Here is a 53515-nt window from a genome sequence, read left to right as displayed (position 1 = left end):
CATGGCCGTCGCCCCACTACGCAAGGGTTCCATTCGGCCTGCTGAAGGGACGATTTGTGGCGTCTGCACGATTTGTGCAGGTAGAAGCACAGCAACAGCAACAGCAACAGCAACAGCGAGACGCTGCTGTGCAGCTTTTGATTTTGAACCGCCCACGCCAATGGATCATCCCCCGGCTGAAGGGGGCGTCACTCACTTACAAGCAAGGTTACAGCTTGCGGCGCCTGCCGGTGATCATCGACAGTGGCAGGTTTTCCTTCATTCGCAGGCTTTCGAATACAGCAGCGGCGATATGCACACCCACCAGCGCCAATAAGGTGTTGGCCATGTACTCATGGATATCGCGCGGCAGCTCTTCGCCCCAGAAGTAGTCCACTTCTTCCATCAGAAAACCGCTGACGCCCAAGCCCAACATCAATGCCAGCATCAGCACCATGACCAGTGCACCGAGCGGTGAATGGCCCAGGCGGTGGTAGTCTTCGCCGCTGAACAGCGCATGCACGTGCCATTTGAGCCGCGCTGGGGTTGGCCAGAAATCCCGCCAGCGCGCGGCCGGTGTGCCGACAAACCCCCACACAGCACGAATCAGCACGATGGCCACAGCGTAATAGCCCAGCCATCGGTGCCAGTCGTCGCCTTCTTCGGTAAAGAAGTAGCCACCCACGAAAGCCAGCACCAGCGACCAGTGGCAGAATCTGACCAACGGGTCCCATAGGCGCAGTGTTTCGTCATCCACTTCAGTCGATCTCTTCTTTCACCTTCTTGCCGGTGACCGGATCGAAGTAGATTTCGACTTTGCGCTTGTCTTTGTCCCAGCCGTAGATCTCATAACAGTTGCCATCGGTGATCTTGAACTTCTTGATCTCGTAGCCCTGTTTTTTCAGCTCTTGCTGGAAGTTGTCCGGGTCTTGCCACTGGACCTTGTCCGCTTTGGAACACTCGGTCTTGGCGAGGGTCAGCGGGCTGGACAACAGCAGTGCAACGAGCAGAAGAGTACGCATGAGAAGCCCTCGTGATGATGAAAACACGTGGCAGCACAGCTATGGGGCCTGCCTCGGTAACGGCGTCAGTTCAGCGAAAACGCGGCAGGGGTCGGTCGACCCTCAGCGAGGTCAGGGTTTTTTTGACCAGTGCGTCGTCAGCTTCCACTGCCTTGAGGCTGGCGCGGATTCTGCCGGCGACCGGTACGTCACCTTGGCGGTCTATCCAGTCGGCAATTTCCTTGCAGGCCGAGGCCAATGTGGCTTGCCGATGATCGATCAAGGTCAACAGAGTGGTGATGTCTTTATCGGACATGATTCATTCCTCCTATCACGGCATTGAGTGTAGCAGTGGCCATGGAAACTGCCCTCGCCAATCAGACCGGCAGCGCTGTTGTGACAGGCCGGGTCCTGACGTACTATCCTTGCCAGCAAGCGATACTCCGCATACTTATAACCAATTCCTCAGCGCACACGCTTCCACTCATGCCCGATGGGCCTGGGTGCTTCAGGCTGGGCGCAATTTCGCGCCCGGCGTCTGCAATCGATCTGGAGTAACACCCCCACCGATGAATACACCCGTGGATGCGCGAGCCGGCAGCTGGCTCAGTGTGATAGCCCTGGCCCTGGCGGCGTTTATTTTCAATACCACCGAGTTTGTGCCGGTGGCGCTGCTCAGCGACATTGGTACAAGTTTTCAGATGTCCACCGCCCAGGTCGGCTTGATGCTGACGATCTATGCCTGGGTGGTAGCGCTGGCGTCACTGCCGATGATGTTGCTGACGCGCAATATCGAGCGGCGCAAGCTGCTGATCATTGTTTTTGTACTGTTTATTGTCAGCCATATGCTGTCGTGGTTGGCGCAGAGCTTCAGTATTCTGTTGCTCAGTCGAATTGGCATCGCTTTGGCGCATGCCGTGTTCTGGGCCATTACCGCATCCCTTGCGGTACGGGTCGCGCCACCGGGGCAACAGGCCAAGGCGCTGGGCTTGCTGGCAACCGGCACGACGCTGGCGATGGTCATGGGCATTCCGTTGGGTCGGGTAGTAGGGGAGGCCTTGGGCTGGCGCATCACCTTCCTGGCGATTGCCGGGGTGGCGTTGGCGACCTTGATTTGCCTGGTCAAGTCGCTGCCGCTGTTGCCGAGCCAGAACTCGGGCTCTTTACGCAGCGTGCCGGTTCTGTTCAAGCGTCCGGCGCTGGTGACCGTGTATGTGCTGGTGGCCCTGGTGATTGCCGCGCAGTTCACCGCGTACAGTTATATCGAACCGTTCGCCTTGAACGTGGCGCAGGTTGGCGGCGAGAGAACCACGCTGCTGTTGTTGCTGTTCGGTGGTGCAGGCGTATTCGGGTCGGTGCTGTTCAGCCGTTACAGTGAACGCTTCCCCAGCGGTTTCCTGCTGGCCGCTATTGGCATTCTGGCGACCTGCTTGCTGCTATTGCTGCCTTTGTCAGAGAACTTCGGCCTGCTCGGCACCTTGAGTATGTTCTGGGGCGTGGCGATCATGTGCTTCAGCCTGGCGCTGCAGTCCAAGGTGTTGCTGCTGGCGTCGGATGCTACCGACGTCGCCATGGCGATGTTTTCCGGCATTTACAACATCGGCATTGGTGCCGGAGCCTTGATCGGTAGCCTGGTCAGCGTGCACATGGGTTTGGCCAATATTGGCCTGGTCGGTGGATCGCTGGCGCTGATCGGTTTGTTGTTGTGCGGGGTGACGACTTATCGCTTTAGCCGTGGCGCCTGAGCGCCTCCCCGCACTGTTGTACAGTGGCGTGAATCAGTGAACTGAATCGAGCGCCTTGATGAACAGCACATTGTTTTCCAGGTGAATGTGCTGCATCAGGTCATCGCGAAACTCCAGCAGGCCACGGTACAGGGCGCGCCAGGTGTTGCAGGCGTCTGCAGGCGGGGTGATGTTGTTGGTCAGCGTCAACAGGATGTCCAGCGCTTCACCGTGCTGGTCGTGCTCCAGGCGCAACACTCTGATAGGCGGTGCGGCGCGCTCACCTACGCCTTGTTGCAGCATAGGGAAGAGTATTTGTTCTTCCTTGAGCATGTGCCCCTCAAGTTCCTGCTGCATGTCCTGAAGATGGTTGGCCAAGCCGTTGGGGCAGGAGCTGCGTGCGCCATGAACCTGTTCTACACGTCGCGCCAGGCGGATCAGCTCCGGCAACTGTTGACGGTGACGGTCGTGGTAGCGCGAGAGAATGTGCGCGATCAACTCCGCTTCCGGCAATTGGCGCCAGTCTTGTGCGCTGGCACCGCTGTCTTGCAATTTGCCAAGGGCTTCGGCGATCAGTGTCGGGTCCAGTTGTTTGCCCAAGGCAGCTTCGCGCAGGGTTTTCTGTCCGCCGCAACAGAAATCCAGGTTGAAACTGTGAAAAATTCGGGTAGCGCCGGGGATGTCGCAGGCCAGTTGACCGAGGCTTTTTTCGAGAAGTATCTGGCTCATCAGGGTTCCTTGGTAGGGATTGCAAAGGTCACCTTGCTGATTGCATTGCCTGTGCCATTTTTAACTGATTGAAATCATGGCGTTTATTTTTTCCAGTGGTAAAAATCACCTTGATAAGCCAGGGTAGATACAACCACATGAGGTCATTAACACCATGCAACGTGAAAGCCTAACCGCCGATCTGGTTGTCGAGTTGCCCAATGCCGTGCGCCTGCAACGGCTGGTGCAGACACTGCGCGAATACTTCAAATGCGGTGCCGTCGGCCTGTTGCGCCTCGATGACGACAGCTTGCGCCCAGTGGCAACCGTCGGCCTGGCGCACGAGGCACTTGGGCGGCGCTTTGTCATTGCCCAGCATCCGCGCCTGGCAGCGATCATGGCCTCGCGTGAGCCGACCTGGTTCGAGCCGGACAGCCGCTTGCCCGATCCATACGACGGTTTGCTCGACACGGCACTTCATGAACCCCTGGCGGTACATGACTGCATGGGCGTGAGCCTGTATGTGGAAGGGCAGGTCTGGGGCGCGATTACCCTTGATGCGCTTGAGGCCGGGACCTTCGACGATGCTTCGCGGATTGAACTCAAATGCTGCACGTTGCAGATCGAAGCGGCATTGAGGGTTACCCGGCTGGAACAGGAAAACCGCAGCCTGCGCCTGTCACGAAGCGAGCCCGCCGACCTGCGCATGCCCGTGCAGGAGGGCGAGATACTTGGTCAGAGTCAGGTCATGCATCAGCTGTTGAATGAACTGGACGTGCTGGCGGACTCGGAGTTACCGGTATTACTACTGGGTGAAACCGGCGTGGGCAAGGAGCTGTTCGCCCGGCGCCTGCACCGTATTTCCCGGCGCAGCCACAAGCCGCTGGTGCAGGTCAATTGCGCCGCATTGCCGGAGTCGCTGGCTGAAAGCGAGCTGTTCGGTCACGTTAAAGGCGCGTTTTCCGGTGCCAACAGTGACCGCGCCGGGCGCTTCGATGCGGCCAATGGCGGCACACTGTTTCTCGATGAGGTTGGTGAGTTGCCGTTGAGCGTTCAGGCCAAGCTGCTGCGCACGTTGCAGAATGGCGAGATCCAGCGTCTGGGCGCAGACAAACCGCTGCATGTGAATGTGCGCATCATTGCCGCCACCAATCGCCATCTGCCCGACAGTATTCGCGATGGCCTGTTCCGCGCCGACCTGTACCACCGCCTGTCGGTCTACCCGGTGCCGATTCCGCCGTTGCGCGAGCGTGACAACGATGTCCTGATACTTGCCGGCCAATTTCTCGAACTCAACCGTACCCGTCTGGGCCTGCGTGGCTTGCGCCTTTCGCCGGCCGCCGAGCGGGCGCTGTTGGCCTACCACTGGCCGGGCAATGTGCGTGAGCTCGAGCACGTGATCAGCCGCGCCGCCCTCAAGCAGCTCAGTCGCGGTGGCAGCCGCAGCCTGATCATTACCCTGGAGCCAGAAGTGCTCGACCTCGACACCAGCGTGCCCGCTGCAGCCAATACTGAGCTGCCAGAGCAAGGGCATGTGTCAGGTATGCCGCCGCCGTCGTTGAGCGAGGCGGTCGATGCCTGCCAGCGCCGTACCATCATTCAGGCGCTGGAACTGAGCGAGAATAATTGGGCGAGCGCCGCACGGTTACTCCAGGTCGATCCGAGCAACCTGCATAAGCTGGCCAAGCGACTGCGCTTGAAGTAAGCGCGACGTTGATGGCGGTCAAGGTGAGCAACGGGGCAAGCCAACAGACTGCGCACTCCATTCACCGGAGATCACCGTCATGCCCTTGCCCCTGTCCCTGGCACAGATGCGCCGCAACTACACCCTTGGAGGCCTGCAGGAAGACGCCGCGGCGCACGATCCTTTGCAGATGTTCGAGCAATGGCTGATACAGGCACGGGAAACCGAGTGCGCTCCGGTGGAGGCCAACAGTATGCACCTGGCGACCGTCGACAGTCAGGGGCGGCCCCATGGCCGCGTGCTGTTGCTCAAGGGCTTGAGCGCGGAGGGCTTTACCTTCTTCGGCAATTACCAGAGCGCCAAGGGTCAGGAGCTGGATGCCAACCCATGGGCGGCCATGACCTTCTTCTGGCCGGGCCTTGAGCGTCAGGTGCGCATCGAAGGGCAGGTTGGACGGCTTTCAGCCCAGCTCAGCGATGAATATTTCGACTCCCGCCCTGTTGCCAGTCGCCTCGGCGCCTGGGCGTCGCCACAAAGTCAGGTGCTCGCCAACCGGGCGGCGCTGGAGGAATTGCTGGCGCAAACCATTCGCCGCTTCGTCGACCAACCGCTGCAGCGTCCGCAGCACTGGGGCGGCTACTGCTTGCGGCCTGAACGCATGGAGTTCTGGCAGGGCCGCGCCGATCGCTTGCATGACCGCCTGGACTACCGCCTGCAGGATGGAGTGTGGCAGCGCAGTCGGCTGGCCCCTTGAACGGAGCGGCCGCTAGAGGTACCTCCTTGGAGGAATAGGTTCGCTGGCGGTTTCGGTTCAGGCTTTGGCGCATTCACACTAAGGGAGGGTCCGCACATGGCCCATCTGGCGCAACACACCTTTCAGCCGCTGAACATTGCGGTACTGACCATCAGCGATACGCGCAGCTTTGACAACGACACCTCGGGACAGACGCTGTGCGACTTGTTGCAGGCAGCCGGGCATCAGTTGATCGATCGCGACCTGGTCAAGGACGATATCTACCAGATTCGGGCCACGATCTCGCGCTGGATTGCCGACCCCAAGGTGCAGGTCGTGCTGACCACCGGCGGCACCGGATTTACCGCGCGCGACAACACGCCGCAGGCGGTCGAGCCACTGCTCGATAAACACGTGGAAGGCTTTGGTGAGTTGTTCCGTCAGGTCTCGCTGGCGGAAATCGGCATGTCCAGCCTGCAGTCGCGGGCGCTGGCCGGAATGAGCAACGGCGTGCTGGTGTGCTGTGTTCCAGGTTCACCTGGGGCCTGTCGCACCGCCTGGAATCAGATCCTGCTTGGACAACTCGACAGCCGCACCGGGCCGTGCAATTTCGCCCCGCATCTGAAGGTCCAGGCTGACCAGGTAATCGAGGCCTGTGGGGGCCGCCCATGAGCCACAAAGTATGTGACAGCGGCAAGTTGATGCCGGTCGATCAAGCAATCGGTCACTTGCTCGAACAGGTGCCGCCACCGCCGGCGGCGCAAAGCGTGTTGTTGGAGAAGGCCTTGGGCCGGGTACTGGCAGCGGATATCCATTCGCCGCTCGATCTTCCAGGCTGGGACAACAGCGCGATGGATGGCTTCGCCTTTCGCGCAGTTGATCTTCCTGCCGCCGGCGGCTGCCTGAAACTGGCCGGGCGTATCGCCGCCGGGCAGGCAGCTACAACGCCGTTGCTCGAAGGGCAGGCAGTTCGCATTTTTACCGGAGCGCCGTTGCCCCCGGGGGCCGACACCGTCGTGCCGCAGGAGCTTTGCCGGGTCGAAGACGATCAGGTCTGGCTACCGCCCGCCAACCTTGGGGATCACGTGCGCAAGGCCGGCGAGGAGATGCGCAAGGGCTACCTGCTACTCCAGGCTGGAAAGCGCCTGCGTGCCCAGGAGTTGGGCCTGTTGGCTGCTGTCGGGGTGCGCTGGGTGGACGTCTATCGACCCTTGCGTGTGTGCCTGCTCAGTAGCGGCGATGAACTGCGTGAACCCGGCCAACCCCTGGCGCCGGGGCAGATCTACAACAGCAACCGCTATTGCCTGACGGCGCTCTTGCAAGGCTGGGGTGTCGAGGTTCATGACTATGGGGTAATGGCTGATGACCTTTCCGCTAGCTGTCATGCCTTGAGCCTGGCGGCCTCCGAGTGCGACCTGATGCTCAGCTCCGGCGGTGTTTCGGTTGGCGAGGAAGATCACCTCAAACACGCCATCGAGACCCTGGGCAGCCTGGATCTCTGGCGCCTGGCGATTCAACCGGGCAAGCCGCTGGCCTTTGGTCAAGTGGCGGGCAAACCTTGGATCGGTATGCCTGGCAACCCTGCCGCGGCATTGATCACCGCCCTGATAGTCGTACGCCCGTTCTTGCTCCGCGCCCAGGGTGTGCGTGATGTAGCGCCGCGGCCGATGGCCATGCCGGCAGGCTTCGACTGGTTGCAGCGCAACAAGCGCCGACAGTACCTGCGCGCCCGCTTGACGCTGCAGGAGAATGGTCAGCCGAGTATCCAACTGCACCCGCAGCAGAGCTCGGCGATGCTCGCGGCAGCCTGTTGGGCCGATGGTCTGGCAGTGGTGGAGTGCGAGCAATTGGTACACGAGCACGACAATGTGACCTTCCTGTCTTTCGCTGAACTCATGCAGTAATGAGCCTTGATTGTCGTCAAGGCCTGCGTCGTCGGTCTGGCTAGACTGGCGGCGCATTTTCGATTGCACCGGGCCTGCTCGCGTTACGCATCGGAGGCGGGGTCGAGACAAGTTCTTTGATGAGGAGTACCCATGCAACTGGTCTGCCCGGCAGGGAATCTGCCTGCGCTCAAAGCGGCGGTGCGCCAAGGCGCCGATGCTGTCTACGTCGGCTTTCGCGATGACACCAACGCCCGGCACTTCGCTGGACTGAACATGGACGACAAGCAGTTTGACGCCGCCGTCGCCCATATCCGCCACCACCAACGCAAGCTCTATGTCGCGGTCAATACCTACCCGCAGCCACAAGGCTGGGAACGATGGCAGCGGGCAGTGGATCGCGCCGCCGATTATGGCGTCGATGCGCTGATCGCTGCCGACCCCGGCGTGCTGGGTTATGCCAGCCAACGCCATCCCAATCTGAACCTGCACCTGTCGGTTCAGGGCTCGGCAACCAACGCCAGTGCCCTGGCGTTCTATGCCCAGCATTACAACATTCGCCGGGCGGTGTTGCCGCGTGTGCTGTCGCTGGCGCAGGTGCGTCAGGTCGCGGCCAACAGTACGGTACCCATTGAAGTTTTTGCGTTTGGCAGCTTGTGCATCATGGCTGAAGGCCGTTGCCACTTATCGTCGTATATCACCGGAGAGTCGCCGAACCTGTGTGGTGTGTGCTCGCCGGCCAAGGCCGTGCGCTGGAGTGAGGACAGCGACGGCTTGAGCGCTCGCCTGAGTGAAGTGCTCATCGATCGTTACAGCCCAGAAGAACCTGCCGGTTATCCGACCTTGTGCAAAGGCCGTTTCCTGGTGGGGGGCAAACGCTTCCATGCCCTTGAAGAGCCCACCAGCCTGGATACCCTTGATCTGCTGCCGGAGTTGGTGGCCATGGGTGTAGAGGCCGTCAAGATCGAGGGTCGCCAGCGCAGCCCTGCCTACGTCGAGCAGGTCACCCAGGTTTGGCGTGCGGCCCTTGATTCTCATCGCCAGGCGCCCGAGCGCTTCGCAGTCAAAGACCAGTGGCGCAAAGTGCTGGCCGGCCTGTCCGAAGGCAGCCAGACCACCTTGGGCGCCTACCATCGATCATGGCAATGAGGGACTGGACATGAAACTCAGCCTGGGACCTGTTCTGTACTACTGGGACAAAGAGCAATTAGGACGTTTCTATTCCGAGATGGCCGGCTTGCCGCTGGACGTCATCTACCTGGGTGAAACTGTCTGTTCGAAACGCCGGGCCATGAGCCTGGATCATTGGTTGGGCCTGGCGCGTGAACTGCAAAGCGTCAGCCAGGCGCAGATCGTCTTGTCGAGCCTGACCCTGGTCGAAGCCGCCTCTGAGCTTTCCAGCCTGCGGCGCTTGTGCGACAACGGCCAGTTGCTGGTGGAAGCCAACGATATGGGCGCGGTGCAGTTTTTGGCCGAGCGCAAGTTGTCCTTCGTCGGCGGCCCCGCGCTCAACCTGTACAACGGTCACGCCCTGGCGCAGATGCAGTCTTGCGGCCTGATCCGTTGGGTGCCACCTGTGGAGTGTTCGGCTGCGCTGATTCGCTCGATACTCGATCAGCTCAAGGGTTTGGGGCGCGACTTGCCGGAGGTCGAAGTCTTTGCCTATGGGCACTTGCCGCTGGCGTATTCGGCGCGCTGCTTCACTGCGCGTGCCGAGAATCGGCCCAAGGACGACTGCCAGTTCTGCTGCCTGAACTATCCCGATGGCCTGGCCCTGAGTAGCCAGGAAGGTCAGCCACTGTTCACCCTCAACGGCATCCAGACCATGTCGGCCGAGGTCACTAACCTGTTGGCCGACTACGCCGGGCTCACGGCCAGCGGCGCGGACATGTTGCGTTTGAGCCCGCGCGCCGAGGGTATGGTCGAGGTGGTCGAAGCCTTCGATCGTGTGCGCCAGGGTGAAATGCCGCCGCTGCACGTAGAGGGCTGCAATGGTTACTGGCATGGACAGGCAGGAATGCTGCGAGTAGAGGAGGTGGGCCTGTGTTGAATCGAAAGGAATGGCTGCTGCGTGGCGCCGACCGGGTGCTTCCACTGATCCGTCGGGTGCCTTTTGTGCTGCAGCGCGTAGCATTGCAGCAGGCGCTTAATCGTTGCCTGGCCGAGCCACTGAAGAACGGCGATTTCGATCTGCTGCGTGGGCGCTGGTTGTGCCTGCGAATTCCCGATCTGAATCTGAGCTGGTACGTGACCCGCACCGTCTATGGTTTGCAGATAGCCGCTCAGGCCAAGGCCGATGTGACCATCCGCGGCAACTGGCGTGAATTCCTGCTGTTGGCCAGCCGTCAGGAAGATCCCGATACGCTGTTTTTCAGGCGGCGTTTGGTGATTGAAGGGGACACCGAGCTGGGGCTAACCCTGAAAAACCTGATCGACAGCCTCGACCCTGACGTGTTGCCAGTTTGGCTGTGGCGCAATCTGGAGCGGGCGGGCAAGGGCTTGGCCGCAGGCTAAGCCGCTCGCGCTCAGACCATGTGATCCGCCAGCAACTGGCGGATCTCGGCGAACACTTCATCGGCCTGCGCCGGGCTGCAATCCTCCCCGTAACGCTTGCGCAGGCCCATTTGGCTGAGGATCACGTGCTGGTCGGCCTGCAGGTCGTGCAGGTGCAGGCAACTGGCGACGCATTCCAGTGGGCAGCCATCGAGCGCCAGAATCGGCCGTCCTGAACGGGCCAGATTGACCAGCGCCGGTACCTGCCCACCCACCCCGACAATGCAGGACATCTGTGCCAGGCCCTCGCGGTCCAGGCGCAGCGCCACGTCATTGGCCAGTTGCGCAACGTTGGAACAACCGGAGCAGGAGTACACCAGGGGCAGGGTAGTGCGAGACATGAAGGCTCTCCAGTGGTAGGCCGATCAGACCTGATAGTCGGCCAGCGCGTCGTTTGCCAGGATGCGAATGTCGCGACGCTCCATGGCAATCAGGCCGTTCTCCACCAGGCGATGGAGGATGCGTGAAAAGGTTTCCGGCTGGATGCCCAGTTTCGAGGCAACCAGGCGTTTAGACACCTGCAACAGCACGCGGCCATCCTCCGGGTCCTGTTCCTGCAGCAAGAAGTTGATAACCCGTTGGCTGGCGCTGGCCAGGGTCAAGGTGTCGATGTCCTTGAGCCGTTGATGCAGGTGGATGCTCATGCTGGCCAGGATCGCCAGGCACACTTGTGGCTGGTCCTCCAGGGCATTGCGGTAGTGGCTGCCTTCGATGCTGACCACCACGCTGTCCTTGAGCGCTGTGGCGCTGACCGGGTAATAACGGGTCTGGCTGAACAGCAGGGCTTCGGCAAAGGATTGTCCGGGCTGGATGATCTCGACGAGATTTTCCTGACCCTGGGCGGTGATGCGATACAACTTGATCTGGCCACTGACCAGAAGAAAGAAACGTTTGGCCGGGTCACCCTGGTGCATGAGGGTGTCGTGGCAGCTCAGGCGACGCTGCAAGGCCAGGCCGCAGACCTGTTCGAAAACGCGTTCGGGCAGGTTGCTGAATAGGTGGTGGCGGCGCAAGAACAGTACAAGGGAAGGATTGGTCAGCATGGAGTACCTCCTGCCGGTATGGTAGACCTGCGGGGACTTGCGGCCTATGCCTCCGCCGGCCTACCTCCAAAGGGGCAGTCAGCCTTGGCGCAGGTGCTCCATGGCCCACACCGCGGCCTCGACCCGCGAGCGCAGGCCCAGCTTGTGCAGCAGATTCTTCACATGAACTTTGACTGTGCCTTCAGTGATGCCCAGCTTGTGGCCAATGACTTTGTTGCTGTAGCCGCTGGCGATGGTCTTGAGCACCTGGCGCTCGCGCTCGGTGAGTTCTACCTCCGGTTGCCGCGGCGGTGAACGCAGAGCCTGGGCCATCACTTGGGTAAGTCCCGGGCTGATTACCAAGGATCCATTCATGGCATCGCGGATGTACTGGATCAGCAGTTCCGGCTCCATGTCCTTGAGCAAGTAGCCGTCGGCATCCAGGCGCAGTGCGTCACGGATGTCGTCTTCGGCATCGGAGACGGTGAACAGCAGGACCTTGCCGGTATAGGCCTGGGCGCGCAGGTGGCGCAGGGTCTCGATGCCGTTCATCTGCGGCATGTTGTTGTCCAGCAGGACCAGATCCGGTTGCAGCGGCTCGATCATGGCCAGCGCTTCTTCGCCGTGATTGGCTTCGCCAACGATGTCGAAGTCGTCTTCAAGTTCCAGCATCTGACGGATGCCGCGACGCATCATGGGGTGGTCATCGACCAGGAGAATACGGCAGCGCACGGGCATGTTCATGAGATATTTCCTTGTAAGGGTTGCCCGAGAAATTCCGGACGGAATTCCATCTGGACGAGGGTGCCTTGCGGATCCCTGGGGAGTATTTGCAGTTGGCCGTGCAGGCTGCGAGCGCGTTCATCCATGATGTGCAGGCCATGATGCTCACGTGGGTCACAACTGCCAACGAAGCCGCGGCCGTCGTCCTCGATGGACAGGCGCACGGTCTCTCCCTCCTGGCGCAATTCCAGCCAGGCGTTCTGGGCGTGGGCGTGGCGCAGGCAATTGGAAAGCGCCTCACGGGTGATCTGAAGGATGTGGATCTGCTCGCTGGCTGACAGCTCGAAGGCCAGGTTGTCGACCTTCAGGTGCACCTGGAAATCGCCGCGACGGCTGAATTCCTGGGTGGTGTCCTTGAGGCCCTGGACCAGGCCTGCGTCCTGGATTTGCAGACGGAAGGTGGTCAGCAGTTCGCGCAACTGGCGGTAGGCATTGTTCAGGCCTTCGCGCAGCTCGGCAGTCACGCTCTCCAGGGTATCTACCGATTCGCCACGGCGCATCAGGGTTTGCATGCGGCTGACCTGCAGCTTCATGTACGACAGGGCCTGGGCCAGCGAATCATGCAGCTCGCGGGCAATGATGGCGCGCTCTTCGAGCAGCAGCAAGCGGTGGTCTTGCTCGCGCTGGCGCTTGAGCGACAGCGAAGTGCCGATCAGGTTGGCCAAGGCCTGGATAAGTTGGGTTTCCCAGGCCTGCGGAGCGTGGCCATCGATGAAGTGCGCCTTGAGCTCACCCAGCGTGCTGCCCTGGTTGCTGATGCTGTAGATGTGTGGTTTGAGTTGCACATGGCGCTGGCAGGTGGCGCAGTCGGTGCTGGCACAGATTCTGCGGCTGTCGGCGCCATGCAGGGCGAGCAATTGTTGGGCAGGCGCTTGCAATTGGCCCTGCAGGCACAATGACAGGCGCAGGCCGGGCAGGCGTTGCTGGAAGCGCCGGATCAGTTCATCCAGGCCTTCGGCGTTGGCCAGGCGCGTGGCCAGGCTGGAGCTGCTCTGGTACAGCAACTCCAAGGCGGCGTTTGCCTGTTGCAGGTTCAAGGTTTTTTGCTGGACCTGGGATTCCAGTGTGCGATGGGACTGTTCGATGGTTTCGGCCATGGCGTTGAAACTGGTGGCCAGTTGACCCAATTCATCCTCGGATTGGTGATTGACCCGAGCCTGGAACTCGCCACGGCGAAAGCGCTGGGTCGCATCCACCAATTCCTGCAGTGGGCTGATCACGCTGCTCTGCAATTCATAGAGGCCAATCAGCAGGACGATCATGGTGATGAACAAGGCAGCGCCCTGGATCATCTGTTGCCAGGTTTGCTTATGTTCGCTCTGGCGCTGCAGCAGGTTGACGAACTGGTTGAGCTGTTCGATGAAGGGCAGGGCGTTGGCCTGGAATGCCATGGCATCACCGCGTTCCAGCGCCGGATTCAAGGTGTCGCGCCAGTACGCCTGCAGTTGTTGATAGCTGGCGTCCACGGCCTTATTGCTGCCGTCTTCCAGCACGGCTTTCAGGGTCTGGCTATTGAGACGCTGTTGCAGGCTTTGGCTGACGTGGGCGATTTCGTCGGCGTTGGCGCCGGAGGCCAGTTTCCAGCTCAGGCGGTATGTCTCCATGCGCACCGAGCCTGCGGTATTGATCGCCGCCGCATCGCCCTGGCTGAACCAGGCGATCAGACCGGCGCTCAAGGAGCTCGCCAGCGCCAGCACCGCGATCAGGATAACGGCGAGACCGGCTCGGGCGGGCAACGAGCTACGCAGCCAACGGATCATGTCCGCAGGCCGACGAAAAAATGATGGAAAACACGCATGCAGGGCTCCGTTGTTATGACTGCCGATGTTTCTGCAGCCCGTCCCTGGCGTTCTACCTCTAAAGAGTTCTTATCCTTCGACCCGGCCCGAATCCATCGGCTAAAAACGCCAAAACACTGATAAACAAAGGGTTTTGAGGTTTTTACTGTCTACCTCGTTGGAGGTAGATGGGTAAAGCATAGCCCTGATTCGCTTTTGGGTTCGTTGATCCGTATCAAGTTTTTACCGGGTCCGCCTCTCTAGTCTGCCGCCATTGCTTTTAAACGGGAGACGCAACATGAACCCACCGCGTGTAAAACAAGGCCTGGTTTTAGGCATGAGCACGCTGGCCTTCACCGTCTGTTTCATGGTCTGGATGATGTTTGCCGTGCTGGGCGTGCCGATCAAGGAACTGCTCCAGCTCAATGAGACACAGTTTGGTCTGTTAGCCGCTACTCCCGTATTGACTGGTTCACTGGTGCGCTTGCCACTGGGGATTCTGACCGACCGTTTTGGCGGTCGCATCGTGTTCTTCCTGCTGATGTTGTCCTGTGTATTGCCGCTGTACTTGATCAGCCACGCCACAGCCTATTGGCAGTTTCTGGTACTGGGGCTGTTTGTCGGCCTTGCCGGTGGCTCCTTCTCGGTGGGTATCGCTTACGTCGCCAAATGGTTCGAAAAGGAAAACCAGGGTTTCGCCATGGGCGTGTTCGGTGCCGGTAACGCCGGCTCGGCGCTGACCAAGTTCCTCGCTCCTGCGTTGATTGCAGCCGGTAGCTGGCAACTGGTACCGAAAGTCTTCAGCGCCATCCTGTTCATTACCGCGCTGTTGTTCTGGTTCCTTACCTCTGACAACAAAGCGCACCGCAGTGCCAACGGCGCGACCCTCGGCGAGCAACTCAAGTCGCTGAAAGATCCTGCGGTGTGGCGCTACTGCCAGTACTACTCGATTGTCTTCGGCGGCTATGTAGCGCTGGCACTGTGGATGACCAAGTACTACGTCGAGGAATACGGTTTCACCCTGCAAAGTGCGGCCCTGCTGGCTGCCTGCTTCTCACTGCCAGGTGGCGTGCTGCGTGCGGTCGGCGGCTGGATGTCGGATCGCTGGGGCGCTCAGAGCGTGACTTGGTGGGTGCTGTGGGTCAGCTGGATCTGCCTGTTCCTGCTCTCCTACCCACAGACTCAATTGCAAGTGCAGACCCTCAACGGCCCGCTGGATTTCCATATCGGCCTGAATCCGGTGCTGTTCACTGTACTGCTGTTCATTATCGGCATTGCCTTCGCCTTCGGCAAAGCCTCGGTATTCAAGTACATCGCCAATGACTACCCGCAGAACATGGGTGCGGTATCGGGCATCGTCGGTCTCGCCGGCGGCCTGGGTGGCTTTGTCCTGCCCATCATGTTTGGCGCCCTGGTCGATCTGACCGGCGTGCGCTCCTCGGCTTTCATGCTGCTGTACGGCGTGGTCTGGGTGTCGCTGATCTGGATGTACTTCAGCGAAATCCGCAAACGCCCGCTGCTCGGTAAACAGCCGCAGACGACTTCGAATTCGTTTTCAAGCATTGCCCAAGGAGAAGACCATGTCGGTTCTTAAGAAGCCTGACTCAGGCCCGGTCATACATGACTGGCGCCCTGAAGACCCCGCATTCTGGGGGCGTAGCGGCAAAAAGACTGCAACCCGCAACCTGTGGATTTCCATTCCCGCGCTGCTGTTGGCCTTTGCCGTATGGATGGTCTGGAGCACGGTGATCGTGCGCCTCAACGCCATCGGCTTCACCTTCACCACTGACCAGTTGTTCTGGTTGGCAGCCTTGCCGGGCCTGTCTGGCGCAACCTTGCGGGTGTTCTACTCGTTCATGGTGCCGATTTTCGGCGGCCGTCGCTGGACTGCAATCAGTACCGCTTCGTTGCTGGTACCAACTTTGTGGATGGGCTTTGCTGTACAGGACCCAAGCACCCCTTACAGCGTGTTCGTGATCATCGCCTTGCTGTGTGGGTTCGGTGGCGGCAACTTCGCCTCGAGCATGTCCAACATCAGCTTCTTCTATCCAAAGTCGCAGCAGGGCACTGCCCTGGGGCTTAACGCCGGCCTGGGCAACCTGGGTGTCTCGGTCATGCAGTTCGCCGTGCCCATGGTGATTACCTTCGGCGTGTTCGGTGTGCTCGGCGGCCAACCGCAGGTACTCGCCGATGGCACTCAATTGTGGCTGCAGAACGCGGGCTTCCTGTGGGTGCCGTTCATTGTCGCGGTGACGCTGCTGGCCTGGTTCTGCATGAATGATCTGTCCAGCGCCAAAGCCTCGTTCAGCGAGCAGGCGGTGATTTTCAAGCGCAAGCACAACTGGCTGATGTGCTGGCTGTACCTGGCCACCTTTGGCTCGTTCATTGGCTTCTCTGCCGCCTTCCCGATGCTGATCAAAACCTCGTTCCCGGAAGTCAACGCCTTGGCTTTCGCGTTCCTTGGCCCGCTGGTTGGCGCCCTGGTGCGTCCGCTGGGTGGCTGGTTGGCGGACAAGCTTGGCGGCGCGCGGGTCACCCTGTGGAACTTCGTGCTGATGATCGTGATGGTCTTTGGCGTGCTGCACTTCATTCCGCAACCGGGTGTTGCCGGCAACTTCTACGGCTTCCTGGGCATGTTCATGCTGCTGTTCTTCACCACCGGCATTGGCAACGGTTCGACCTTCCGCATGATCCCGGTGATCTTCCGCACCCAGCATGAAAAAGCCGCTGCCGGCAAAGGCGCCAAGGCGCACGAACAGGCATTGAAAGACGCGGGCAAGGAATCGGCTGCGGTGCTCGGTTTCAGCTCGGCGATCGGCGCCTTCGGTGCCTTCTTTATTCCCAAGACCTTCGGCTCGTCGATGGCCATGACCGGTAGCCCGGCGATGGCGTTCTACATGTTCGTCGGTTTTTACCTGAGTTGCATTGTCGTGACCTGGTGGTGGTACGCCCGCAAAGGCGCCGCAACCCCCTGCTGACACGATCTGAATTCAACCTTTGCGTGGGTGGGGCATAGACCCCACAGCAAGCCTGAGAGGAAAGCATCATGAGCCATCTGCTCGATCAACTGCGGTTCTTCAACCGCAAGCAAGGCGAGTTCTCCGAAGGTCACGGAGAAACTCGCAAAGAGTCGCGCGACTGGGAGAACGTCTACCGTTCGCGTTGGCAGTACGACAAGATCGTGCGCTCCACCCATGGGGTGAACTGCACCGGCTCCTGCTCGTGGAAGATCTACGTGAAAAACGGCCTGATCACCTGGGAAACCCAGCAGACCGACTACCCGCGCACCCGTAACGATCTGCCCAACCACGAACCACGCGGCTGCCCACGGGGTGCCAGCTACAGCTGGTACATCTACAGTGCCAACCGTCTGAAATACCCGAAAATCCGCAAGCCTCTGCTCAAACTGTGGCGCGAAGCGCGTCAGAGCATGGCACCGGTCGAGGCCTGGGCGAGCATCGTCGAGAACAAGGCCAAGGCTGATTCGTACAAGAGCAAGCGCGGCATGGGTGGTTTTATCCGCTCCAGCTGGGACGAAGTCACCGAGATCATCGCTGCGGCCAACGTTTACACCGTCAAGCAGTACGGCCCTGACCGGGTAGTGGGCTTCTCGCCGATCCCGGCGATGTCGATGGTCAGCTACGCTGCCGGCGCGCGCTACCTGTCGCTGATCGGCGGCACCTGCCTGAGCTTCTATGACTGGTACTGCGACCTGCCTCCAGCATCACCGATGGTCTGGGGCGAGCAGACCGACGTGCCGGAATCGGCCGACTGGTACAACTCCAACTACATCATCGCCTGGGGCTCCAACGTTCCGCAGACCCGTACCCCGGATGCGCACTTCTTCACCGAAGTTCGCTACAAGGGCACCAAGACTGTGGCAATCACTCCCGACTACTCGGAGGTGGCCAAGCTCACCGACCTGTGGCTGAACCCGAAACAGGGTACCGATGCGGCCCTGGCCCAAGCGTTCAACCACGTCATTTTCAAAGAGTTCCACCTCGACAAGCCAAGCGCCTACTTCACTGAGTACGCCAAGCGCTACACCGACTTGCCAGTACTGGTGCTGCTCAAGCCGATGCTTGGCACCGCACCGGGCGCGGGCTACCAGCCTGACCGCTTCCTGCGCGCCTCGGACCTGGCTGACAATCTGGGCCAGGACAACAACCCCGAGTGGAAAACCATTGCGCAGAATGCTGACGGTGAGCTGGTTTCACCGCAAGGCTCGATCGGCTATCGCTGGGGCGAGCAGGGCAAGTGGAACATCCTCGCCCGTGAAGGCGGCGCCGGACGCGAAATCGACCTGACCCTGAGCCTGATCGGTGGCGACGTCGCCGAAGTAGCCTTCCCGTATTTCGCTGGTGAATCCCACGAGCACTTCCAGCATGTGGCCGGTGATGCCGTGCAGTACCGCCGTGTACCGGTGCGCAGCCTGACCCTGGCCGATGGCAGCCAGGTCAAGGTAGCCACCGTGTTCGACCTGTCGGCGGCTAACCTGGCAATCGACCGTGGCCTGGGTGGCGCCAACGTTGCGCGTGACTACGACGACGCCAATGTACCGGGCACTCCCGCCTGGCAAGAGCAGATCACTGGCGTGAGCCGTGAGAAAGCTATCCAGATTGCGCGCGAATTTGCCGACAACGCCGACAAGACCCGTGGACGCTCGATGATCATCGTCGGTGCGGCGATGAACCACTGGTACCACATGGACATGAACTACCGCGGGCTGATCAACATGCTCATGCTCTGCGGTTGTGTCGGTCAGACCGGTGGTGGCTGGGCTCACTATGTAGGCCAGGAAAAACTGCGCCCACAATGCGGTTGGCTGCCATTGGCCTTTGGCCTGGACTGGAGCCGTCCGCCTCGGCAGATGAACGGCACCAGCTTCTTCTATGCCCACAGCTCGCAGTGGCGCCATGAAAAAATGAACATGCACGACGTGCTCTCGCCCCTGGCTGACAAGAGCCAGTTCCCCGAGCATGCGCTGGACTACAACATCCGCGCCGAACGTGCCGGCTGGCTGCCTAGCTCGCCACAGTTCAATACCAACCCGCTGAAAATCGCGCGCGACGCTGCCGCCGCGGGCATGACGCCCAAGGATTATGTGGTCAAGGGCTGGCAGGACGGTAGCGTGCGCTTTGCCTGCGAACAGCCGGACAACCCGGTCAACTTCCCGCGCAACATGTTCGTCTGGCGTTCCAACCTGCTGGGTTCGTCCGGCAAGGGCCACGAGTACATGCTCAAGTACCTGCTGGGTACGCGCAACGGTGTGATGAACGAAGACATCGGCCAGGTCGGCGACTGCAAGCCGATGGAAGCCGAATGGGTCGACGATGGTGCCATCGGCAAGCTCGACCTGGTGACTACCCTGGACTTCCGCATGTCCTCCACTTGCGTGTATTCCGACATCGTTCTGCCGACCGCTACCTGGTACGAGAAGGACGACATGAACACCTCGGACATGCACCCCTTCATTCACCCGCTGTCGGCCGCCATTGATCCGGCGTGGGAATCACGTTCGGACTGGGAGATCTACAAAGGTATCGCCAAAGCCTTCTCGCGTATGGCCGAAGGGCATCTGGGCATTGAGCAGGACGTGGTCAGCGTACCGCTGATGCACGACAGTGTTGGCGAGCTGGCCCAGCCGTTCGGTGGCACTGACTGGAAAACCGCCGGTGTTGCACCTGAGCCGGGCAAGAACGCGCCGAACCTGCAAGTGGTCGAGCGCAACTACCCGAACATCTACAAACAGTTCACCTCCCTTGGTCCACTGCTGGACAAGCTTGGCAACGGTGGTAAAGGCATCAACTGGGAAACCCAGGAAGAAGTCGATTTCCTCGGCGAACTGAACTACCGCGAGAAAGAAGAAGGTATCAGCCAGGGTCGGCCGAAAATCGATACAGCAATCGATGCTGCTGAAGTCATTCTTTCGTTGGCGCCGGAAACCAACGGTCATGTGGCGGTCAAGGCCTGGGCAGCATTGTCCGAGTTCACCGGTATCGACCACAGCCACCTGGCGTTGCCAAAGGCTCACGAGGCCATCCGCTTCCGCGACATCCAGGCGCAGCCACGCAAGATCATCTCCAGCCCGACCTGGTCGGGTCTTGAAGACGAACATGTCAGCTACAACGCCGGCTACACCAACGTTCACGAGAACATCCCATGGCGCACCATCACCGGCCGCCAGCAGTTCTATCAGGACCACCCATGGATGCAGGCCTTCGGCGAGCAGTTGATGAGCTACCGTCCGCCGGTCAACACCCGCACCATCGCCGGTGTGAAGGGCAAGCGCAGCAACGGTGAAACCGAGATCGTTCTGAACTGGATCACTCCGCACCAGAAGTGGGGCATCCACAGTACGTACACCGACAACCTGCTGATGCTCACCCTGAGCCGCGGTGGCCCGATTATCTGGCTCTCGGAGATCGACGCCAAACGCGCCGGTATCGAAGACAACGACTGGGTCGAATGCTTCAACGTCAACGGTGCGTTGACCGCCCGTGCGGTGGTCAGTCAGCGGGTCAAGGAAGGCATGGTGATGATGTACCACGCCCAGGAACGGATCGTGAACGTCCCCGGTTCGGAAACCACCAAGACCCGCGGCGGCCACCACAACTCGGTTACCCGTGTGGTGCTCAAGCCCACCCATATGATCGGCGGCTATGCCCAGCAGGCCTATGGGTTCAACTATTACGGCACGGTCGGTTGCAACCGCGATGAATTCGTCGTGGTGCGCAAAATGGCCAAGGTCGATTGGCTCGATGGTTCGCGTGGCGATGAGCTGCCACGTCCTCTGCCAACCGATATTGAATAAGGAGTGCTGTCATGAAGATTCGTTCACAAGTTGGCATGGTCCTGAACCTGGACAAATGCATTGGCTGCCACACCTGTTCAATCACCTGCAAAAACGTCTGGACCAGCCGTGAAGGCATGGAATACGCATGGTTCAACAACGTTGAGACCAAGCCAGGTATCGGCTACCCCAAAGAGTGGGAAAACCAGGATAAATGGAAGGGCGGCTGGGTACGCAACAGCAACGGCTCGATCTCGCCGCGTATTGGCGGCAAGTTCCGCGTGCTGGCGAACATTTTTGCCAACCCGGACCTGCCTGGGCTTGACGACTACTACGAGCCGTTCGACTTCGACTACCAGCACCTGCACACCGCACCGCTGGGCGATCACCAACCTACCGCGCGGCCACGCTCGGTGGTGTCTGGCAAGCGTATGGAAAAAATCGAATGGGGCCCGAACTGGGAAGAAATTCTCGGTACCGAGTTTGCCAAGCGCCGCAAGGACAAGAACTTCGACAAGATCCAGGCGGACATCTACGGAGAGTACGAAAACACCTTCATGATGTACCTGCCGCGTCTGTGCGAGCACTGCTTGAACCCGGCCTGTGCAGCATCGTGCCCGAGCGGTGCGATCTACAAGCGTGAGGAAGATGGCATTGTCTTGATCGACCAGGAAAAATGCCGTGGCTGGCGGATGTGCATCAGCGGCTGCCCGTACAAGAAGATCTACTTCAACTGGAAAAGTGGCAAATCCGAGAAGTGCATTTTCTGCTACCCACGGATCGAAGCCGGGATGCCGACGGTTTGCGCCGAAACCTGCGTTGGCCGTATTCGCTACCTGGGTGTGCTGTTGTACGACGCCGACCGCATCAGCGAAGTGGCCAGCACGGCCAACGAGCATGACCTGTACGAAAAACAGCTGGAGATTTTCCTCGACCCCAACGACCCGGCAGTCATTCGCCAGGCCCTGAAGGATGGCGTGCCGCAATCGGTGATCGACGCTGCACAGCGCTCGCCAGTGTACAAAATGGCGGTTGACTGGAAGCTGGCCTTGCCACTGCACCCTGAGTACCGCACGCTGCCGATGGTGTGGTACGTACCGCCACTGTCGCCAATTCAGAACGCCGCAGCCGCTGGCACCGTGGGCATGAACGGGGTTATCCCGGATGTCGACAGCCTGCGTATTCCACTGCGCTACCTGGCCAACCTGCTCACCGCCGGTGACGAGAAGCCGGTGAAACGTGCCCTCAAGCGTTTGCTGGCCATGCGTGCCTACAAGCGTTCCGAGCAGGTTGAAGGTGTGCAGGACCTGCAAGTGCTCAAAGACGTTGGCTTGAGCGTGAATCAGGTCGAGGAAATGTACCGCTACCTGGCCATCGCCAACTACGAAGACCGCTATGTAGTACCTAGCGCTCACCGTGAAGAAGCAATGAGCGATGCGTTTGCCGAGCGTTCCGGTTGTGGCTTCAGCTTCGGCAGTGGTTGCAGTGGTAGCTCCGACACCAACATGTTCGGTGCCAAGAAAGCCAACCGCCGCGACATCCTCAAAACCGTGCAGTTGTGGGAGGACTGAGTATGCGCATTCTTAAAGTGATTTCGTTGCTGCTCGATTATCCAACCGAAAGTCTGGTGGCCGGGCGCGATGAGCTGGAACTGGCCATTCATCAGTCGCGGGAAATCAGCCCGAACCAGCGCGGCGCGCTGTTCGAACTGCTCGAACTGATCTGTAACAACGACCTGATGGATGGCCAGGAGCACTACGGCGCACTGTTCGGTCGTGGTCGCTCGCTGTCACTGTTGTTGTTCGAGCACGTGCATGGCGAATCGCGCGACCGTGGCCAGGCCATGGTCGACATGCTCGCCCAGTATGAAGACGCCGGCTTTGCCATCGGCGTCAAGGAGCTGCCGGACTACATTCCGCTGTACCTGGAATACCTCTCGACCCGCGACGACCTGGAGGCCCGCGAGGGCCTCGCAGATATCGCCCATCTGCTGGCGCTGCTCGCTGCACGCCTGGAAGAGCGCGAGAGCGGATATGCCAGTTGCTTCCGTGCGCTGCTGCAAATCGCCGGTTCCGAGCCGCATCAAGCGGTGGCTGATCTGCGCGAACAAGTAGCGGCCGAGCAGCGTGATGACTCACTCGAAGCCCTGGACAAAATCTGGGAAGAAGAGGCAGTGGACTTCCTCAAGGCCGAGCAGCAGGAGCGCTGCAGCTCGCTGCCAAGCGCCCCTGGCAAGGCACGGGAGGAAAGTGCGGTACCGCTGCATTGGGTCGATTTTCAGCAACAAGGGCAGGCCAGCGCGCCGGCCGGGGAGGTGAACAATGTCTAAATGGAATCTGTTGGCGTTCGGGGTCTATCCCTATGTAGCACTGGCTATCTGCCTGCTGGGCAGTTGGGCGCGTTTCGACCTGTCCCAGTACACCTGGAAGGCCAGCTCGAGCCAGATGTTGTCGAGCAGTGGCATGCGTGCGGCCAGCAACCTTTTCCATGTCGGTGTGCTGTTTGTACTGGCGGGGCACTTTGTGGGCCTGTTGACCCCGGCGTCGGTCTATCACCATGTGATCAGCACTGAGAACAAGCAACTGCTGGCAATGGTCTCCGGCGGCTTTTTCGGCCTGCTGTGCCTGATCGGCCTGATCATGCTGATTCACCGTCGCCTGACCAACCCACGGGTTCGCGCCACTTCAAACACCTCGGACATCCTGATCCTGGTGGTGTTGCTGGCGCAGTTGGTGCTTGGCCTGCTGACCATTGTTGCTTCGACCGGCCACATGGACGGCTCGGTAATGGTGATGCTGGCGGATTGGGCACAGAACACCGTGATGTTGCGTCCAGTGGAAGCGGCAGCAGCCATTGCCCCGGTCAGCCTGGTGTACAAGCTGCATGTGTTCCTGGGCCTGACCCTGTTCGTACTGTTCCCCTTCACCCGTCTGGTGCACATCGTCAGCGCACCGATCTGGTACCTGGGACGTCGTTATCAAATCGTTCGGCAGAAAATCTGAGGAGACAGTCATGTCAAGCGGATGTGGATGTGGCGGCGGTAGTGGCGGTGGCGGTGGTTGTGCCTCTTCATCGGTGCAAGAACCGGTGCCGAGCGTGGAACCGGTGGTGGTTGAGGCCGAGGCCCCGGCCCAACTGATCGCCAGCAGCGAGCAGGAATGGCCGATCATCAGCGTCAATGAGGTGCCGATCAGTGCCCAGGCTATGGCCCAGGAACTGCAGTATCACCCGGCGGCCGACCGCGAGGAAGCGGTGTTCATGGCCGCCCGCGCACTGGTGATCCGCGAGCTGTTGCAACAGCGGATCGCCGAGCTGGGTTTGACTTTGCAGGTTGGCCCTGGCGATAACGAAGAAGAGGCGGCCACGCGTTTGCTGTTGGAGCGCGAGGTGCAGGTGCCTGAGTGTGACGAGGCGACCTGTCAGCGTTACTACGAAAGCAACCGTGGGCGCTTCCACAGCGCACCGTTGCTGGCGGTTCGGCACATTCTGCTGGAATGTGCGCCGGACGATGCCGAGGGACGCAGCGAGGCACTGGCTCAGGCTGAAATCCTTCAGCAACGCCTGGCGCAGTTTCCCGAGCAGTTTGGTGAACTCGCACTGAAGTACTCTGCCTGCCCGTCGAAGGCGCAGGGGGGGGAACTGGGGCAGATCAGCAAGGGTCAGACCGTGCCTGAACTGGAACGCCAGTTGTTCACCCTGGCTCAGGGGCTGGCTGACAAGCCGTTGGAAAGTCGTTATGGCTGGCACGTGCTCAGCGTCGACCAGCGTATCGAAGGACAGCAGTTGCCCTATGAGGCGGTAGCAACAGCCATCCGTACTCAGTTGCAACAAGGCGTCTGGCAAAAAGCGGTGGTGCAATACCTGCAAACGCTGATCGGTGCTGCGGACATCCGCGGTATTCAGCTGCAGGGTGCCGATTCGCCGCTGGTGCAGTAACCGGTTCGACAAGGGGAATGTGATGAGCACTGTGATGCAGGATGGATTCGGGCGGCAGATCGATTATTTGCGGATGTCGGTGACCGATCGTTGTGATTTTCGCTGTGTGTACTGCATGGCCAAGAACATGACTTTCTTGCCGCGTCAGCAGGTGTTGACCCTGGAGGAATTGCAGCGTCTGGCAACGCTGTTTGTCGGCCAGGGGGTTCGCAAGATTCGCCTGACCGGGGGGGAGCCGTTGATTCGTCCGGGTATCGTCGATCTGTGCCGTCACATTGCCGCCTTGCCGGGTTTGCGTGAGTTGGTGATGACCAGCAATGGTTCACAGTTGCAGCGTTTGTCCCGGCCGTTGGTCGAGGCCGGGGTCAAGCGCATGAATATCAGTCTCGACAGTCTGGATGCCGAGCGGTTTCGGGCGATTACCCGTAACGGTGATCTTGATCAGGTGCTGCGTGGTATCGAGACTGCCAGTCGCGCCGGGTTCGAACGGGTCAAGCTCAATTGCGTGGTGATGAAGGGGCGCAATTTCGATGAGGTGCTGCCGTTGGTGCAGTTCGCCATTGATCAGGGTATCGATATTACCTTTATCGAAGAGATGCCTTTGGGCGAGGTGGGTCGTTCACGGGGTGAGTCGTTCTGCTCCAGTGAGGAGGTTCGCGGGCTGGTTGCCAGTCGTTATGCCTTGCTCGACAGTGCCGAGAACAGTGGTGGGCCGGCACGTTATGTGCGGTTGGTTGAACATTCTGATACGCGTATCGGCTTCATTTCGCCTAACAGCCATAATTTCTGCGCCAGTTGCAATCGGGTGCGGATGACGGTGGAGGGGCGGTTGTTGTTGTGCCTGGGCCAGGAGGATTCGTTGGATCTGCGAGGGTTGTTGCGGCGCTATCCATTGGATGATCAGCCGATTGTCAGTGCGGTGCAGCAGGCGTTGCGGGGGAAGCCGTTGCGCCACGACTTCAATCCTGATGGAGAGGTACAGATTTTGCGGTTCATGAATATGAGTGGCGGGTGAGGGCGTGCGCTTGGCCGGGGTGAAGGACCTGCCCCACCAGGGGCCCTGCGCTGCGCTTCGGGTCCCCTCGCTGCAGATTGAGATCAAGAGCACAACTGACTGTGCTCTTTTTTTTTGTGTGCGTGGGGAATGGTTTTTTGCTTTCCCCTGGTCTTGACGTCGGTCAATTTTGCGCGATGCGTTTGCACGTAATCTCCACTGCATATTGTGTTTTTGGGTTTATAAACATCTATATGTAGTGTTTGGAGGGTAAATGCACAGCACGCTGATCAGGGTGGGGAATAACCAGCTGTATAAGCGCGACGGCAGTTTGGTCGCTTTTGATGCCGATAAGATTCGTCAGGCTCTGATTGCTGCCGGGAAGGCTACCGGTGAGTACGCTGAGGTTGAGGTTGATGGGTTGTTGGCGGCGGTGCTGGCGCAACTTGAAAATTTTGCGCAGTTGCATGTAGAGCAAGTACAGGATCGGGTCGAGCGGGTGTTGATGGACGCCGGTTATTTTCTGTCGTTGCGCGCGTACATCGTTTATCGCGAACAGCACGGGCGTTTGCGTCGTGATCGCAAGACGCTGGTCGAAGTCGCAACATCGATGAACGAGTACCTCAACCGCGAGGACTGGCGGGTGCAGGCCAATGCCAATCAGGGCTATTCCCTTGGCGGGCTGGTACTTAATGTGTCCGGCAAGGTCACGGCCAATTACTGGCTCGATGAGGTCTACAGCGAAGCCATCGGCCGCGCGCACCGTGAAGCCGACTTGCATGTGCACGACCTGGATATGCTCGCCGGTTATTGCGCGGGCTGGTCGCTGCGTACGCTGTTGCACGAAGGCCTCAATGGTGTGCCCGGGCGCGTCGAGGCTGGTCCGCCCAAGCACTTGAGCAGCGCCCTGGGGCAGATGGTCAATTTTCTCGGTACCTTGCAGAACGAGTGGGCCGGGGCGCAGGCGTTCAGTTCCTTCGATACTTACCTGGCACCCTACGTGCGCAAGGATCGACTCGGCTACGAAGAGATCCGCCAGGCCATTCAGGAGTTCATCTACAACCTCAACGTGCCATCGCGTTGGGGCACGCAAACACCGTTTACCAACCTGACGTTCGACTGGGTTTGCCCGGAAGATTTGCGCGAGCAGATTCCGGTGATTGGCGGTGAGGAAATGCCGTTCGCCTACGGTGAGCTACAAGCCGAAATGGACCTGCTCAACCGCGCCTATATCGAAGTGATGCAGGCCGGTGATGCCAAGGGTCGGGTGTTCACCTTTCCTATTCCGACTTACAACATTACCCATGATTTTCCCTGGGACAGCGAGAACGCCGAGCGCTTGTTCGAGATGACTGCGCGCTACGGTTTGCCATATTTCCAGAACTTCCTCAATTCCGACATGCTGCCAAACCAGGTGCGTTCGATGTGCTGCCGCCTGCAACTGGATGTGCGCGAGTTGCTCAAGCGCGGTGGGGGGTTGTTCGGGTCGGCGGAGCAGACCGGTTCGTTGGGGGTGGTGACGATAAATTGCGCGCGTCTGGGCTACTTGTTCAAGGGTGATATCAAGGGGCTGCTGGAGCGTCTCGATACCTTGATGGAATTGGCCATGGAAAGCCTGGAGGTCAAGCGCAAGGTGATCCAGCACCACATGGACGCAGGTCTATACCCCTATACCAAGCGTTACCTGGGCACGTTGCGCAATCACTTCTCTACCATCGGCGTTAACGGCCTGCACGAAATGCTGCGCAACTACAGCGATGACCAGATGGGCCTGCATACCGAGCAAGGTCGGCGATTTGCCCTGAATCTGCTGGACCATGTGCGCGCTACCCTCGTGCGGTTCCAGGAGGAGAGTGGCCACCTTTACAACCTTGAAGCGACCCCGGCTGAAGGCACGACCTACCGCTTCGCCAAAGAAGACTTCAAGCGTTTTCCCGGCATTCTCCAGGCCGGCAGCCCACAGGCGCCGTACTACACCAACTCCTCGCAACTGCCGGTGGGCTATACCGACGATCCGTTCGAGGCGCTTGAATTGCAGGACGAGTTGCAGTGCAAGTACACCGGCGGCACGGTGCTGCACTTGTACATGGCCGAACGTATTTCATCAGCCCAGGCCTGCAAGCAATTGGTTCGCAATGCACTGGGACGCTTCCGCTTGCCGTACCTGACCATTACCCCGACGTTCTCCATCTGCCCGGTGCATGGCTACCTTGATGGCGAACACGAATTTTGCCCCAAGTGTGACGAGGCACTGTTGCTCGCGCAGCAGGACGGCACTGTTCACTGATCCGATCAATTCAACGCAAGGAGCTTCACCATGACTGCACTGCAAACCCTACCTGTGGCACAACGTCAACGCTGCGAAGTCTGGACCCGCGTGATGGGCTATCACCGCCCGGTGTCGGCCTTCAATCCAGGTAAACAGTCCGAGCATCGCGAACGCCAGCACTTTACCGAGTGCTCGGCATCGGCCGGGCGTCAATGACCCGAGCGTTACGGGTCGGGGGCATGGTGCCCCTGACCACCCTCGATTATCCGGGCAAGTTGTCCTGCGTCTTGTTCTGCCAGGGTTGCGCCTGGCGTTGTCGTTACTGCCATAATCCTCAACTGATTGGGCCGCGTGGCGCCGAGGAAGTCCCTTGGCACCAGGTATTGGCGTTCTTGCAGCGCCGCCAGGGCCTGCTTGATGCGGTGGTCTTCAGTGGTGGCGAGGCAACGTTGCAGGACAGCCTGCCGGAGGCAATGGCGCAGGTGCGGCACATGGGCTTTGGGGTTGGCCTGCACAGTGCAGGTATCAAGCCGCAGGCCTTTGCCCGGGCGCTGTCGGGGGCCGATTGGGTTGGCTTCGACGTCAAGGCGCTGGCCGAAGAGTGCGCATTGATAACCCGAGTGCGCGGCAGTGGTGTGGCCAACTGGCGCAGCCTGGATATGCTCCTGGACAGTGGCGTGGATTACGAATGCCGGACTACGGTGCATTGGGATCTGATCGATCCGGCTCGGTTGTTGACCCTGGCCCAGCGCTTGAAAGAGCGTGGGGTAGAACACTTCGTCGTTCAGCAGGTACGCACCGCGCAGATGCTCGATATGAGCCTGCCGAAGGTATCCATGCACGCCGCATTACCTGCGTTATGGGACACCCTCGGCGAGTTGTTTGCGCAGTTCGAGGTGCGCGGCTAAGGCTTAGAGCCAACCCCAGAATTGCAGCCACCAGCCATAACCGACGACGCTAATGGCTGCCAGTAAACAGGCGCCTGCTACACCGCGTCGGAACAGGGAGGTTTTCTGGCCTGCCAGAAGCTTCCCTCCCAACCAGGCACTCCAGAGCATGGCCGCAATCAACAGCGCGGCCCTGGCAGGTTGCACCCACTCCAGCAACAAGCCTTCATAGCGCAGCAGCTTTACCGTGGTTGCCGACAGGCCGAGAAACAGCCCGGCGCCGCCGAGCGGCGTGAGTGCCAGGCTCAGGGGGCCAAACATTTCAGCTTGGCCGACAAGTCGGGCCGCCAGGCGCAGCAAGAGCCATAGGCCCGTGCCCAGTATCAGCGCACTGGCGCTCAGGTACAGCAGAATGCTGAAGCCATCGAGCCAACTGAAGCTGTCGTTGAGTTGTGGGTAATGGGTCAGCAGCCACCAAGGCGCGTTGTCGTGCAGGGGCCAGAGAATATCGTGCTCCACCAGCCACTGCGCCAGGTATTGCTTGAGCGCGATGAACCACGGGCTGACGGTCCACTGGAATGCACCCATGGCCAGGCCAATGACGCCGAACAGCAACAAGCGGCTGTCCCAGGGAGACGGCGTGTGTGTGATGGAATGAAGAATTTCTTCGTTGCTGGAGCGGGCAATCAGTTGCACCGCACCGCGTTGCCCGCTGCATCGGCCGCAGGCGTGGCAGTCGCTGGCGCCCTGCATCCGGCGAATATCCAGGAGCGGGGCACAGTTGGGCGGGGGCAGGCGTGCGGCGGTGTTCTCCTTCCAGCGTTGTTCATCGACGTGAAAGTGTACGGGCGCCAGGCGGGCGAGCAGGGCAAAGACACCACTGACCGGGCACAAGTAGCGGCACCACACCCGTTTGCCGCGTGCAAACAGCAAGCCGACGACAACGGCGGCTACGGTCGATCCTCCGAGTATCAGCAGGGCCGCCTGGGCGTAGTCGTAAACGCTGATGAGTTGGCCATACACGGTGGTCAGGCAGAAGGCCAGGGCGGGCCAACCGCCCCAGCGCACCCAGCGGGGTACACCCATGCCCTTGCCATACTGGCTGGCCCATTCGCTCAAGGAACCTTCCGGGCACAGCACGCCGCACCACAGGCGTCCGAAGAGCACAATCGACAGCAGCACGAATGGCCACCAGATGCCCCAGAACAGGAACTGGGCGAACAGGGTGAGGTTGTCGAGCATTCGTGCCTGGCTATCAGGCAAGGGCAGCAGCGCTGGTAGCACCAGCAGCAGCGCGTAGAACAGCACCACCGCCCATTGCATGACCCGAATCAGCCCGGCATGCCGACGCATGCCATCACCCAGTTGTTGCAACAAGCGATTGCGCAAACTCAGGCTGGACATGGGCTGGCGCCTGTTCTGCGCTGTACCAGCCAGCAACCTACACACAGCCAATAACCTGCCATTACCAGCAAGGTCAGGGCGCTCGGGCTTGCGCGGTAGCCGGCAAAGCCTGCGAGAAATGCGCCAAAGCCTTGGCTATCGCTAAGAAACCTACTGGTGTCCCAAAGCGCATCGCCAACCAGGGCGTAAGCCATTTCGGGTAAATCCATGGCCAGCAATTGACCGCTGATGCGCTCGACTGCACTGACCAGCAAAGCTGCAGCGAGCAACAGCAATACAGCCTCGCTCAAGGCAAAGAAGCGCCGCCAGGAAATGATCCTGCGACTGCTGTGCAACAACACGATGGTCAACCCCGACAGCACCAGTCCGGCAACACCGCCGAGGGCAAATTGGTCCAATTGTGCGCCTTGCAGGCGGGCGGCGGCACCGTAGAGAAAGACCACCGTCTCACTGCCTTCGCGGCTCACTGCCAGCATCGCGAGCAGCAATAGTCCGATACCGCCCTGGCGGGCCAGTTGCTGGTCGGCATGCCGTCGCAGGTTGTCGTTGAGGGAGTGCGCATTGCGGCGCATCCAGGCGACCATTTGTACCATCAGCACGCTGGCAACCAGCGCCAGGCCGGCCTGGAACCACTCACTGGCGGCGCCGCTCATGGCATCACCGGCGAACAGGATCAACAGCGCCAGCATGCCCGAGAGCAGCAGGCCCAGCGCGACTCCGGTCCAGAGAAACTTGAGCAGACGCTGGCCGCGTTCCTGCTGGCTGACCCAGGCCTGAAGGATGCCGATCACCAGCAGCGCCTCCACGCTTTCGCGCCAGACAATAAACAGTGCTTGATTCATGATGACTCCCTGCACCCAGGCTATTGCGCCTGGATTGCGCCCTCGGGCAGTTGCGGATTGAATTCATCGAAGAAGGGGTAGCGGCCGGGCCTCAACGGGTGAATGACGACAAAAGTCGTCACCCCAGGCGAGAGAACTTTCTCTACCCGTAAGGGCGTGCTTTCAAATTCGGCCGGACCTTCACCCTGGTTTTTCAGGATGATCTTGAATCGCTGTCCGGCCGGTACTTCCAGCACCGCAGGGGTGAAGTAGCCGTCTCGCAATATCAGCTCATAGGTAGGCAGCGGCGCCGCTGCCAGCGAAGTGGTCGCACCGGCCAGAATCAAGCAGGCTAGGCGTCGGTGTACGCGGGCCAGCCTACTGGGTGCAGGGTGGTCTGAGGATAGGGTGTTCATTCAATAGCCACCTTTCTTGCCTATGCCGGCGTAGACAAAGGTGTAGTGCAGCTCACAGCGCTCGAACCACGGCTCGACTCCGGTTTCCTTGTCGGTATGACGACCGAGCGAGCCGTGGCCGCTGGGCGGTAACACGGTAAAGGTCAGTTCGTACTTGCCTGGACCCTGTAGTTTGACGTTGTCGCCGTAGTGCGGGCCGTCATTGGCGACCATGGCATGGAAATCACCGCTGATGGGGGTATCGCTGCCTTGCTTTTTCAAGCTGAAGGAGACGTTCAGGTAAGGCACGAAACTGCCTTCCTGAAAGCCTTGGCGGTTATCGGCGGTGGCGCGGATGTCGGCTTCCAGGTGCACATCGGATTCGGCGGTAGGGCGCATCATGCCCGCCGGGGCCATTTCGATAGGCTGCAGATACACCGCGCCGACCTCCAGGCCTGGGCACATTTGTGGTTCCCCGATTGGGTATTCCTTGGCCTGGGCCAGTGGGGCGATCAGAAGCAAGGCGAGTGACAGCGAGAAAGGGGTGCGCATGACGACTTCCTGGGTACTGATAAAAGAGGAAGCCAGTCTAGGAAGCTTGCACGTGAATAATAATGATTATTATCAATTTTCCGCGAAATGGCTGATCAAACTTGATCTACATCAAGGGCAAAACTGCCGCGCAGCCCTAACGTAGAAGCTCGCCCATCGCCTGTCTGGGGAATCACATGGCTAAGCCCTTTCCTGTCAGTCCGAAGCATCCCGAACGGATCTGTTGGGGATGTGATCGTTACTGCGCAGCCAACGCCCTGGCCTGCGGCAACGGCGCCGATCGGACCATGCATCCGGTAGAGATGTTTGGCGAAGACTGGAACGAGCAGGGTGATTTTGGCTTGGGCTTGCCTGGCAGTGACAGCGATGCTGTGCAATCGCCAGGCAAACCGGTGGTGCTGCAGGGGCATTGATGGCTGGGGTGACATACTGCTAGCCCGTAAATGGTGCTCAGAACACCTGCTGACGTCTGTCCAACTGCTGATCAACCAACCACTTGCCATGGGCAAGTGAGGCGTGTTGAGCGTTTTCCAGGTCTGCCAGATAGGCCATTTTTATCGGAAGCGGCAGACGCCGACTGGTATGGCCTTCAGGGTCGGTAATCAGGCAGCCGCCAGCGAAGGGCGTAGGAATGCCTTCGTGGGTTTCGACACTGGCGGTAATGGTGTGATTGCGGTGCACGCATTGAAGGGTTTTCATCGTCCTGACCTCGCTGCTGGGTATCGATAGCTCGTCGTGATTAAACGCTCCTCGTTCAAGATGCAGGCTAGGCTGCTCTTTCGGGTATACCACAGTAGCGGCCCAGCATGATCTGGGCCGACGAACGTAAGGCTTCAGCGAAAAGCCGGTACCACTTCGTTGATGAACAGCGCCAGGGACTTTTTCTTCTCGGCATGCGGCAGGCTGTTGTCGCACCAGAAACTGAACTCATCCACGCCCAGCTCCTGGTAGTAGCGGATGCGCGCAATAATTTCCTCAGGCGTGCCGATCATGGTGTTCTTGCGGATGTTTTCCAGCTCGAACTCCGGACGCTCCTTGAATTTCTCCTCAGGGCTCGGCGCCAGGAAGCCATTGACCGGCACCTGCTTATTGCCAAACCAGGCATCGAAGGTACGGTAGAAACGGGAAATTGCCTGGGCGCCGACTTTCCAGCCATCGCTATCGTCCGCACTGTGGACGTGAGTGTGACGCAGCACCATCAGTTGCGGGCGCGGGACATCGGGATTATTGGCCAGTGCGGCTTCAAATTTGTTTTTCAGGTCCAGTACTTCTTCGTCACCCTTCATCAACGGGGTGACCATCACATTGCAGCCGTTCTTGACCGCAAAGTTGTGCGAGTCCGGGTCGCGGGCGGCAATCCACATCGGTGGCATGGGTTTCTGGATCGGCTTGGGCACACAGGTGGAGGTCGGGAACTTCCAGATGTCACCGTCGTGGGCATAGTCCCCCTGCCACAAGGCACGCACCACCGGCACCATTTCGCGCAGCGCTTGCCCACCCTCGGAGGCCGGCATACCGGCGGCCATGCGATCGAACTCGAACTGATAGGCGCCGCGTGCCAGACCCACTTCCATGCGACCGTTGCTGATCACATCCAGCAGGGCGCATTCGCCGGCCACCCGCAGGGGGTGCCAGAACGGCGCGATGATCGTTCCCGCGCCCAGGTGAATCGTGGTTGTACGCGCTGCCAGGTAGGACAGCAGCGGCATCGGGCTTGGCGAGATAGTGTATTCCATGGCGTGGTGTTCGCCGATCCACACGGTACTGAAACCGCCGTCTTCGGCCATCAGGGTCAGTTCGGTCAGGTCTTCGAACAGCTGGCGATGGCTGACCTGTTCATCCCAACGTTCCATGTGTACGAACAACGAAAATTTCATGACGCATTCCTCGGATCTTGTTGTAGGTCGCCTGTCGGATCAGGCGGCATGACTCTCGACCTGCGCCTGGCGCCTGTCGTAAGAATAGTGTCAGGCAAACGCGGGCAGCGCCGCCATCTTGCCGCGGCAGTACACCAGGGGGCTGGGTGCCCGTTCGGGAACGATGAGGTTCTTGACCGCGCCTACCATGATGGCGTGATCACCACCTTCATATTCGCGCCATAGTTCGCATTCGATGATTGCCGTGGCGTTTGCCAGCAGGGGGTTGCCCAGCGCACTGAGGGTCCATTCGATACCTTCGGCTTTATCTTTGCCCTTGCGCGCGAAGGCATAGGCTTCGGCTTGTTGGGCGCCCGAGAGCAGATGAATGGCAAAGCGCTTGTTGCGGATCAGCACCGGGTAGGAGTCGGAACTGTAGTTGGGGCAGAACAGCACCAGTGGTGGATCCATGGACAGCGAACTGAAGGCGCTTGCAGTTAGACCGACGATTTGGCCGTCGTTATCCAGGGTGGTGATGACGGTGACGCCGGAGGGAAAGGAGCCCAGGACGTTTTTATAGACAGTTGCGTCGATCATGGTGTGTTCCTCGGAGTGCGGCGTCGGGCCGCTGTTCTTGTCTTGTGTGTCTGATGGTATACCGTAATATCTAGATTGCAAGGGGAATTTTTGCGCGGTGCATCCACCCGATGAATGGGTTAAACCGCCGAATTTGCTGGGCTAAACGCTATATGGGGCAGTTTTTAGCTAGCAGGAAAGCAGATCAGTTGCAGGTAAAAGAAGCGGCTCAGTCTTGTGCAAATGTTGGAATACCATAATATGGTCTTCAGCTGAGAGGCCGCTTCGAGCACTCCGCGCGGTTTCCTACAAAGATAAAAACAGAACCTTTCGAGCCTATTGCCCATGTCCCAGCCGTCTTCGCAACACCAGTTGATCGAAAACCATACGGTCGATTACGTACCGCCTGCCGAACGCCATGGGAAGGCGCGAGACTTGTTCACCTTGTGGTTCAGCACCAACATCGCGCCTCTGCCAATTGTCACCGGTGCCATGGTGGTACAGGTGTTCCACCTGAATCTGTTCTGGGGAATGCTGGCGATTGCCCTCGGGCACTTGCTTGGAGGCGTGGTGATTGCCCTGGCATCGGCACAGGGGCCGCAAATGGGCATTCCGCAGATGGTCCAGAGCCGCGGCCAGTTCGGTCGCTACGGTGCACTGTTGATTGTGTTCTTTGCCGCGATCATCTACGTCGGCTTCTTCATTTCCAACATCGTCCTGGCCGGCAAGTCGATCCACGGCATTGCGCCGAGTGTGCCGATGCCGGCGGCGATCATCCTCGGCGCCTTGAGCGCCACGGCAATCGGCGTGATCGGTTATCGCTTCATCCACACCCTCAACCGCATCGGTACCTGGGTGATGGGTAGTGCATTGCTGGCGGGATTTGTGATGATGTTCGCCCAGGAGCTGCCTGCTGACTTCTACACCCGCGGCGGATTCAACCTGTCCGGTTGGATTGCCACCCTGTCATTGGGGGTTATCTGGCAGATCAGCTTTTCGCCTTACGTTTCCGACTACTCGCGCTATCTGCCTCGGGAAGTCGGGATTGCCCGGCCATTCTGGGCGACTTACTTTGGCGCTACGCTGGGGACCATCCTGTCATTCAGCTTTGGCGCTGTAGCGGTGCTGGCGGTACCGGAAGGTACTGAGGCAATGGTTGCGGTCGAGCAGGCCACCGGTTGGCTGGGGCCGGTGTTGATGGTGTTGTTCTTGCTCAACATCATCAGTCATAACGCCCTGAATCTTTATGGTGCTGTGCTTTCGATCGTTACCTCGATCCAGACCTTTGCCAGCGCCTGGACACCCAGTATCAACGTGCGGGTCGTGTTGGCCAGTGTGATTCTGCTCGGCTGCTGCCTGGTGGCCTTGAGCGCCTCGGCAGACTTCATTTCCCACTTCATCGGCCTGATTCTGGCGTTGCTGCTGGTGCTCGTGCCGTGGGCGTCGATCAACCTGATCGATTTTTACCTGATCAAACGTGGTTGCTACGACATTGCCTCGATATTCAGTGCTGATGGCGGCATCTATGGGCGTTTCAATGCCCACGCGATCATCGCTTACGCGTGCGGCATTCTTGTGCAGTTGCCGTTTGCCAACACTTCCTTGTATGTGGGGCCTTACGCCAATCTTGTCGACGGGGCGGACCTGTCCTGGCTGGTAGGATTGTTGGTGACGTGTCCGCTGTATTATTGCCTGGCCACCCGCGAGCAGACGCGGGGCCTCAGTGGCCTTTGGACGGGCAGCGGTCGGTAGTGGGGTGGATGTAGGCAAGAAGTGCAAGGAGGGCGGCTTTGCAGCCAATCGCGGAGCAAGCTGCTCCGCGATCGACTCCGCACCGGCTAACCACTGATCAGTGGTTTAGAACTCGGTAGGCTGGATGATCTCGACCCAGTAGTCGTCCGGGTCCTTGATGAACGCCAGGTGCTTCATACGACCGTCGCTCAAGCGCTTCTGGAAGGTGACGCCCAGTTGCTCGAAGCGCTCGCAGGCTGCGCGGATGTCCGGCACTGAGATACAGATATGGCCAAAGCCACGTGGATCGGTGTTGCCGTTGTGGTAGGCAAAATCAGGATCGTTTTCGCTACCGTGGTTATGGGTCAGCTCAAGGATGCCCGGGATCGACTTCATCCACTCTGTGCGCTTGCCAGCATCGGCAGGGATCTGTGCCTTATCGACCAGGGCGAGGAAGTACAGGCTGAACTCGGCTTCAGGGAAGTCACGTTTTTCCACCAGGCTGAAACCCAGGACGCGTGTGTAGAAGTCCAGGGATTTGGCAACGTCCTTGACGCGCAGCATGGTGTGGTTGAAAACGAAATTCTGGGTCGCGGCATCCGGTTGCGCGGTAACACCCGCAAGGGTGTCGAGATGGTTCAGGCTCATGGGCACTCCGCTTGAAGAGGCTGGCAGCGTTTGTGCCAGCAAAACAGTCAGGGCCACATGATACGGAAGTGAAGCGATTGCGCAAACCAATTGCGCCCCGCCTTCAGGGGGGCGGGGCGCAAGAATTAGAAGCCCGCCGAGGCGGGCGTATGGGGCGCTAGTCCGTTAGCAGTCTTCATCCTGAGTCAATGGATGTGAAAAAAGTGTGAAGGACGCTTTCACGAACGCAACCAACTGTCGACGGTCTGCGCGCCGTACTGTTCCTTCCACGCTTTGAGGCCGCGGTGGTTACCACCTTTGGTTTCGATCAGTTCGCCGGTGTGCGGGTTTTCGTACACTTTAACCACCCGCGCACGACGTGTTCTAGGAGCGACTACCGCACTTTTTGCCCCAGCCTTTGGGTCTAGAATGGAAATGATGTCGCGCAGGTTTTTACCGTAGCTACCCATCAGGTCGACAAGTTTGCGCTCAAACTCGATTTCGCGTTTGAGGCCAGCATCCTTTTTCAGTGCTTCCAGTTGCGCCATCTGTTCTTTTAGCGCTTTTTCGGCTGCACGGAACTCTGCAAGTCTGGACACAATCATTACTCCTTTATGTCTGCAGTGGCGCGGCATGGGCAAAATCAAGAAATAATCTTAATGAGGCCGCCTGCACTGGGGTGGGGAATCATCACACTAATAATGAGTGTAGTAGTCCCTTGGCGGCGGGTAAACAAGGGAAATATTCTGAAGCCGGCGTGGAACTTTCTTACTTGTGTGCACGGTAATACCAAATAACTAGTCAATTGCCTCTCGCTGACTTGGACAAAGGTCCAATGGCGCGTGCTAGAGCGGTTTGAGATTATTCGTGATTGGCCTCGACCTGTAAGGCAGCGGATCTAGTACTGCTGCCCACAAGGCCTGCAGTTGATTTGTCATCCATTCTTTCGGATTTTGCATTCCATGTTTGCCCCCTTTCCCCTAGCACCCGGACGCGGCCTTGCTGGCCTGCTCGCAATGTTGACTGCCGCTTCCACTCAGGCAGCCGGCTTTCTTGAAGACAGCAGTGCCAAAATCGAAGCGCGCAATGTCTATTTCAATCGAGACTTTCGCGATGGACATGTCAGTTCCAGCCAGGGCGCCTCGAAACGCGAAGAGTGGGCGCAGGGATTTATTCTTAATGTGCAGTCCGGTTATACCCAGGGACCTGTGGGCTTCGGTGTCGATGCCCTGGGGATGCTGGGGATCAAACTCGACTCCAGTCCGGCTGACAGCAACAGTGGCTTGATGCCGTCCAGCGGCAATGACCCGCGCGGGTCGGTGGACCAATACGCCAAACTCGGTGTCGCCGGCAAAATGCGCTATTCCAGGACGGTGCTCAAATACGGCTCGATGCTGCCCGACATGCCGCTGCTCAAGTACAACGATGGCCGCTTGCTGCCAACCATGTTCCAGGGCGCGATGCTCACCTCCGAGGAAATCAACAATCTCAAGTTCAGTGTCGCGCGCCTGGACAAGTACACCGCACGGGACTCAACCGACCGCCAGGACATTCGTGTCCACTGCAAGAACAAGCGTTATGCCTGTAACACCAGCGCTGATCATTTCGATATGGCCGGCGTCGAGTACACCTTCAACGAACGGTTAAGCGCGCAGTATCAGGTTGCCAAACTGGAAAACATCTACCGCCAGCATTTTCTGGGTGTGCTCGCCAGTCAGCCATTGAGCGTCGGTACGGTGTCGGCCGATATGCGCCTGATCAAAAGTGATGACATTGGCAATGCCCGCGCAGGAGAGATCGAACATCGCGCCTTCAGCGGCATGCTTGGCTACAGCCTGGGTGGGCACAAGATCAGCGCCGGCTGGCAGCGCATGTATGGCGAAAATGCCATGCCTTATCTTGATGGCAGCAACCCTTACCTGGTCAACTATGCCCAGGTCAACGACTTTGCCGCTGCCCAGGAACGCTCCTGGCAGTTGCGTTATGACTATGACTTCAAGGCCATCGGTGTGCCGGGCTTGAGCTTCCTGACCCGTTACATCAACGGTGATCATATCAAGGTGCCGGGCAGCCAGGCCGAGGGCAAGGAGTGGGAGCGCGACAGCGAACTCAAGTATCAAGTGCAAAGCGGCACCTTCAAGGATGTCAGCGTTCGCCTGCGCAACTCCACCTATCGCAGTAACTATGAGAAGTGGGCCCGGGATATGGATGAAACGCGGGTCATCGTCAGCTACAACTTCTCCATCTGGTAAGCGGCGCATTGCCACTGCCTCTCGGTCAGTCGACAATGGCGATTGGCCGAGCCGTGGAAGGCATTGTAATGAAAACGCTGCTGTTGATTGGAATCGGGCCGGGCAATCCGCGCCAGATAACCCTGGAAGCTATCGACGCACTGAACCGGGCGCAGGTGTTTTTCGTGCTCGACAAGGGCCAGGTGAAAGACGAGTTGCTGCAAATGCGCAAGGAGATCCTTGAACGCTACGTGGAGCATGCGGATTATCGTCTGGTGCAAGTCGAGGATCCCCAGCGCGATGGCAGCGCCAGCGACTACGTCGGTGCCGTGCAGGACTGGCACCACAAGCGCGCCGCGCTTTATGCGCAGTTGATCGACAACGAGCTGGCCGAGAGTGAGTGCGGGGCATTCCTGCTTTGGGGCGAACCGACGCTGTATGACAGTACGCTGCGCATTCTTGACCTGGTACAGGAGCGCGGCGTCGACATCGAACTGCATGTCATCCCCGGTATCAGTAGTGTGCAGGCCCTGGCCGCAGCCCATCGAATTGCCCTAAATCGTATTGGCGAGCCGCTGACCGTACTGCCTGGCCGGCGTCTTGCCGAACAGGCGCAGATCGACAACCTGGTGGTGATGCTCGATGGTCAATGCGCATTCGCCGCATTGGATGATCCGCACGTGCTTATCTATTGGGGCGCTTACCTCGGAACGGACGACCAGATGTTGATCTCTGGGCCGTTGCGCGAGGTTCGCGAGCAGATTCTTGCGCAGCGCGAGCAGGCGCGCGCGCGCAAGGGTTGGATCATGGACACTTATCTGCTGCGTCGACCGCTGTAGCAAGACGGTTCTTCGCCTCGATCCATTGCGCCATGTACTGGGTACTTTTGTGCTGGTGGTGACGCAGCATGGCGCCGGTGAAGTTGAACAAGCGGTGCTGGTCCAGATCGTCCAGGGCGTATTCGATACGTTCGACCAGGGCGGTGCTGTGCTGGCGGCGATCATAACGAGCCTTGAGCAGTTGCAGCCCCTGTTGCTGTGCCTGTTGCCAGCGGGCTTCGTCGTTGTAAAGTTGCACGGCGGCTTCGGCCAGGCCTTCGCCGGTGCCGGCCACGGCACCTGGCCAGGGCAGGGCGCCGTGCATGGCTTCGGCGCCGATGGGGGTGGTCACGCTGGGCGTGCCGCAGAGCATGGCGTCAGTCAGTTTACCTTTGATGCCGGCACCAAAGCGCAGCGGCGCCAGGCAGATACGCGCATTGCCCATTACTTCCAGGGCGTCTTCGGCCCAGTTCATGATGTGAAAACCTTCGCCAGGTTTGTGCAGCGCTGTGGCTTTGGGCGGCGTGTAGGCGCCGTAGATGCGCAATTGCGCCTTGGGCAGGTGGCGGCGGATGATCGGCCACAGGGTATTCTTCATCCACAGTACGGCATCCCAGTTAGGGGCGTGGCGGAAGTTGCCAATGGTGAGGAAGTCGGCACGCTCGGCATAAGGTTTGAAGGGTTCGCTGGGCACATCGACCATAAGCGGACACCAGTGCAAGAGATGCTCGGGAACACCAAAGCCATTGATGAGCAGGTCGATTTCGACATCGGAGATCATCAGGCTCAAGTCGCTACGGTAGATGGCCGCCAGTTCCCGCAGTGTCAGGTCAGCGCCAGCCATCTGTCGATACAGGTCGGGGCCGGAGGTGGCGAACAGTTCGCGAAAGTCGTTGGGGTCCAGCCCTTCGATCAGACGGCGGCGCAACAGTTGCTGGCGGGCATCGCGCAGACTTTGCAGATCTGAGGTTTCCAGCACGCGCAAGGCATTGGGGCAGTGCTTTTCCACACGCCAGCCGAATTGCTCTTCCATCATGAAACGATCGAACAGCACGACATCCGGGGCCAGCTCACTGACGAAATGGTCGAAACTGCTGTCGTTGAGGGTGATGTTCTGCTCGGCGATACCCAGCTCGACAAGGTTCGCCTTGTGCTCGCCGATTACTGCCGGGCTGCTGAACGTCACCTGCCAGCCACGCTGCACAAAACTTTCGAGGATTTGCATCATGTGCCCGCCGGCAGCCGAAGAGCGCGGTTCGGGCCAGACGTAGCCGATGACCAGGACGTTGAGCGTGGGCTTGAGCATGAGCGAGGGTAGCCTTGGAAAAAGCACCCATACTACAACGAATTGTCGGTTTCCACGGCCGCCAGGATATGTTTTACCTTGTCACGCAACGTATCGATGCCGAAGGGTTTGCTGATCATGTACATGCCATTCGGTATCTCGCTGGAATCCCCTAGGCCGCTGGCGAAAAGAATGGGCAGTAGGGGCCTGGCTTCTCGCGCCTTGCTCGCCAGTTCATTGCCGCTCATGCCTGGCAGGCCGATGTCAGTCATCATCAGGGCCAGTGCCTGGTTTGGGTCCTGAAGAATTTTCAGGGCCGCTTCACCATCCTGGGCGACGATGACGGTGTAATCCAGAGCCTCCAGCACATCGGCGATCAACGCGCGCACGGTTGGATCATCCTCTACAACCAGCAGGGGTGGGGCAGATGGGGGCATGAGCAAGGTCCTGTATAAGTGTCTGTTTCTATTCTGTAAGCCGAGCGCGGAGATAAGTTCCCGGTTTTTTGTGCAGAATAGCGATTTGCGCAAAAAACAGGGAACGATTGCTGCAGAGCACTCTCAAATGCTGGCTAAATGCCCTGTCGAAAACGACAAAGCTGTTTAGACTTGGTGGGGAAAGTAGACTATTTACTCGGATAATCCGCCGTACTCTTTCGTTTGATTCACTTGCTTGGGCACTTTCAGATGATTCAGCCAGCCTCGATAGATCAGCAAAGCTTTCGTAAGCTGCTGAGCCGTAACATCGGTCTACCGTTGGGGGTCGGTTTGCTCAGCGCTGTAGTGTTTGTGGTAGTGATCAGCTATCTGCTATCGGCCATCCAGTGGCTGCAGCATTCCGACCGGGTGATCAACAACACCAACGAGACGGTAAAGCTTTCTATTGATATGGAAACCGGTATGCGCGGGTTCCTGATCACCGGGGATGAACAGTTTCTTGCCCCCTACGAGCTGGCCAAGCCGCAAGTGTTGTCGGCGCTCAAGGACTTGCAGCAACTGGTCAAGGACAACCCGCAGCAAGTAGACCGTCTGGGCCGACTCATCGGCCTGCAACAGGAGTGGAACGCCTTCGGCAGCGAGATGATCGACCTGCGACGCAATGCCGGGGACTACAGTCAGCCGATTCGCAGTGGCCGTGGCAAACGCATCACCGACGAGATGCGCCAGGAATTTGATTCGTTCATCGACATGGAGCAGCAACTACGGGCGGCGCGTAGTGATCAAGTCAGCACCGTTACCGTGGTGGCCATTTCGGTGTACCTGGTGTTCATTATTCTGCTAAGTGCCTTGCTGGCGTTCTTGGGGCGGCGGGACTTGATGGCGCTGTCGTCGAGCTACACCAGCAACCTGCAAGCCCAACAACGCGCCACCCAGCGTCTGGAGCAGCAAGCATGGATGCGTACCGGCCAGACGAAGCTGGCCGAGCAGGTATTGGGTCAATTGACGTTGCCGATGCTGGGTAACAATATCCTGCGTTTTTTTGCCAATTACGTCGGTTGTGTCGTGGCTGCGCTGTATGTGCGGGACGAGCATGGCGGCCTACGACGCGTTGCCGGTTACGGTTTGTCGGGTGAACAACAGGCCCGGGAACAGGTGGTCGGTTCTCATGAAGGCTTGTTGGCGCAAGCAGTAAACCAGGGGCAGCTGTTGCGCCTTGATGAAGTACCCGACGACTACTTCAAGGTCAGCTCCGGCCTGGGTGAAGGTTTACCACGTAGCGTCGTGCTGGTGCCCGCCAGCAACGATGGCCAGGTCAACGGTGTTGTTGAACTTGGCTTCTTGCGCACGCTGACTGACCGCGATATCGAGCTGTTCGAACTGGTTGCCGACAATCTTGGCACCTCCATCGAGAGCGCTCGCTACCGCCAGCGTCTACAGGAGGTGTTGGCGGAAACCCAGCAGCTCAACGAAGAGCTGCAGGTGCAGCAGGAAGAGCTGAAAACCGCCAACGAAGAGCTTGAGGAACAGTCGCGGGTGCTCAAGGAATCCCAGGCGCACCTTGAGACTCAGCAGGCGGAACTGGAGCAGACCAACGAACAATTGGCCGAGCGTACTGATGCGCTGGCTGAACAGCGCGATGCCCTGAACCGCAAGAACGGCGAGCTGAATCAGGCCCAGGCCGAATTGCAGACCCGCGCCGAAGCGTTGCAGCGCTCCAGCAAGTACAAGTCGGAATTCCTTGCCAACATGTCCCACGAGCTGCGCACACCGCTCAACAGCTCGCTGATTCTGGCCAAGTTGTTGGCAGAGAATCCCCAGGAAAACCTCAGTGAAGATCAAGTCAAGTTCGCCGAGTCGATCTACTCGGCTGGCAACGATCTACTCAATTTGATCAACGATATTCTCGACATTGCCAAGGTCGAGGCGGGCAAGCTTGAAGTGCGTCCGGAAACCACCCATGTAACGCGCCTGACCGAAGGCCTGCAAGCGATGTTCGAGCCGCTGGCCAAGGACAAACAGTTGAGTTTCAGCGTGGTCGTTGAGCCTGAAGTACCCGCTACGTTGTACACCGATCGCCAGCGTCTGGAGCAGATCCTCAAGAATCTGCTGTCCAATGCCGTGAAATTCACCGACGCCGGGCAAGTCAGCCTTAATGTCGGCTGGCAGGCCGATATGGGGGTAGTGTTCTCGGTACGTGACAGCGGCATCGGTATCGCCGCCGATCAGCAGCAAAGTATTTTCGAAGCGTTCCACCAGGCCGATGGCACAACCAATCGACGATATGGCGGCACCGGGCTTGGCTTGTCTATTTCGCGCGACCTCGCTGAGTTGCTCGGCGGCCAGATTACGGTGGCCAGCGATCTGGGCAAGGGCAGCGTATTCAGTCTGATCCTGCCGCTGCGTTATGAACCTGGGGTTATCCAGGCGCCAGCAGCGATAATCAACCCGCCCGTTACAGTGGCTGCCCAGCCTGTAGCCGCGCCGCAAGCAGCACTTGATGCTGTTGTGGTTCCCCGCAGCACATTAGCCTTTGCCGATGATCGTGAGTTGGCACCGTTCAGCAATCGTTGCATTCTGGTCGTCGAGGACGAGCCGAATTTCGCCCGTATTCTTTTCGATCTGGCTCATGAGCTTGGGTACAGCTGTCTGGTTGCACAGGCCGCCGACGAGGGCTATGAGCTGGCCGCAGGGTTCATTCCGGACGCCATTCTGCTCGACATGCGCCTGCCGGATCACTCTGGCTTGACCGTGTTGCAACGACTCAAGGAGCAGGCCAGTACCCGTCATATTCCGGTGCACATCATTTCCGTCGAAGACCGCGTGGAAGCCGCCATGCACATGGGCGCTGTCGGCTACGCGGTCAAACCGGCCAGCCGCGAAGAGCTCAAGGCGGTGTTCGCGCGCCTGGAAGACAAACTGACGCAAAAGCTCAAGCACATTCTGCTGGTAGAAGACGATGATCTGCAGCGCGAGAGCATCGCCCGCTTGATCGGTGACGATGACATTGAAATAACCGCTGTCGGTATGGCGCAGGAAGCGCTGGACTTACTGCGCGAGAATATCTATGACTGCATGATCATCGATCTGAAGTTGCCCGACATGCTCGGCAATGAACTGCTCAAGCGCATGTCGGACGAGGATATCCGTTCGTTCCCGCCTGTGATCGTCTATACCGGGCGCAACCTGACGCGTGACGAAGAGGCTGATCTGCTCAAGTACTCACGCTCGATCATCATCAAGGGCGCACGTTCTCCAGAACGCCTGCTCGATGAAGTGACACTGTTCCTGCACAAAGTCGAATCGACACTGTCCCATGAACGGCAACGCATGTTGAAGACCGCGCGCAGCCGCGACAAGGTCTTCGAAGGGCGCAAATTGCTGTTGGTGGACGATGATGTGCGCAACATTTTTGCTTTGACCAGTGCGCTTGAGCATAAGGGGGCGATCGTCGAAATCGCCCGCAACGGACGCGAGGCTATCGAGCAACTGGAGCTAAACAGCGATATCGATCTGGTACTGATGGATGTGATGATGCCAGAGATGGATGGCTACGAAGCGACCCGTTTGATCCGTCAGCAGCCGCGCTGGCGCAAGCTGCCGATTATCGCCGTGACTGCCAAGGCCATGAAAGATGATCAGCATCGATGCCTGGAAGCCGGTGCCAATGATTATTTGGCCAAGCCGATCGATCTGGATCGCCTGTTCTCGTTGATTCGTGTATGGCTGCCACAACTGGAGCGAATTTGAGCATCGAACGTAATACCGACATAGAAATACGGCTGTTGATCGAGGCGATCTACCTCAAGTACAGCTATGACTTTCGCGATTACTCCGGCGCTTCGATCAAGCGCCGGATCCAGCATGCGTTGCGCCAGTTTGACTGCAAGACGGTCTCCGCGCTGCAGGAGCGGGTACTGCATGACCCTGGCATGTTCATGCAGCTGCTGCAGTTTCTCACCATTCCAGTCAGCGAGATGTTTCGCGACCCGGAACACTTTCTGGCCCTGCGCCAGGAGGTGGTACCGCTACTGCGTACCTGGCCTTCGCTGAAAATCTGGATCGCGGGCTGCAGCACGGGCGAGGAAGTCTACTCAATGGCCATTCTGCTGCGTGAGGAAGGCCTGCTCGACCGCACCATCATCTACGCCACCGATATCAACCCCAGCTCCCTGGAGAAAGCCAAGCAGGGTATCTATTCGGTGCAGAACATGCGCGAGTATGCCCAGAACTATCGCAAGGCCGGAGGCCGTCGGGACTTCAGCGATTACTACACCTGCGCCTATGGCAACGCCATTGTCGACAGCAGCCTGCGTGACAACGTGACCTTTGCCGACCATAGCCTTGCTACCGACAGCGTTTTTTCCGAAACCCAGTTGGTTTCCTGCCGTAACGTACTGATTTATTTCAATAAGACGCTGCAGGACCGAGCATTCGGGCTATTTCATGAGTCGCTTTGTCATCGCGGCTTCCTGGTATTGGGCAGTAAGGAAACCTTGGACTTTTCCTCCTACGCTGATCAGTTCCAGGCCTTTGTTAAACCAGAACGGATCTACCGCAAGTCATGAAAGACATACAGGCGATTGTCGTCGGTGCCTCGGCCGGAGGTGTCAGTGCCTTGTTGAGTCTGTTCCATGCCTTGCCGAAGGATTTTTCCATCCCGATTGTGTGCGTGCTGCACCTGCCGGATGACCGTCACAGCCAGTTGGCGCAGGTGTTCAAGCGCAGGCTCGGGCGCGAGGTGTGCGAGGCCCAGGATAAACAGACAATAGCCGCGGGCACGATTTACTTTGCCGGTCCCGGTTATCACCTGTCGTTGGAGCAGGACCTCAGCTTTTCCTTGAGTCAGGAAGAACGGGTGCACTTTTCCCGGCCTTCAATCGATATTTTGTTTGAGTCGGCTGCTGATGCCTATGGGCCGACGTTGGTGGGCGTGTTGCTGACGGGGGCCAATGAAGACGGCGCCCGTGGTCTTGCATACATCAAGCAGTTGGGCGGCTACACCTTTGTCCAGGATCCGAGCGAAGCTCATGTTGCGACAATGCCCGAAGCGGCATTGGCTTTGCACCGACCTGACTACACACTGCCGTTGAGCGGCATCGGGCAATTGCTCGCCAAGTTGGAACCCCCCAAATGCTAAGCCACATCCAAGCCAAACTGCTGATTGTCGATGACCTGCCAGAAAACCTGCTGGCACTGGATGCGCTGGTCAAGGGCGACGACCGGGATGTCTACCAGGCCCAGTCTGCTGACCAGGCGCTTTCATTGTTGCTTGAGCACGAGTTCGCCCTGGCCATTCTCGATGTGCAGATGCCGGGGATGAATGGATTCGAGCTGGCCGAGTTGATGCGCGGTACAGAGAAAACCAAGAACATCCCCATCGTTTTTGTCAGCGCTGCTGGGCGTGAAATGAACTATGCCTTCAAGGGCTACGAAAGCGGAGCAGTGGACTTTCTGCACAAGCCACTGGATAACCAGGCGGTGAAAAGCAAGGTGGCAGTGTTCGTCGATCTGTTCCGCCAGCGCAAGGCGCTGGGCCAGCAGTTGGAGGCTATCGAGCGCAGCCGTGCAGAGCAGGAGCAATTGCTGACGCAACTGCAAGCGGCACGCACGGAGCTGGAACACGCCGTGCGCATGCGCGACGACTTCATGTCGATTGTGTCCCACGAGTTGCGCACCCCACTGAACGGTCTGATTCTGGAAACCCAACTGCGCAAGCTGCATTTGGCGCGCGACAATGCCGACGCTTTTGCCCTGGACAAGATGCGCGCGATGGTCGATCGCGATGAGCGTCAGATCAACAGCTTGATCCGCTTGATCGAAGATATGCTCGATGTGTCCCGGATTCGCACTGGCAAACTGTCCATCCGGCCCAGCCAATTTGACCTTACGCGCCTGGTCGGTGGCTTGATCGAGAACTTTGCCGCTCAGGCCGCAGCAGCGCAATCAACCATAGAACTGAAAATCGATGCGCCGCTAGTCGGAGTCTGGGATGAGTTTCGCATTGAGCAGGTGATTGCCAATCTGTTGACCAACGCCCTGCGCTACGGCGCCAAGCATCCTGTCACTGTGCGCGCCTTCGAGCAGCAACAGTGGGCGTGCATCGAGGTGAGCGACCAGGGCATCGGGATCAGTGAGGAAAACCAGCAGCGGATTTTCCAGCAGTTCGAGCGTGTTGACTCAAATCAGGGCAGTGCGGGCTTGGGTTTGGGTTTGTACATTTCCGAGCAGATTGTGCTGGCTCATGGCGGCCGCCTCGAGGTACGAAGCGCCGAGGGGCAGGGGGCGACTTTTACGCTGCGCCTGCCGCTGGCCTGAACGCGGCGCAGCGTTTGACGTCAACGCTTTACCTCAGGCGCGCGCAGACGGTTCCGACGAGATCTGCTGCGCCTAGCTGATATTCCCGCTGCCTGTGAAGGCGTGTGATGACTTCCCGGTATTCATCACAGGGAGTATTCACATGCCTACTAGTGCGGCAAAGGAAAGCACTGTTCTGTGTCTACGCGTAGGCGTATTTTTTGACGGCACGGGTAATAATCTGCACAACAGCGAGCTGGTAGCAGCCTGCATGGGGCCTGATAGCAATTTGGCAAGCGCGCCGCTTGCGTTACGCGAGCACTGCGCAAAATATGGCTACGATGGTCGCGGGAGTGTACCGACCGACAGCTATGGCACTGCTAAAACCAATATCGCCAAGTTGTATGAACTGTATCGGGACCAGGCCGCTGAGCAGGTGAAAGACGGTCAGACAACCGCGAGCCTGAAGGTGTACGTCGAGGGAATCGGCACACAGGCGGGTGAGAAGGACTCGAGCCTGAGCATGATGACCGGGCGCTACGGCTCTGGTGTGATTGCCCGAGCGCAACAGGCGCCGGCCGCGGTCATTGAGCAAGTAAGGCGCTGGTCGGCCAGTAACCCCGGGACAAGCGCTCAACGCATCGAATTCGACATCTTCGGTTTCAGCCGTGGAGCAGCAGCGGCTCGGCATTTTGCCAATGATTTGGGCAAAGGCGCCGGCAGTGCGTTGGCGCAGCTCTGGCCGAGGTCAGAGGCGTTGCTGCCAGAGAATTTCGACTGGCAGTCGACACAATTCCTGGCAATCAATTTCATCGGTTTGTACGACTCTGTCGCAGCGATCATCTCGGTACTGGAAGGTAATCTCAGCCCAGCCAATGCTCAATACTCTGGCGTCGAAATGAAGCTCAGGCCGACTGCTGCCCGAAAGATCGTGCAACTGGTGGCACGGGACGAACAGCGCAAAAACTTTCCGTTGACCCAGACAGACAACGATATCGTGGTGCCAGGCGCGCACTCCGATGTTGGCGGCGGTTATTTACCTGAAGCTTTGGAGACCGTGGTACTGACGCGGCCTATCAGCAGCACCGAGCCTGCCAGCCTGGAAAATGGAAAAAGTCAGGCCTGCAAGAAGGCCCAGCTTTGTCTGGAACGTGATCAGCACACCTGGCAGTCGCTGAATCTACAGTTGGAGGTCTGTACTCAGGTGGACGCATTGCAACCTGCCAAACGTGATACACCTGCCGAGAAACGTGTGATTGCGTTTGTGCAAGGCAAGCGCCGAGTGGCTGGTGATCTGGCACTGATTTACCTGCGAATCATGCACAGGCTGAGTGTTGATCAGAATGTGCCGTTCGAAGCACTGGACGAGCAGCGCATGGCATTGCCACCCGCATTGCAGGTAATCGCCGACAAGCTGATGCAGCACGCGCAGGGGCAGCAGGCGACTTCTCCGTTGAATGAATGTGAAGAAGCGCTGTTGCGCAAACGCTACATACATCTGTCCAGCCATTGGGGCACGCAAGGTGCAGCGCGTGAGGCCATTGATGCGATTTACCTCAACCGCCCCCATGAAAATGGCCAGCGCAGCATCTATCCCAATGAGTAGACACTCAAACCATCGACGTGAGGCTTTCACCGCGCAGCGTACGCTCGATCCCACCCAACACCATGCTTTCCATCAGCGCCAGCCCTTGGGCCTGGGGCAGCTGTGAAGCCTGCAACCAACTGGGTACGCTGTTGAGCAGATTGGCAATGACATGGGCCGTTGCCACCAGCGCCTGGCCACCCAAGGTAGCCTTGGGCACGATCATGCGCAGCAGAGCCGTTTCATACTGTTGGCGCAGTTGACCGATGCGCGCCTGCTGATCCGGGCTCAGGCAGCATTGGTCGCGTTCAGCGAGGCGAAACTGCAAGGGGCGCTCGGCGTGTAGCGCCCAGTGTGCAGCGATTACTTCAGAGAGCGTTTGCTGATGAGCACGACGCCCCTTGTTGAGGGTCGCAAGCAATTCCTCATACAGCTCTTCGATCAGATCGTAGAGCAGGTCCTGCTTGCTGGGGAAGTGGTGGTACAGCGACCCCGCCGTCAAGCCCAGGTGGCTGGCCAGTTCGCGCATGCTCACCTGGCCAAAACCCTTCTCGGCGAACAGCGCCAGAGCCCGGTCACGCCGCTCTTCGAAATTCGTACAACGCAAAGCGGCGTCCATCGACTTGCTCCTCAGTAGGTGAAGAAACCACGACCGCTCTTGCGCCCCAGGTAGCCGGCGGCAACCATTTCCTTGAGCAGGGGTGCAGGGCGGTATTTGCTGTCGCTATAGCCTTCGTGAAAGGCCTCGAGAATGGCCAGCAGGGTGTCCAGGCCGATCAGATCCGCCAGGGCCAGTGGGCCAATTGGCTGGTTGCAGCCAAGGCGCATGCCGATGTCGATGTCTTCGGCACTGGCCAGGCCTTCCTGCAGCACGAAGATCGCCTCATTGATCATCGGCACCAGGATACGGTTGACCACGAAGCCTGGACGGTTGCCGGCGCTGATAGGCGTCTTGCCGACCCGCTCGGTCAGGGCCATGGCCGTGGCGTGGGTGGCATCGTTGGTTTGCAGGCCGCGAATAATCTCGACCAAGGCCATCATCGGCACCGGGTTGAAGAAATGCACACCGATAAAGCGCTCGGGATGGCTGACCGCCGCGCCCAACTGAGTGATCGACAGCGACGACGTGTTGGTTGCAATCACGCACTCACTGCTGACGCTAGTGGCAATCTGCTGGAGAATGCGCACTTTCAGTTCGAGGTTCTCGGTGGCCGCCTCGATCACCATTTGTGCCTGCTGCAACTGGGTGTAGTCGGTGCTGGTGCGGATCCGCGCGACAGCCGCCTCGGCGAGGTCGGCGGCCAGAACCTGCTTGCTGACCTGACGCTCCAGGTTTTTACGCAAGGTGGCCAGGCCGCGCTCCAGCGCGGCGTCGGAAACATCGATCAAGGTAACCTGGTAACCGGCCACTGCACAGACTTGGGCAATGCCATTGCCCATGGTGCCAGCGCCGATCACCGCAATATGTTCAATACTCACGTTCAGAGCTCCTTGTTCAGACGCGCTCGAAGACCACGGCGATGCCTTGGCCGCCTCCGATGCACATGGTTGCCAGTGCATAGCGGCCTTCGATGCGTTGCAGTTCGTGGATGGCCTTGGTCGCGATGATTGCGCCGGTAGCACCCACTGGGTGGCCCAGGGAAATGCCGGAACCGTTGGGGTTGACCTTCTCGGGATCAAAGCCCAGCTCTGCCGCCACGGCGCAGGCTTGGGCAGCAAAGGCTTCGTTGGATTCGATCACGTCCAGGTCGGCGATTTGCAGGCCGGCTTTTTCCAGGGCCTTGCGCGTGGCTGGGACCGGGCCAAGGCCCATCAGCTCAGGTTCTACGCCAGCGTGGGCATAGCTGACCAGGCGGGCGAGGGGCTTGAGGCCGTGGCGTTTGACGAAGTCGCCAGTGGCCAGGACCAGGGCGCCGGCGCCGTCGTTCAGGCCGCTGGCGTTGCCGGCGGTGACCGTGCCGTCCTTCTTGAAGGCTGCCTTCATGCCGGCCAGCTGTTCAGCGGTGACTTCGCCGCGCACGTGCTCGTCGATTTCAAAACGCACGGTGCCTTTACGGCCAGGAATGTCGATAGGCACGATCTGGCTGTCGAAACGGCCTTCGGCAATGGCGCGGGCGGCGCGTTGCTGGCTGACCAATGCCAGGTCGTCCTGCATCTGGCGGGTGATGCCGTTACGCTCGGCAACGTTTTCGGCAGTGATGCCCATATGGAAACCGGCGAAAGGATCGTGGAGAACACCGAGCATGTAGTCCACGCCCTTCAGATCACCCATGCGCGCACCCCAGCGAGCTTGTGGCAGCAGGTAAGGGCCACGGCTCATGGATTCGGCACCGGCAGCCACCACCGCCTCGGCGTCACCGAGCAGCAGGCTTTGGGCAGCCGATACAATGGCCTGCAGACCCGAACCACACAGGCGGTTGACGTTGAAGGCCGGGGTTTCCTTGGGAATGCCGGCATTCATCGCCGCAACGCGGGCCAGATAGGCATCGCGTGCCTCGGTTGGAATCACCGTACCCATTACCACGTGGCCGATTTGCTCAGGTGCCACACCGGCGCGCTCGATGGCCGCGCGAGTTACGCTGCTGGCCAGGTCAGCCAGGGGAAGGTCCTTGAGGGAACCGCCAAAACTGCCAATGGCTGAACGAACGGCGCTGACTACGTAGATTTCCGGGGTGTTCATGATCGACTCCAGTATGCGAATACATGGCGGGACGGTGGCAGGCTCTGACAGAATGCACATCACGCCAGGTTCAGGTTGCCATTGAGTCTAGGCAAAGCCTTTCACCGGGCCTATGCCATAACTGTTCACTGAAACTGGTATTTTTTGCCATACCTTGCGGAATCCGCCATGCGGGAAAACGATACAGTCGCGGTTTACTTCGTCCATAGCATGTTGCACGCCCTGCGCGACCAACCGCAGCGCGCGTCAGCTTTGCTGCGCGAGGCCGGCATCGATCCGGGCGTGCTCGAGGTCGCCGGTGCGCGCGTTTCGGCCACGGCTTTCACCCGGCTCTGGCTGATTCTGATCCAGGCCCTGGACGATGAGTTCTTCAGCCTCGATAGCCATGGCATGCCGATGGGCAGTTTCGCCCTGATCTGTCGCGGCCTGATCCAGGAGCCCAACCTGGAAAAGGCCCTGCGTCAGTGCCTGGTGTACTTCGGTCTGTTTTTGCGCGATGTGAGCGCGAGCCTGTCGATCAAGGGCGGGCGGGCGGTAATAAGCCTACAGTCACGCATCGAAGACCCATCGACTCGGGTGTATGCCGAGGAAACCTTCTTCGCCCTGGTAATCAGCTTGATGTGCTGGTTGGGCGGACAACGCCTGGTCATCGACCGCACTGCGCTGACGGATAAAAGGCCGTCCCAGGACGACGATCTGTTGCTTTGGGGCCCCAATCTGCAATTGGGGGCAGGGGTAAGTGAAATCGAGTTTGCCGCTGACTACCTGCGTTTGCCGGTCATTCAGGACCTGGCCGGGCTCAAGACGTTTTTACGCAGTGCGCCACAATGGCTGGTAATTCGCTATCGCAACCAGAATGGTCTGGTGGCTCAGGTCTACCGTTACTTGCGCGAGCGCGATCAGGGGCAGTGGCCCACCCTGGTGGCCATGGCCAAACGCCAGGGGCTGAGTGCCAGCAGCTTCCGCCGGCAGTTGGAACGCGAGGGGCGTTCGTTCCAGCAGATAAAGGATGAAGTACGTCGGGCAATGGCCTTTGAGTGCTTGCGTGAAACCGATATGAGCATTGCCGAAATAGCCGAACGCACCGGGTTCCAGGAGCCCAGTGCGTTTCATCGTGCGTTCAAGAAGTGGACCGGTGAAAGTCCCGGGAGCTATCGCTTACGCATGGCGGTCAGGGGTTAGCAGGTTGGCCATAAGCTGGCGCAGGTGATCCTTACCGGCCTGGTTAAGGGCGAACACCGGACGACGAGGTTCGCCTACTGGCAAACCGTCGATGGCCAACCCGGCTTTGACGGTGGCAGGCAGGCCGGCCTTGAGGATGAAGTCCAGCAGCGGCAATTGACGGTAGAACACTGTTTTGGCGGTTTCCAGGTCGTTGGCCACCACCGCTTTGTACAGCGACTGGTTGAGTTCGGGAATCAGGTTGGCCGCCGCTGTACACCAGCCGCTGGCACCGGCAATGAATGCTTCCAGGGCCATAGGGTTGCAACCGT

At 59.2% G+C, this 53515-nt stretch carries 50 protein-coding genes and 1 pseudogene (1 of these 51 only partly in view); 28 read left to right on the top strand and 23 right to left on the bottom strand.

Translation table 11 applies throughout. The annotated features are described in order from the left end of the window. Positions 1-208: 208 nt before the first annotated feature. The 3 genes from V0R60_RS06610 to V0R60_RS06600 form a co-directional block, all read right to left on the bottom strand. Complete coding sequence (locus tag V0R60_RS06610; protein WP_330078927.1) at positions 209-736, bottom strand: cytochrome b/b6 domain-containing protein; 528 nt, start codon at positions 734-736, stop codon at positions 209-211. A gap of 1 nt (position 737) precedes the next feature. Continuing rightward, the gene (locus tag V0R60_RS06605) at positions 738-1001 is read right to left on the bottom strand and encodes a PepSY domain-containing protein (protein WP_136475670.1); all 264 of its coding nucleotides are present in this window, start codon (positions 999-1001) and stop codon (positions 738-740) included. A 70-nt stretch (positions 1002-1071) separates the two neighbouring features. Further along, entirely contained in the window at positions 1072-1296 is a 225-nt protein-coding gene (locus V0R60_RS06600; RefSeq protein ID WP_136475671.1) for a hypothetical protein, read from the bottom strand. A 253-nt stretch (positions 1297-1549) separates the two neighbouring features. Here V0R60_RS06600 and V0R60_RS06595 point away from each other — a divergent pair, with 253 nt between their 5' ends. Then, positions 1550-2725 (top strand): sugar transporter, encoded by a 1176-nt coding sequence (locus tag V0R60_RS06595; protein WP_330078928.1) that lies wholly within the window; start codon positions 1550-1552, stop codon positions 2723-2725. Between the two features lie 33 nt (positions 2726-2758). Here V0R60_RS06595 and ytfE read toward each other — a convergent pair whose 3' ends face one another. Continuing rightward, on the bottom strand, positions 2759-3433 hold the full coding sequence (ytfE, locus tag V0R60_RS06590; protein ID WP_330078929.1) for an iron-sulfur cluster repair protein YtfE: 675 nt from the start codon (positions 3431-3433) through the stop codon (positions 2759-2761). Positions 3434-3587: 154 nt separating this feature from the next. Between ytfE and norR the strand changes: the two genes are divergently transcribed. From norR to ubiT, 7 genes are all read left to right on the top strand, one after another. Next, on the top strand, positions 3588-5117 hold the full coding sequence (norR, locus tag V0R60_RS06585) for a nitric oxide reductase transcriptional regulator NorR (protein ID WP_136475674.1): 1530 nt from the start codon (positions 3588-3590) through the stop codon (positions 5115-5117). A gap of 85 nt (positions 5118-5202) precedes the next feature. After that, complete coding sequence (pdxH, locus tag V0R60_RS06580; protein ID WP_136478919.1) at positions 5203-5850, top strand: pyridoxamine 5'-phosphate oxidase; 648 nt, start codon at positions 5203-5205, stop codon at positions 5848-5850. A 96-nt stretch (positions 5851-5946) separates the two neighbouring features. Further along, entirely contained in the window at positions 5947-6501 is a 555-nt protein-coding gene (moaB, locus tag V0R60_RS06575) for a molybdenum cofactor biosynthesis protein B (RefSeq protein ID WP_136475675.1), read from the top strand. After that, on the top strand, positions 6498-7733 hold the full coding sequence (locus V0R60_RS06570; protein ID WP_330078930.1) for a molybdopterin molybdotransferase MoeA: 1236 nt from the start codon (positions 6498-6500) through the stop codon (positions 7731-7733). Before moaB ends, V0R60_RS06570 begins: the two co-directional genes overlap by 4 nt. A gap of 132 nt (positions 7734-7865) precedes the next feature. Continuing rightward, the gene (ubiU, locus tag V0R60_RS06565) at positions 7866-8861 is read left to right on the top strand and encodes a ubiquinone anaerobic biosynthesis protein UbiU (RefSeq protein ID WP_136475677.1); all 996 of its coding nucleotides are present in this window, start codon (positions 7866-7868) and stop codon (positions 8859-8861) included. A 10-nt stretch (positions 8862-8871) separates the two neighbouring features. Next, positions 8872-9762 (top strand): U32 family peptidase, encoded by an 891-nt coding sequence (locus tag V0R60_RS06560; protein WP_136475678.1) that lies wholly within the window; start codon positions 8872-8874, stop codon positions 9760-9762. Continuing rightward, positions 9756-10226, top strand: coding sequence for a ubiquinone anaerobic biosynthesis accessory factor UbiT (ubiT, locus tag V0R60_RS06555; protein WP_136475679.1), 471 nt, complete (start codon positions 9756-9758; stop codon positions 10224-10226). The genes V0R60_RS06560 and ubiT overlap by 7 nt, the downstream gene beginning before the upstream one ends. Before the next feature lie 11 nt (positions 10227-10237). On the opposite strand, the gene V0R60_RS06550 is transcribed toward ubiT, so the two are convergent. The 4 genes from V0R60_RS06550 to V0R60_RS06535 form a co-directional block, all read right to left on the bottom strand. Next, on the bottom strand, positions 10238-10606 hold the full coding sequence (locus tag V0R60_RS06550) for a putative zinc-binding protein (RefSeq protein WP_330078931.1): 369 nt from the start codon (positions 10604-10606) through the stop codon (positions 10238-10240). A gap of 24 nt (positions 10607-10630) precedes the next feature. Next, a complete protein-coding gene (locus V0R60_RS06545; protein ID WP_136475681.1) occupies positions 10631-11308 on the bottom strand; it encodes a Crp/Fnr family transcriptional regulator in 678 nt (225 codons plus the stop codon). Positions 11309-11386: 78 nt separating this feature from the next. Continuing rightward, positions 11387-12031, bottom strand: coding sequence for a two-component system response regulator NarL (narL, locus tag V0R60_RS06540; RefSeq protein ID WP_136475682.1), 645 nt, complete (start codon positions 12029-12031; stop codon positions 11387-11389). Continuing rightward, a complete protein-coding gene (locus V0R60_RS06535; protein ID WP_330078932.1) occupies positions 12028-13830 on the bottom strand; it encodes a HAMP domain-containing protein in 1803 nt (600 codons plus the stop codon). Before V0R60_RS06535 ends, narL begins: the two co-directional genes overlap by 4 nt. Before the next feature lie 316 nt (positions 13831-14146). On the opposite strand from V0R60_RS06535, the gene V0R60_RS06530 reads away from it, so the two are divergent. The 10 genes and pseudogenes from V0R60_RS06530 (at position 14147) to V0R60_RS06485 (ending at position 28748) form a co-directional block, all read left to right on the top strand. Continuing rightward, entirely contained in the window at positions 14147-15442 is a 1296-nt protein-coding gene (locus V0R60_RS06530) for an MFS transporter (protein ID WP_136475684.1), read from the top strand. Further along, the gene (locus V0R60_RS06525) at positions 15429-16826 is read left to right on the top strand and encodes a NarK family nitrate/nitrite MFS transporter (RefSeq protein ID WP_136475685.1); all 1398 of its coding nucleotides are present in this window, start codon (positions 15429-15431) and stop codon (positions 16824-16826) included. Before V0R60_RS06530 ends, V0R60_RS06525 begins: the two co-directional genes overlap by 14 nt. Positions 16827-16894: 68 nt before the next feature. Then, positions 16895-20662 carry a nitrate reductase subunit alpha gene (locus V0R60_RS06520; RefSeq protein ID WP_136475686.1) on the top strand — a complete coding sequence of 1256 codons (3768 nt, stop codon included), beginning with the start codon at positions 16895-16897 and terminating at the stop codon, positions 20660-20662. 11 nt (positions 20663-20673) lie between these two features. Beyond that, the gene (narH, locus tag V0R60_RS06515; RefSeq protein WP_136475687.1) at positions 20674-22212 is read left to right on the top strand and encodes a nitrate reductase subunit beta; all 1539 of its coding nucleotides are present in this window, start codon (positions 20674-20676) and stop codon (positions 22210-22212) included. A gap of 2 nt (positions 22213-22214) precedes the next feature. Continuing rightward, positions 22215-22970 carry a nitrate reductase molybdenum cofactor assembly chaperone gene (gene narJ, locus V0R60_RS06510; RefSeq protein WP_136475688.1) on the top strand — a complete coding sequence of 252 codons (756 nt, stop codon included), beginning with the start codon at positions 22215-22217 and terminating at the stop codon, positions 22968-22970. Next, positions 22963-23643 (top strand): respiratory nitrate reductase subunit gamma, encoded by a 681-nt coding sequence (gene narI, locus V0R60_RS06505; protein ID WP_136475689.1) that lies wholly within the window; start codon positions 22963-22965, stop codon positions 23641-23643. Before narJ ends, narI begins: the two co-directional genes overlap by 8 nt. Positions 23644-23653: 10 nt before the next feature. Next, positions 23654-24577, top strand: coding sequence for a peptidylprolyl isomerase (locus tag V0R60_RS06500; RefSeq protein ID WP_330078933.1), 924 nt, complete (start codon positions 23654-23656; stop codon positions 24575-24577). 22 nt (positions 24578-24599) lie between these two features. Then, positions 24600-25592 (top strand): GTP 3',8-cyclase MoaA, encoded by a 993-nt coding sequence (gene moaA, locus V0R60_RS06495; protein ID WP_136475691.1) that lies wholly within the window; start codon positions 24600-24602, stop codon positions 25590-25592. Between the two features lie 253 nt (positions 25593-25845). After that, positions 25846-28056 (top strand): annotated as a pseudogene (locus V0R60_RS06490) (ribonucleoside triphosphate reductase). Further along, on the top strand, positions 28053-28748 hold the full coding sequence (locus V0R60_RS06485; protein WP_256658346.1) for an anaerobic ribonucleoside-triphosphate reductase activating protein: 696 nt from the start codon (positions 28053-28055) through the stop codon (positions 28746-28748). Before V0R60_RS06490 ends, V0R60_RS06485 begins: the two are co-directional and overlap by 4 nt. A gap of 3 nt (positions 28749-28751) precedes the next feature. Here V0R60_RS06485 and V0R60_RS06480 read toward each other — a convergent pair whose 3' ends face one another. From V0R60_RS06480 to V0R60_RS06465, 4 genes are read right to left on the bottom strand one after another with little or no spacing between them, the layout of a single operon-like run. Continuing rightward, positions 28752-30131, bottom strand: coding sequence for a 4Fe-4S binding protein (locus V0R60_RS06480; RefSeq protein WP_136475694.1), 1380 nt, complete (start codon positions 30129-30131; stop codon positions 28752-28754). After that, positions 30119-30973 carry an FTR1 family iron permease gene (locus V0R60_RS06475; protein WP_330078934.1) on the bottom strand — a complete coding sequence of 285 codons (855 nt, stop codon included), beginning with the start codon at positions 30971-30973 and terminating at the stop codon, positions 30119-30121. The genes V0R60_RS06480 and V0R60_RS06475 overlap by 13 nt, the downstream gene beginning before the upstream one ends. 20 nt (positions 30974-30993) lie before the next feature. After that, a complete protein-coding gene (locus V0R60_RS06470) occupies positions 30994-31368 on the bottom strand; it encodes a cupredoxin domain-containing protein (RefSeq protein WP_136475696.1) in 375 nt (124 codons plus the stop codon). Then, positions 31369-31899, bottom strand: coding sequence for an iron transporter (locus V0R60_RS06465; RefSeq protein WP_136475697.1), 531 nt, complete (start codon positions 31897-31899; stop codon positions 31369-31371). It abuts the gene before it with no gap. 176 nt (positions 31900-32075) lie between these two features. Here V0R60_RS06465 and V0R60_RS06460 point away from each other — a divergent pair, with 176 nt between their 5' ends. After that, positions 32076-32312: a DUF3079 domain-containing protein gene (locus V0R60_RS06460; protein WP_136475698.1), complete on the top strand. Its 237-nt coding sequence runs from the start codon at positions 32076-32078 to the stop codon at positions 32310-32312. A gap of 37 nt (positions 32313-32349) precedes the next feature. Here the strand turns inward: V0R60_RS06460 and V0R60_RS06455 are convergent, their stop codons facing one another. From V0R60_RS06455 to V0R60_RS06445, 3 genes are all read right to left on the bottom strand, one after another. Then, positions 32350-32598 carry a hypothetical protein gene (locus V0R60_RS06455; protein WP_136475699.1) on the bottom strand — a complete coding sequence of 83 codons (249 nt, stop codon included), beginning with the start codon at positions 32596-32598 and terminating at the stop codon, positions 32350-32352. 134 nt (positions 32599-32732) lie between these two features. Next, a complete protein-coding gene (locus tag V0R60_RS06450) occupies positions 32733-33776 on the bottom strand; it encodes an LLM class flavin-dependent oxidoreductase (protein WP_330078935.1) in 1044 nt (347 codons plus the stop codon). A gap of 90 nt (positions 33777-33866) precedes the next feature. Continuing rightward, the gene (locus V0R60_RS06445; protein ID WP_136475701.1) at positions 33867-34352 is read right to left on the bottom strand and encodes a flavin reductase family protein; all 486 of its coding nucleotides are present in this window, start codon (positions 34350-34352) and stop codon (positions 33867-33869) included. 324 nt (positions 34353-34676) lie between these two features. Here V0R60_RS06445 and V0R60_RS06440 point away from each other — a divergent pair, with 324 nt between their 5' ends. Then, a complete protein-coding gene (locus V0R60_RS06440) occupies positions 34677-36083 on the top strand; it encodes a purine-cytosine permease family protein (RefSeq protein WP_136475702.1) in 1407 nt (468 codons plus the stop codon). Positions 36084-36188: 105 nt separating this feature from the next. Here V0R60_RS06440 and gloA read toward each other — a convergent pair whose 3' ends face one another. Continuing rightward, positions 36189-36710 carry a lactoylglutathione lyase gene (gene gloA / locus V0R60_RS06435; protein ID WP_136475703.1) on the bottom strand — a complete coding sequence of 174 codons (522 nt, stop codon included), beginning with the start codon at positions 36708-36710 and terminating at the stop codon, positions 36189-36191. Positions 36711-36928: 218 nt separating this feature from the next. Beyond that, a complete protein-coding gene (locus tag V0R60_RS06430; RefSeq protein ID WP_136475704.1) occupies positions 36929-37288 on the bottom strand; it encodes a histone-like nucleoid-structuring protein, MvaT/MvaU family in 360 nt (119 codons plus the stop codon). 363 nt (positions 37289-37651) lie between these two features. On the opposite strand from V0R60_RS06430, the gene V0R60_RS06425 reads away from it, so the two are divergent. Both V0R60_RS06425 and cobF read left to right on the top strand, forming a co-directional pair. After that, a complete protein-coding gene (locus tag V0R60_RS06425; RefSeq protein ID WP_330078936.1) occupies positions 37652-38941 on the top strand; it encodes an OprD family porin in 1290 nt (429 codons plus the stop codon). Positions 38942-39009: 68 nt separating this feature from the next. Continuing rightward, the gene (gene cobF / locus V0R60_RS06420) at positions 39010-39759 is read left to right on the top strand and encodes a precorrin-6A synthase (deacetylating) (protein WP_136475706.1); all 750 of its coding nucleotides are present in this window, start codon (positions 39010-39012) and stop codon (positions 39757-39759) included. On the opposite strand, the gene V0R60_RS06415 is transcribed toward cobF, so the two are convergent. Continuing rightward, positions 39725-41044: a glycosyltransferase gene (locus V0R60_RS06415; RefSeq protein ID WP_330078937.1), complete on the bottom strand. Its 1320-nt coding sequence runs from the start codon at positions 41042-41044 to the stop codon at positions 39725-39727. The genes cobF and V0R60_RS06415 overlap by 35 nt on opposite strands. A gap of 32 nt (positions 41045-41076) precedes the next feature. Beyond that, positions 41077-41460 carry a response regulator gene (locus tag V0R60_RS06410; RefSeq protein WP_330078938.1) on the bottom strand — a complete coding sequence of 128 codons (384 nt, stop codon included), beginning with the start codon at positions 41458-41460 and terminating at the stop codon, positions 41077-41079. Between the two features lie 249 nt (positions 41461-41709). On the opposite strand from V0R60_RS06410, the gene V0R60_RS06405 reads away from it, so the two are divergent. The 5 genes from V0R60_RS06405 to V0R60_RS06385 all read left to right on the top strand — a co-directional run bounded on the left by V0R60_RS06405 (position 41710) and on the right by V0R60_RS06385 (position 49363). Then, positions 41710-45210, top strand: a complete 3501-nt coding sequence (locus V0R60_RS06405; RefSeq protein ID WP_330078939.1) for a response regulator — start codon at positions 41710-41712, stop codon at positions 45208-45210. Further along, positions 45207-46028, top strand: coding sequence for a CheR family methyltransferase (locus V0R60_RS06400; protein ID WP_136475710.1), 822 nt, complete (start codon positions 45207-45209; stop codon positions 46026-46028). Before V0R60_RS06405 ends, V0R60_RS06400 begins: the two co-directional genes overlap by 4 nt. Beyond that, positions 46025-46600, top strand: coding sequence for a chemotaxis protein CheB (locus tag V0R60_RS06395; protein WP_136475711.1), 576 nt, complete (start codon positions 46025-46027; stop codon positions 46598-46600). The genes V0R60_RS06400 and V0R60_RS06395 overlap by 4 nt, the downstream gene beginning before the upstream one ends. Next, positions 46594-47778: a hybrid sensor histidine kinase/response regulator gene (locus tag V0R60_RS06390; RefSeq protein ID WP_136475712.1), complete on the top strand. Its 1185-nt coding sequence runs from the start codon at positions 46594-46596 to the stop codon at positions 47776-47778. The genes V0R60_RS06395 and V0R60_RS06390 overlap by 7 nt, the downstream gene beginning before the upstream one ends. A gap of 142 nt (positions 47779-47920) precedes the next feature. Then, positions 47921-49363, top strand: a complete 1443-nt coding sequence (locus tag V0R60_RS06385; protein ID WP_330078940.1) for a DUF2235 domain-containing protein — start codon at positions 47921-47923, stop codon at positions 49361-49363. A gap of 4 nt (positions 49364-49367) precedes the next feature. Here V0R60_RS06385 and V0R60_RS06380 read toward each other — a convergent pair whose 3' ends face one another. The 3 genes from V0R60_RS06380 to V0R60_RS06370 are packed head-to-tail and all read right to left on the bottom strand — an operon-like array spanning position 49368 to position 52022. Next, complete coding sequence (locus tag V0R60_RS06380; protein ID WP_330078941.1) at positions 49368-49961, bottom strand: TetR/AcrR family transcriptional regulator; 594 nt, start codon at positions 49959-49961, stop codon at positions 49368-49370. Positions 49962-49972: 11 nt separating this feature from the next. Beyond that, on the bottom strand, positions 49973-50821 hold the full coding sequence (locus V0R60_RS06375) for a 3-hydroxybutyryl-CoA dehydrogenase (protein WP_136475715.1): 849 nt from the start codon (positions 50819-50821) through the stop codon (positions 49973-49975). A gap of 16 nt (positions 50822-50837) precedes the next feature. Then, positions 50838-52022 (bottom strand): acetyl-CoA C-acyltransferase family protein, encoded by a 1185-nt coding sequence (locus V0R60_RS06370; protein WP_136475716.1) that lies wholly within the window; start codon positions 52020-52022, stop codon positions 50838-50840. 168 nt (positions 52023-52190) lie between these two features. On the opposite strand from V0R60_RS06370, the gene V0R60_RS06365 reads away from it, so the two are divergent. Next, complete coding sequence (locus tag V0R60_RS06365; protein WP_330078942.1) at positions 52191-53204, top strand: AraC family transcriptional regulator; 1014 nt, start codon at positions 52191-52193, stop codon at positions 53202-53204. Here V0R60_RS06365 and V0R60_RS06360 read toward each other — a convergent pair. Further along, positions 53181-53515 carry the final stretch of a dihydrodipicolinate synthase family protein gene (locus V0R60_RS06360; protein ID WP_136475718.1) on the bottom strand. It continues 568 nt past the right edge of the window, so 335 of the gene's 903 nt are visible here — the last part of the coding sequence; its start codon lies off the right edge, out of view; the stop codon is at positions 53181-53183. The genes V0R60_RS06365 and V0R60_RS06360 overlap by 24 nt on opposite strands.

Source organism: Pseudomonas auratipiscis (genome assembly GCF_036324085.1).
Classification (GTDB): Bacteria; Pseudomonadota; Gammaproteobacteria; order Pseudomonadales; family Pseudomonadaceae; genus Aquipseudomonas; species Aquipseudomonas auratipiscis.
The sequence above is the reverse complement of the archived record's forward strand: the minus strand, read 5'-3'. Positions and strand labels throughout refer to the sequence as shown.

Coding starts and splice junctions, on each gene's coding strand:
- V0R60_RS06605 (WP_136475670.1), bottom strand. CDS start 1,001: ATGCGTACTCTTCTGCTCGTTGCACTGCTGTTGTCCAGCCCGCTGACC.
- V0R60_RS06600 (WP_136475671.1), bottom strand. CDS start 1,296: ATGTCCGATAAAGACATCACCACTCTGTTGACCTTGATCGATCATCGG.
- V0R60_RS06595 (WP_330078928.1), top strand. CDS start 1,550: ATGAATACACCCGTGGATGCGCGAGCCGGCAGCTGGCTCAGTGTGATA.
- ytfE (WP_330078929.1), bottom strand. CDS start 3,433: ATGAGCCAGATACTTCTCGAAAAAAGCCTCGGTCAACTGGCCTGCGAC.
- norR (WP_136475674.1), top strand. CDS start 3,588: ATGCAACGTGAAAGCCTAACCGCCGATCTGGTTGTCGAGTTGCCCAAT.
- moaB (WP_136475675.1), top strand. CDS start 5,947: ATGGCCCATCTGGCGCAACACACCTTTCAGCCGCTGAACATTGCGGTA.
- V0R60_RS06570 (WP_330078930.1), top strand. CDS start 6,498: ATGAGCCACAAAGTATGTGACAGCGGCAAGTTGATGCCGGTCGATCAA.
- ubiU (WP_136475677.1), top strand. CDS start 7,866: ATGCAACTGGTCTGCCCGGCAGGGAATCTGCCTGCGCTCAAAGCGGCG.
- V0R60_RS06560 (WP_136475678.1), top strand. CDS start 8,872: ATGAAACTCAGCCTGGGACCTGTTCTGTACTACTGGGACAAAGAGCAA.
- V0R60_RS06550 (WP_330078931.1), bottom strand. CDS start 10,606: ATGTCTCGCACTACCCTGCCCCTGGTGTACTCCTGCTCCGGTTGTTCC.
- V0R60_RS06545 (WP_136475681.1), bottom strand. CDS start 11,308: ATGCTGACCAATCCTTCCCTTGTACTGTTCTTGCGCCGCCACCACCTA.
- narL (WP_136475682.1), bottom strand. CDS start 12,031: ATGAACATGCCCGTGCGCTGCCGTATTCTCCTGGTCGATGACCACCCC.
- V0R60_RS06535 (WP_330078932.1), bottom strand. CDS start 13,830: ATGATCCGTTGGCTGCGTAGCTCGTTGCCCGCCCGAGCCGGTCTCGCC.
- V0R60_RS06530 (WP_136475684.1), top strand. CDS start 14,147: ATGAACCCACCGCGTGTAAAACAAGGCCTGGTTTTAGGCATGAGCACG.
- V0R60_RS06525 (WP_136475685.1), top strand. CDS start 15,429: ATGTCGGTTCTTAAGAAGCCTGACTCAGGCCCGGTCATACATGACTGG.
- V0R60_RS06520 (WP_136475686.1), top strand. CDS start 16,895: ATGAGCCATCTGCTCGATCAACTGCGGTTCTTCAACCGCAAGCAAGGC.
- narH (WP_136475687.1), top strand. CDS start 20,674: ATGAAGATTCGTTCACAAGTTGGCATGGTCCTGAACCTGGACAAATGC.
- narJ (WP_136475688.1), top strand. CDS start 22,215: ATGCGCATTCTTAAAGTGATTTCGTTGCTGCTCGATTATCCAACCGAA.
- narI (WP_136475689.1), top strand. CDS start 22,963: ATGTCTAAATGGAATCTGTTGGCGTTCGGGGTCTATCCCTATGTAGCA.
- V0R60_RS06500 (WP_330078933.1), top strand. CDS start 23,654: ATGTCAAGCGGATGTGGATGTGGCGGCGGTAGTGGCGGTGGCGGTGGT.
- moaA (WP_136475691.1), top strand. CDS start 24,600: ATGAGCACTGTGATGCAGGATGGATTCGGGCGGCAGATCGATTATTTG.
- V0R60_RS06485 (WP_256658346.1), top strand. CDS start 28,053: ATGACCCGAGCGTTACGGGTCGGGGGCATGGTGCCCCTGACCACCCTC.
- V0R60_RS06480 (WP_136475694.1), bottom strand. CDS start 30,131: ATGTCCAGCCTGAGTTTGCGCAATCGCTTGTTGCAACAACTGGGTGAT.
- V0R60_RS06475 (WP_330078934.1), bottom strand. CDS start 30,973: ATGAATCAAGCACTGTTTATTGTCTGGCGCGAAAGCGTGGAGGCGCTG.
- V0R60_RS06470 (WP_136475696.1), bottom strand. CDS start 31,368: ATGAACACCCTATCCTCAGACCACCCTGCACCCAGTAGGCTGGCCCGC.
- V0R60_RS06465 (WP_136475697.1), bottom strand. CDS start 31,899: ATGCGCACCCCTTTCTCGCTGTCACTCGCCTTGCTTCTGATCGCCCCA.
- V0R60_RS06460 (WP_136475698.1), top strand. CDS start 32,076: ATGGCTAAGCCCTTTCCTGTCAGTCCGAAGCATCCCGAACGGATCTGT.
- V0R60_RS06455 (WP_136475699.1), bottom strand. CDS start 32,598: ATGAAAACCCTTCAATGCGTGCACCGCAATCACACCATTACCGCCAGT.
- V0R60_RS06450 (WP_330078935.1), bottom strand. CDS start 33,776: ATGAAATTTTCGTTGTTCGTACACATGGAACGTTGGGATGAACAGGTC.
- V0R60_RS06445 (WP_136475701.1), bottom strand. CDS start 34,352: ATGATCGACGCAACTGTCTATAAAAACGTCCTGGGCTCCTTTCCCTCC.
- V0R60_RS06440 (WP_136475702.1), top strand. CDS start 34,677: ATGTCCCAGCCGTCTTCGCAACACCAGTTGATCGAAAACCATACGGTC.
- gloA (WP_136475703.1), bottom strand. CDS start 36,710: ATGAGCCTGAACCATCTCGACACCCTTGCGGGTGTTACCGCGCAACCG.
- V0R60_RS06425 (WP_330078936.1), top strand. CDS start 37,652: ATGTTTGCCCCCTTTCCCCTAGCACCCGGACGCGGCCTTGCTGGCCTG.
- cobF (WP_136475706.1), top strand. CDS start 39,010: ATGAAAACGCTGCTGTTGATTGGAATCGGGCCGGGCAATCCGCGCCAG.
- V0R60_RS06415 (WP_330078937.1), bottom strand. CDS start 41,044: ATGCTCAAGCCCACGCTCAACGTCCTGGTCATCGGCTACGTCTGGCCC.
- V0R60_RS06410 (WP_330078938.1), bottom strand. CDS start 41,460: ATGCCCCCATCTGCCCCACCCCTGCTGGTTGTAGAGGATGATCCAACC.
- V0R60_RS06405 (WP_330078939.1), top strand. CDS start 41,710: ATGATTCAGCCAGCCTCGATAGATCAGCAAAGCTTTCGTAAGCTGCTG.
- V0R60_RS06395 (WP_136475711.1), top strand. CDS start 46,025: ATGAAAGACATACAGGCGATTGTCGTCGGTGCCTCGGCCGGAGGTGTC.
- V0R60_RS06390 (WP_136475712.1), top strand. CDS start 46,594: ATGCTAAGCCACATCCAAGCCAAACTGCTGATTGTCGATGACCTGCCA.
- V0R60_RS06385 (WP_330078940.1), top strand. CDS start 47,921: ATGCCTACTAGTGCGGCAAAGGAAAGCACTGTTCTGTGTCTACGCGTA.
- V0R60_RS06380 (WP_330078941.1), bottom strand. CDS start 49,961: ATGGACGCCGCTTTGCGTTGTACGAATTTCGAAGAGCGGCGTGACCGG.
- V0R60_RS06370 (WP_136475716.1), bottom strand. CDS start 52,022: ATGAACACCCCGGAAATCTACGTAGTCAGCGCCGTTCGTTCAGCCATT.
- V0R60_RS06365 (WP_330078942.1), top strand. CDS start 52,191: ATGCGGGAAAACGATACAGTCGCGGTTTACTTCGTCCATAGCATGTTG.